Raw genomic sequence first — 43436 nt, forward strand, 5'->3', positions numbered from 1 at the left:
TGCCTGGCGGCCATAGCGTTGTGGAACCACCTGACTCCATGCCGAACTCAGCAGTGAAACGCAACCGCGCCGATGATAGTGTGGCAGCTGCCATGTGAAAGTAGGTCACTGCCAGGCACCCAATAAGAAAAAGCCCTTCACTGATGTGAAGGGATTTTTTCGTTTCTGCTTATTTTCCACCAAGTTTGACTCAGTTCACATTTTTTACTCTAATACCGGCTCGTTTTTCGAACATATAAAGGAAAAATCATGCCGATTCTTAATATTGCCCTGATCGAAGGTCGCAGCAATGAGCAGAAGGAAGCCCTGATCAAGGAAGTGACTGATGCCTGTGTACGCGCTCTGGATGTAAAGCCGGAAACCGTACGTATTCTGCTGCAGGATATCGCCACTCAGGACTTTGGTGTGGCTGGTGAGTCCGTTCGGGCCAAGCGGGAACGTCAAGCCTGAGCCATTCGGCCATAGGTTTTTGATTTCGGCCGGCGTAAACTGATGTGATGTTACTTTACGCCGGTTGATCATGAAAACCCTGTTATTTGTGGCTTTTGGCGGTGCTGTGGGTGCCGCACTGCGCTTTGTTATTACCGAGCTGATGAGTCGCTGGCTTGGTCGTTCTTTTCCGTTTGGAACTCTCACCGTTAATCTGACAGGCTCTTTGCTGATAGGCATCTTTTTTATACTGGTGCAGCAGCAGGCGCTTAATGTTCACACCTGGCGTCCCTTTATGATGGTAGGCATGCTGGGTGCGCTGACCACCTTTTCTTCTTTTTCTCTTGATACGCTTCTGCTATTTGAGCACGGACAATGGTTTAAGGCCGGTCTGAATGTGTGCCTCAATGTGGTTTGCTGTATGATATTTACCTTTGTAGGAATGCAGATCACTCAAAGCCTGCTGGCTTCCCGTTAGTCCGGCCGGTGCATTTGCAGTACACTGGCTTACTTCGATTTTTACAGGTGTCTTGAGAATGTCAGAACAGCACAAGTCGACGACCCATTTCGGTTACCAGACCGTAAATGCCGATGAAAAAGAGCAGATGGTGGCCAGCGTATTCCACTCGGTGGCAGCCAAATATGATGTGATGAACGATTTGATGTCTTTTGGCATTCACCGCCTGTGGAAGCGCTTTACTATTGATTGCTCCGGCGTACGCCCGGGCCACAAGGTGCTGGATCTGGCTGGTGGCACTGGTGATCTGACCGCCAAGTTCTCCCGCATGGTAGGTGATCAGGGTCAGGTGGTACTGGCCGATATTAATGACTCCATGCTTAAGGTGGGCCGCGACAAGCTGCGCAACAAAGGCCTGGGCAGCAATATTGCCTATGTGCAGGCCAACGCCGAGGCGTTGCCTTTTCCGGATAATCACTTTGACCTGATCACTATCGCTTTTGGCCTGCGCAATGTCACCAACAAGGATAAAGCGCTGGCGTCCATGCAGCGAGTGCTCAAGCCCGGCGGCCGGCTGCTGGTACTGGAGTTCTCCAAGCCTCAGCATGAGATCATGAGCAAGTTGTACGACTTCTACTCCTTTAATGTGTTGCCAAAAATGGGTGCACTGGTGGCTCAGGACAGCGAAAGCTATCAATACCTGGCCGAGTCGATTCGTATGCATCCGGATCAGGAAACCCTCAAGCACATGATGGAAGAGGCCGGCCTGGAGCAGGTGGAGTATTTTAATCTCACCGACGGCGTAGTGGCGCTGCATCGCGGGTTCAAGTTCTGATGAAGGCTTTGCTGTTACCGCTATTGAACGGCACTCTGGAAACGGCTATTAACCGGATGCTGCAAAGCTCCGGCAGTGCACAAAAGCTGAAATCTTTGCATGGTAAAGCATTGCAGCTTACGGTGACCGAGCTGACCAGCTTTTACCTGTTGTTTACCGGAGATCGCCTGGAGTTGCTGGGCAAGTATGAAGGCCCGGTCGACAGCCACCTCAGTCTCTCTCTCAGCGCGCTTGGTCTGCTAAAAGACAGAGGGCTGTTGATGCAGTACATACGCGATGGTCATATCGATCTGCAGGGGGATCCGCAACCCTGGCAGGATTTGAGTAGTGTACTGCGGGATAACCCTGTTGATATCGAAGAAATGCTGGTGCCCTATACCGGTGATGTACTGGCGCACCTGATTTGTCGCCATGGCCGTGAGACCAGACTGGCTTTACAAAAGCGCGTTATCGAAGCCCGGCTGCATCTTGGTGACTTTGTACGGGAAGAAGCCCGGCTGGCGGTGGGGCCGCTGGAGCTGGCCGACTTTGGTGATGAAGTGGACGAGTTAAGCAAACGATTGAACCGCCTGCAGGGACGCCTGGCGACACTGACCGACAAGGTGACCCATTCATGAGAAAACTGCGGGAGCTGCGCCGTCTCTACCAGATTGGCCGTACTCTGTTTGACTACGGCCTGGATGAGCTGATTCCGGTCCGGCTGCAGATCTGGCCGGCTCGTATGGCTCGCAAAAGCCTGTTCTGGCTCAAGAACAAGCATCCGGACTTATCCCGGGGTAAACGTATTCGTCTCGCGCTGGAAAGTCTGGGGCCGGTGTTTATCAAGTTTGGCCAGATGCTTTCCACGCGGCGTGATCTGCTGCCGCCGGACATTGCTGAAGAGCTGGCCATGCTGCAAGACAGGGTCCCGCCCTTTGATGGCAAACTGGCCCGCCAGCAGATTGAACACAGCCTGCGTCAGCCCATTGAAACTTTGTTTGATGACTTTGATGAAAAGCCCCTGGCATCGGCTTCCATTGCCCAGGTGCATACCGCCCGGCTGAAAAGCGGTCAGGATATCGTGATCAAGGTGATTCGTCCGGGCATTGAGCGCACGATAGAGGCTGATGTCAGCCTGATGCATTCCATGGCCAGCTTAATCGCGCGGCTGGTGCCCGAGCGCAGCAGCCGGCTGCGGCCGGTAGAAGTAGTAGAGGAATACCGCAAAACCCTGCTTGATGAGCTTAACCTGCTGCGTGAAGGGGCCAACGCCATTCAGTTGCGCCGTAACTTTGAAGGCTCCCGTACTCTCTATGTGCCCGAGATCTACTCCAGTTACTGTCATGAAAATGTACTGGTGATGGAACGTATCTATGGTATACCGGTATCCGATATTGCAGCCCTGGAAGCTAACGGCACCAATATGCAGCTGCTGGCGGAGCGAGGCGTTGAGGTGTTCTTCACCCAGGTATTCCGGGACAGCTTTTTTCATGCCGATATGCACCCTGGCAATATTTTCGTGTCTTATGAGCACCCGCAAGACCCGCAGTGGATTGGTATTGACTGCGGCATTGTCGGCACCCTGAACCGGGACGACAAACGCTATCTGGCAGAGAACTTTCTGGCCTTTTTCAACCGTGACTACCGTAAGGTAGCCGAGCTGCATGTGGAGTCGGGCTGGGTGCCTGCCGACACCAAGGTGGAAGAATTCGAGTCGGCCATTCGTACTGTGCTCGAGCCCATTTTTGAAAAGCCCCTGTCAGAGATCTCTTTTGGCCATGTGCTGCTGAATCTGTTTAACACCGCCCGCCGCTTTAATATGGCGGTGCAGCCCCAGCTGGTGCTGCTGCAGAAAACCCTGCTCTATGTAGAAGGAGTCGGGCGGCAGCTTTATCCGCAGCTGGATCTGTGGAAAACCGCCAAACCGTTTCTGGAAGACTGGATGCAGAAGCAGGTGGGTTACAAAGCGGTGATCAATGGGGTTAAGGAAAATGCACCTTACTGGGCGGAAAAACTGCCGGAAATTCCGGAACTGGTTTATGACGCTTTGCGGCAGGCCAAGTTTCAGCAGCGGCAGATGAACGGCCTGTATGAGCGCTACGCTACTCATGATAAACGTCAGGGGCAGGGCCGTTTTTTGCTGGCCATGGGTGCCTCCACCCTGCTGGCCAGTACCCTGTTGCTGGGCATGGATGAAAGCCGGCTGGCTCTGTCTGGCATGGTGCTGACTTTGGTTGTATGGTGGCTGGGATGGCGGCGAATAGCACGATAGTTTGATCCGGTATCAAATATTCGTCATATACCTGCAATATAATGGCCTTTTATCATTATCTGTTTGCAAAGGAAACGTGAGTTATGGGTGGAATCAGTATCTGGCAACTGCTTATCGTGGTACTTATTGTGGTACTGCTGTTTGGAACCAAAAAGTTGCGTGGCATGGGAAGTGACCTGGGCTCGGCAGTAAAGGGCTTTAAGAAAGCCATGAGCGACGAAGATCAGGATAAGAAAGACGCCGACTTCGAGCAGCAGAAGCTGGCCGACAAGAAAGAGCAGGCGGAGCCACAGAACGAGCAGGACAAAGCCAAAGATAAAGATCGGGTATAAGTCATGTTCGATATCGGTTTTTGGGAACTGGTGGTGATTTCCGTGATCGGGTTGTTGGTGCTGGGACCCGAGCGCCTGCCTGTTGCTATTCGCACCGTGTCCCGCATGTTTAAAACAGTACGGGATACCGCCAATGCGGTGAAAACCGAGCTGTCCCAGGAGCTGAAAATGGAAGAGCTGCACCGGGATCTGAAAAAAGCCGAGCAGCTCGGCATGAAGGATCTCAGCCCCGAGCTGCAGCAGTCCATCGACCAACTTAAGGACGCCGCCGCTTCCGTTAACCGGCCTTATGAAAAACGGCCCGAGCAAAGCGCGGATGAGTCCGTTAACACAGAGCCCCGGAAACCATCTGAATGACTGAATCACAGCAGCCTCTGATCAGCCACCTGGTGGAGCTGAGGACACGCCTGTTGCGTGCCCTTGCCTCCGTGCTGGTGGTGTTTCTGGGGCTGGTTTATTTTGCCAACGATATCTACAGCCTGCTGGCTACGCCATTACTCAAGCAACTGCCGGAAGGGGCGGGCATGATAGCCACCGGAGTGGCCACGCCGTTTTTAACCCCTCTTAAACTGACGTTGATAGTGTCATTTTTTGCGGCCATTCCCATTGTGCTTTATCAGGTCTGGGCTTTTATTGCGCCGGGCCTGTACAAGCATGAAAAACGGCTGATAGCCCCTTTGGTGTTTTCCAGTGCTCTGCTGTTTTATGCCGGTGCGGCCTTTGCCTACTTTGTGGTGTTTCCGCTGGCCTTTGGTTTTTTCACCAGTATGGCACCGGAAGGGGTTACCATTGCCACCGATATTGCCAGTTATCTGGATTTCGTGCTGGGGCTGTTTATTGCTTTTGGCATCGCCTTTGAAATTCCTATTGCCACCATACTGCTGTGCTGGACCGGCGTCACCACGCCTAAGGATCTGGCCGCCAAGCGACCCTATGTGGTGGTGATCGTCTTTATCGTCGGCATGCTGCTTACGCCGCCCGATGTGATCTCCCAGACCCTGCTGGCCATTCCCATGTGGCTGCTGTTTGAGATTGGTGTTTTCTTCGGGCGCTTCTATGTGCGTAAGCAAGAAGACGATGAGCAGGAAACTACGCCGTGATTGATATTGGCGTTAATCTCACCAGCTCTCAGTTCGATAAAGACAGAGAGGCGGTGTTGGCGCGGGCTCATGCTGCCGGCGTTACCGGCCTTATTCTGACCGGTACCAGCCTGACAGAAAGCCGGGCGGTGGCAGAGCTTGCTGCAGAGCGGCCCGGCTTTTGCTATGCCACCGCCGGGGTGCACCCCCATGATGCCAAAACCTTTGACGATACCACTCTGAATGAGTTGCGTGAGCTGGCGACACAACCCCAGGTGGTAGCCGTGGGGGAGTGTGGTCTCGATTTTAACCGGGATTTTTCACCCCGGCCCCGGCAGGAGGCGGCCTTTGAGGCTCAGCTGGCCCTGGCCGCCGAGCTGCAATTGCCGGTGTTTATGCACTGCCGGGATGCCCATGAGCGGTTTATGGCCATTCTCTCACCATGGCGGGATCGCCTGCCGGCGGCAGTATTGCACTGCTTTACCGGCACTGAGGATGAGCTGAACGACTGCCTGGCACTGGACCTGCATATCGGCATTACCGGCTGGATCTGTGATGAGCGCCGGGGCAGAGAGCTGCAGCGGCTGGTATCACTGATCCCGCCTGAGCGGCTGATGATGGAAACTGACAGCCCTTATCTTATTCCCCGGGACTTGTCCCCCAGGCCGGCCTCCCGTCGCAACGAACCCGCTTATCTGCCCCATATTGCCGGGCGTATTGCCGCCTGCCGGGGTGAACATACCGCTGAGCTGATTGCGGCAACCACCGCGACCAGCAGGCGCTTTTTTCAACTTCAGGAGTGAACATGACCAAACAAGTGATGGGTGGCTTTCCGGGCCGCCGCCTGCGCCGCCTGCGCAAGCATGATTTCAGCCGTCGCCTGGTGCGCGAGCACACCCTGACCGTGGATGATTTAATCTATCCGGTATTTGTGCTGCCCGGCATTCAGCGCCGTGAGGCGGTAGAGTCCATGCCCGGAGTGGAGCGTATGTCCATTGACCTGCTGCTGAAGGAAGCCGAAGAGCTGGTGGCACTTGGTATTCCGCTGCTGGCCCTGTTCCCGGTGGTGAATGCTGCCGAGAAAACCCTGCTGGCAGAAGAAGCATACAACCCCAACGGTCTGGTGCAGGAAGCGGTGCGGGAGCTGAAAGCCGCCTTTCCTGAACTGGGCATCATGACCGACGTGGCCCTGGACCCTTACACTGTGCACGGTCAGGACGGCATTCTCGATGAAGACGGCTATGTGCTGAACGACGTGACCACCGAAGTGCTGGTGAAGCAGGCGCTCAGTCATGCTGCCGCGGGTGCCGATATGGTAGCCCCGTCCGACATGATGGACGGCCGCATTGGTGCCATTCGTGAAGCGCTGGAAGCAAACGGGTTTATCAATACCCAAATCATGGCCTACTCGGCCAAGTACGCGTCCAACTATTATGGCCCTTTCCGCGATGCCGTCGGCTCTGCCGGTAACCTCAAGGGCGGCAACAAGGCCACTTACCAGATGGATCCGGCCAATACCGATGAAGCCCTGCAGGAAGTGGCCTACGACATTGAAGAAGGGGCCGACATGGTGATGGTCAAGCCGGGTATGCCCTATCTGGACGTGGTACGCCGGGTCAAGGAGCAGTTTGGTGTGCCTACCTTTGCCTATCAGGTCAGTGGCGAATACGCCATGCACATGGCGGCCATTCAGAATGGCTGGCTCAAGGAGCAGGAAACCATTATGGAATCACTGCTGTGCTTCAAGCGTGCCGGTGCCGATGGCATTCTTACCTATTTTGCCAAGCGCGTGGCCCAGTGGCTGAAAGAAGATAAATAAAAAAGCGCCGAAAGGCGCTTTTTTATGCTTCCACTATATGCAGCGGCCAGCCCATGGCCGCTTGTCGCTCAGCTTCTGTGTTCAGCTCACTGGCCCGCAGATGGTGACCTTTACACCAGCCGGCAGGTAAGGTGAGTGTCAGTTGGTTACCTTGTTGCCTTAACTGAAAGGCCGGCACCGTGCCCTGAGTACGGCGCAAACACAGAATAATGGCCAGGCGCAGCAAACGAGCCAGCAGTATGGCTCTGTCAGCCTTGATGGCGCACTGAGACGTCAGTGCCTCAGGGTAGAACTCATCTCTGTGATTCAGCAGCAGCGCCGCCAGCAGGCTTTTCTGGGGAGCAGTAAAGCCCGGCAGATCAATATGACGAATAATATAGGCAGCATGCTCCGGGGCACGCTTGTACTCAATACACAGGCCCAGCTCATACAGCATGGCGGCCCGTGCCAGCATGCAATGTTCGTCACTGCTGGCGGCGGGTTGCAATTGTTTCAGTGTCATAAGGGCGGTGTTGCGTACTCGTTCGCCCTGCTCCCGGTCCAGCTGATAGCGAGCAATCAGACTGTCCAGGGTTCTGTCCTGGGCGTCACAGTCCTGCCGGGTGCCCAGCATACTGTAGATAAGCCCTTCCCGCAGGGCACCGCCCGCCAGCACCATGTGTTCAATGCCAAGCGTGTCGAACAGAGCAATTAAAATGGCCAGACCCGAGGCAAATACTGGTGCGCGCTCGGGTTTGAGCCCGTGCAGTTGCAGCTGTTCTACCTTGCCGCAGGCGATGGCCTGCTCTTTCAGCCGGTACAGCTTGGTCAGGGTAATGTGTTCGTTTTCCCCCTGAGCCATCATGATTTCCTGAATGGCCTGTACCGTGCCGGAGGCACCAAAGGCATGCTGCCAGCCCAGCTTGAGATAGCTGGCCGCCACCGACGACAGCTCACGCTGGGCTGCCTGAATAGCCTGTTGAAAGTTGTCGTGAGTCAGCTCATTGTCCGGAAAGTAACGCGTCAGCCAGGTTACACAACCCATATTCAGGCTGTTCAGCAACCCCGCAGAGGTCCCCTCACCAATAATCAGCTCAGTACTGGCTCCGCCAATATCGATAACCAGACGGCGGCCGGTGCCGGAAGACGTCCAGGCCACGCCCTGATAAATGGTAGCGGCTTCTTCCTCGCCGGAAATAATCTGTACTGGGTGGCCGAGAATAGCCTCAGCCTGCTCAAGAAAAACCCCAATATTGGTGGCCAGCCGTAATGTGGCGGTGCCCACAATGCGCACCTGACCGACGGGCACATCCTGCAGTTGTTCGGCAAACAGTTTCAGACAGTCCCAGCCTCGCTCCATGGCAGCGTTATCCAGGCTGCCATCCGCCTGTAATCCCGCAGCCAGCCGTACTTTGCGTTTGACCTTGGCCAGCGTACGGCTGGCTCCTGCCACCTGTTGCACCACCAGCATGTGAAAACTGTTGGAGCCCAGGTCAATGGCGGCATACAGAGACGGGTTCTTCACGCTGGCTCAGCCCCGGTTACCCTGCGGCCGGCGACGGCGGTTGCCGCCGGGGCGGCGCTGATTACCACCCTGGCGATCCCGTACATTACGGTTCATGCCAGCTCTGTGATGGTGAATACGTTTGGGTGGTGTTACATCGTCCAGCAGGGCAGCACTGTCATATTTACTGACCGGAATTTCATGCTCAATGTAAGCCTCTACCGCTGGCAGGTTGAACACATATTCTTCACAGGCAAAGCTGATGGAGCAGCCGCTGGCCCCGGCCCGGCCGGTACGGCCAATGCGATGCACATAGTCTTCGGCGTCGTCGGGCAGATCGTAGTTGAACACATGGCTCACATCGGGAATGTGCAGACCGCGGGCGGCCACGTCGGTGGCCACCAGAATATCGAGGGCACCACCGGTAAAGTCTTCCAGAATTTTCAGGCGCTTTTTCTGGGGTACGTCACCGGTGAGCAGTCCTACACGGTGGCCATCAGCGTCGAGCCAGGCGAATACTTCCTCACAGCTGTGCTTGGTGTTGGCAAAAACAATGGCTTTATCGGGCCATTCTTCTTCCATCAGCGTCAGCAACAGCCGCATTTTTTCTTCCTGTGCCGGATAGAACAGTTCTTCCTTGATGCGTACGCCGGTTTTTTGCTCCGGCTCCACCTGTACATGTTCAGGATCGTTCATGTGCTCATAGGCCAGCTCCTGTACTCTGTGCGACAGAGTGGCGGAAAACAGCATATTCTGGCGCTGAGTAGCCGGCGGCATGCGGCGGAATAAAAAGCGAATGTCCTTGATAAAGCCCAGATCGAACATGCGATCCGCTTCATCCAGCACCACCACCTGAATGGCGTCCAGGCTAATCACTTTCTGCTTGAAGAAGTCGATAATGCGGCCTGTGGTACCGATCAGAATGTCCACCCCTTCATTCAGCACCTGAGTCTGCTTTTCATAGCCATCGCCGCCATAGGCCAGCCCCAGTCTCAGACCGGTGTGCTCACTCAGGGTGTCGGCATCGTTATGGATCTGCACCGCCAGCTCCCGGGTCGGAGCCATGATGATGGCGCGGGGCTGATTGGTTTGACGGTTGGCCGGAGCGGGAGTGGTCAGCAGATGATTAAAAGTGGCGGCAAGAAAGGCAATGGTTTTGCCGGTGCCGGTCTGGGCCTGACCGGCGATGTCTTTGCCGGTAAGCAGGGGCGGTAACGACAGCGCCTGAATGGGCGTGCAGTTATGAAAACCTTTGGTTTCCAGTCCGGCCAGCACTTGTGGCTGCAGGCCCAGCTGGGTGAATTTGGTTTCAGTAAGGTGTGTCTTGCTCATAGCATTCAGATTATCAGGTTAGGCTTGCAATAATAAACAGGATCATTTGAAATAGGCCAACTAAATTGCCCTTTTGTTGTGTGTTTTTGAAGGGTAAAACTGACTGGAGTTGGATATGAGTGACAAAATTGTTCAGCTGACCGATGCCAGCTTCGATGCAGACGTCATCAAGGCTGAAGGCCCGGTGCTGGTAGATTTCTGGGCTGAGTGGTGTGGTCCGTGCAAAATGATCGCCCCCATTCTGGAAGAGGTGGCCGGTGAGTATGAAGGCAAGGTAACCGTTGCCAAGCTGAATATTGATCAGAATGCAGAAACCGCTCCCAAATACGGTATTCGTGGCATTCCCACCCTGCTGTTGTTCAAGAACGGCGAAGTGGCAGCCACCAAAGTCGGTGCCCTGTCCAAGACTCAGCTGAAAGAGTTTCTGGACGCCAACCTGTAATCTCAGCAAGGGGTGCGCAAGGCACCCCTTGTGGTTTTTGCTAGACGCATTTCCTTTTTGGTGCTAGTTTATTGTTCGTTTGCTAGCCTATTTTGTGCCTTTAAGGCTCTTCTTAATTAATTCATCAATCCGGCAGATTATTTCTGACCATTTGACATTCCTGGTTGATAGACACTCACCACTATGAATCTGACTGAACTCAAGAATACCCCTGTATCTGAGCTGATAAAGCTTGGGGAAACCATGGGCCTGGAAAACCTCGCCCGCTTGCGCAAGCAAGACATCATCTTTGCTATCCTCAAAGCCCATGCCAAAAGTGGTGAAGATATCTTCGGTAATGGCGTGCTCGAAATTCTGCAGGACGGCTTTGGCTTTCTGCGCAGCGCCGACTCTTCCTATCTGGCCGGCCCAGATGACATTTATGTGTCTCCCAGCCAGATCCGCCGGTTTAACCTGCGTACCGGTGACACCATAGATGGCAAGATCCGGCCTCCAAAAGATGGCGAACGTTACTTCGCTCTGCTCAAGATAAGCCAGGTCAATTTCGACAAGCCCGAAAACTCCCGCAACAAGATCCTGTTTGAAAACCTCACTCCCCTGCATGCCAATGAGCGCATGAAAATGGAGCGGGGCAATGGCTCTACCGAAGACATTACCGCCCGGGTGCTGGATCTGGCTTCTCCTATCGGCAAGGGCCAGCGTGGTCTGATTGTGGCACCGCCCAAAGCCGGTAAGACCATGCTGCTGCAGAACATTGCCCAGAGCATCACCTATAACCACCCCGAGTGTGTGCTGATCGTGCTGCTTATCGACGAGCGTCCTGAAGAAGTGACCGAGATGCAGCGCATGGTCAAGGGTGAAGTGATTGCTTCTACCTTTGACGAACCGGCGGCCCGTCACGTACAGGTGGCCGACATGGTCATCGAGAAGGCCAAGCGCCTGGTTGAGCACAAGAAAGACGTGGTCATTCTGCTCGACTCCATTACCCGTTTGGCCCGTGCCTACAACACTGTGGTGCCCAGCTCTGGCAAGGTGCTGACCGGTGGCGTAGACGCCAATGCCCTGCACCGTCCCAAGCGTTTCTTTGGTGCGGCCCGGAATGTAGAAGAGGGTGGCAGCCTGACCATCATCGCCACGGCTCTGGTAGATACCGGCTCCAAAATGGATGACGTTATCTATGAGGAGTTCAAAGGCACCGGTAACATGGAACTGCACCTGTCCCGCAAGATCGCCGAGAAGCGCGTCTATCCGGCCATCGACATCACTCGCTCCGGCACCCGTCGCGAAGAGCTGCTCACTACCAGTGACGAGCTACAGAAGATGTGGATCCTGCGCAAAATCGTGCACCCCATGGGTGAGATTGACGGCATTGAGTTCCTCATCGACAAGCTGGCCATGACCAAGACCAACGACGAATTCTTTGACGCCATGAAACGTCAGCAGAAGTAATCGTTGCTCAGCATAAAAAAACCGCGGCTTGCCGCGGTTTTTTGTTGTAATACAAGCAGCTGCAAAGCGAAGCAGGTATAATCCGGTCACCTGAACGCTGTGTAATATTGTCAGCTGAATTCGTGCCACTGGAATCAGCAGCAGGGTTGCGCTGCGCCGACACGCTGCTAGCCCATCCCTGGGGCGCTCGGCACATGCCATCCCTGGCATGTGACGGTCGGCTCCGGCAATCCCTGCTACTGCTTCCTGTTACCATCGGAGCTGCTTGTAGCTGGCAGCACCGGGATGAGACAGGAGGTCAGGGGGCGTCTGTGTCGACGCACCCTCTGCGCCATGGAAGGCGCAGCGGAGCCCCCATGGATGGGTTCACGGCGTGTCGGCAACACAGTGGCCACTGGCCGACGAAGCTGCACGGCATCACCGACGGTTGCAGCCTTTGAGCAGGCATCAGCCTTAAAGCCACTCGATACACTCGGAACAACCTATGAAATACAAGGATTTACGAGATTTTATCGCGCAACTCGAAGCCCGGGGGGAGCTGAAGCGCATTCATCAGGAAATTGACCCCTACCTGGAAATGACCGAAATTTGCGATCGCACCCTGAAGGCGGGCGGTCCGGCGCTGCTGTTTGAAAATCCCAAAGGCTTTGATATGCCGGTGCTGGGTAACCTGTTCGGCACGCCCAAGCGGGTGGCCATGGGCATGGGCCAGCCCGATGTGGGCGCGCTGCGGGAAGTGGGTCGCTGGCTCTCCTATCTGAAAGAGCCTGAGCCGCCCAAGGGCCTGAAAGAGCTGATGGAAAAGCTGCCCATCTTCAAACAGGTGCTGAACATGCCGGTCAAGCGGCTGAAAAAGGCCCCTTGTCAGGAAGTCATTCAGGAAGGGGAACAGGTCGATCTCACTCGCATTCCGGTACAGCACTGCTGGCCTGGTGACGCAGCGCCCTTGATCACCTGGGGCCTGACCATTACTCGCGGACCTTATAAAAAGCGCCAGAATTTGGGCATCTACCGTCAGCAGGTGCTGGGCAAAAACAAGGTGATTATGCGCTGGCTCAGCCATCGTGGCGGCGCCCTCGACTTTCGTGAATGGCAGGAAGCCAACCCCGGCAAACCCTATCCGGTGGCAGTGGCCCTGGGTGCCGATCCGGCTACTATTCTCGGTGCCGTAACCCCGGTGCCCGACACCCTGTCGGAATATGCCTTTGCCGGCCTGCTCAGAGGCAGTCGTACTGAAGTGGTCAAATGCATCGGCTCGGATCTGGAAGTGCCGGCCAGTGCTGAAATTGTGCTGGAAGGCTATATCTATCCTGATGACATGGCCCCGGAAGGCCCTTATGGTGACCACACCGGTTACTATAACGAGGTGGATGAATTTCCGGTGTTTACCGTGGAGCGGATTACGCGCCGCCGCGATGCCATTTATCACTCCACCTATACCGGCCGGCCGCCCGATGAACCCGCGGTGCTGGGGGTGGCACTGAACGAAGTGTTTGTGCCCATATTACAAAAGCAGTTTCCGGAGATTGAAGATTTCTATCTGCCACCGGAAGGCTGCTCCTACCGCATGGCGGTGGTGACCATGAAAAAGCGCTACCCCGGCCATGCCAAACGTGTCATGCTGGGCGTTTGGTCGTTTTTACGGCAATTCATGTATACCAAATTCGTTATTGTGTGCGACGACGATATCAATGCCAGAGACTGGAACGATGTGATCTGGGCCATTACGACCCGAATGGACCCGGCGCGGGATACCACATTGATTGAGCACACGCCCATCGACTATCTGGACTTCGCCTCACCGGTTTCCGGCCTGGGCTCCAAAATGGGTCTGGATGCCACCAACAAGTGGCCCGGAGAAACCAACCGCGAATGGGGCGAAACCATAGTGATGACGGATGAGGTTAAACAACGGGTCGATGCGCTGTGGGATCAACTTGGTATCCTGAGCACGAGTGCAGAACAGAATGAGAACAAAGGATAGTCATGCAAAAAATTAGCTGTAAAGTCGAAGCCATTCACGAAATGGCCGACACCCTCTGGTATGTGCGGCTGAAGCCGGAGCAGGTAGTGGATTTCAATGCCGGCCAGTATTTGCTGGTAGTGATGGCAGACGACGACAAACGCCCCTTTTCCATTGCCAACAAGCCACAGGAAAACGGTGAGGTCGAACTGCACATTGGTGCCTCACCCGACAACACCTATGCCCTGCAGGTGCTCAGACGCATGCAGGAGCAGGGCCATATTGAGGTACAGCTGGCAGCGGGCAAGGCCTATTTGCGTGAATCCCGTCATCCGGTGATCCTGATGGCCGGTGGCACCGGCTTTGCCTATACCCGCTCCATTTTGCAGCAAATGCTGGCCGACGGTCTGCATAAGCCGGTATTTATCTACTGGGGCGTGCGCCATCAAGAGCATTTATACGCCCATGAAGAACTGACAGCCTGGGCTGCCGAGCATAAAGAGCTGACCTATGTGCCTGTGGTGCAGAATGGCGGCGAGCAGTGGCAGGGACGCAGCGGTCTGGTGCATGAAGTCATTATGGATGATTTCCCCAGCCTGACCGGTTACGACATTTATGTGGCCGGCCGCTTTGAAATGGCAGGCGTGGCGCGGGAAGCCTTCAAGGAAAAAGGCGTGGATGCTGAACGCCTGTTTGGCGATGCTTACGAGTTTATTTAAACAGCTCGTCGAGTAAAGGAGCAGCGTCCTTTAGCTAAAAATAATGCCGGGCTTGCCCGGCATTATGCTTTTCAGCGGCAACTATTCCTGCTCATTGCGGCCATCGGCCAGCTGCTGTTCCAGCAGGGCCAGGCGGGCTTCCAGTTCGTTCAGTTTTTCCCGGGTGCGCAGCAGTACCTTGGTCTGCACATCAAACTCTTCCCGTGTTACCACATCCAGTTTGCCCAGCTGAGACTGCAGCACGGTGCGAATGCGTTTTTCTGCTTCCTCACCCATGTTCTTCAGGCCGGCGGGCATATTGCTTTGGATCTGTTTGGCGATCTCTTCCAGTTTTTTCGGGTCCAGCATGGTCGCTCTCCTTAAAATATTGCTGCTATTGTAACCCAATACTGCTACTCATGGGGATTCGGGATTGGCCTGCTGCAGCGCAATTTGACGAAAGGCACGAATAAGCGGATCTTCCAGCCGTTTCTTAAGCAGACAGACGCCCACCTCAAAGGGTTTCAGATCCGGTGTCACCGCCAGCCGCTGAATTTTATCGGCCATGGGGCTGTGGCGAATGACCGCTGTGGGCACCAGCGCCACGCCACAGCCCAGCGCCACCATGCCGACGATGGCCTCGTTGCCGGCCACTTCGGCATACACATTCGGGCTGATGCCCTTATTACGAAACCATTGATTGGTGCGCTTTCGGGCCACACCCTGCTCCGGAAGAATCACCGGAATCTTGCCCCAGTCGGCGGGACTTTGCTGCAGCAGCTCGTTGGCCAGGCAGGGAATGCGCGGCGCAATAAACACCAGCGGCACCGTTTGCAGCCGAATAAACTCCAGCTTGGCGGGCAGCGCATCGGGGCGGGCGGCAATGGCCAGATCCGTTTCCTCATTCAGTACCTTGTCGATGGCCAGCGCCGGGTCACCGGTTTCCAGCCGCAGCTCCAGTTGCGGATAGCGGGTACGAAAGCGGGCCAGAATGTCGGGTAACAAAAAGTAACTGGCGGTTACTGAGCAAAACAGCCGCAGCCGGCCCTGCAGAGGGCTGTCGTTATGCTTGAGCCGGTCGCGCATCTGATCCCAGTCGCCCAGCCAGCTTTCGGCAAACTGCTGCAGCTGCAGCCCGGCCGGCGTCAGTGCCACGCTGCGGTTGTCCCGCAGCAGCAGCTCGCAGCCCACTTCCTGCTCCAGCCGCTGAATGGCCCGGCTCAGGGTAGACGGGCTCACTGCCATGGCATCGGCAGTGCGGCCAAAATGCAGGCTCTGGCTGAGGTGAACAAATAATTCAAGATTGCGTAAGTCCATTTTGTTGCACCAAATGAAATACTCTGTTTCGAATATATCATTTCCGGCAACGAATGGCCTGGGGTATAGTGCTGGGGTCGTCACCGAAAACGGTGCAAGCATTCAAAAATAACGGATTAATTGGAGCAAAAGGTCATGGCTACTAACTATTTCAACACCCTGAACCTGCGTCAGCAGCTCGAGCAGCTGGGCAAGTGTCGCTTTATGAACCGCGAAGAATTTGCCGACGGTTGTAACTACCTGAAAGGCAAAAAGGTGGTTATCGTTGGTTGTGGTGCTCAGGGTCTGAACCAGGGTCTGAACATGCGCGATTCCGGTCTGGACGTGGCCTACGCCCTGCGTGCTGAAGCCATTGCCGAGAAGCGCAAGTCTTTCGTGCAGGCCACCGAGAACGGCTTCAGGGTAGGCACCTATGAAGAATTGATCCCGACCGCTGATCTGGTGATGAACCTGACTCCGGACAAGCAGCATACCTCTGCCGTTAACGCCGTTATGCCGCTGATGAAAGACGGTGCGGCCCTGGGTTACTCCCACGGTTTCAACATTGTTGAAGAAGGCATGCAGATCCGTAAAGACATCACAGTGGTGATGGTGGCGCCCAAGTGCCCCGGCACTGAAGTGCGTGAAGAATACAAGCGTGGCTTTGGTGTGCCGACCCTGATCGCCGTTCACCCGGAAAACGACCCCAAGGGTGAAGGGCTGGCCATCGCCAAGGCCTGGGCCTCTGCCACCGGCGGCGACCGTGCCGGCGTGCTGGAATCTTCCTTCGTAGCCGAAGTGAAATCCGACCTCATGGGTGAGCAGACCATACTGTGCGGTATGCTGCAGGCCGGTGCCATCGTGTGCCACGAGAAGATGGTGGCCGACGGTATCGACGCTGGCTACGCCGGCAAGCTGATCCAGTTTGGCTGGGAAACCATCACCGAAGCCCTGAAGCAGGGCGGCATCACCAACATGATGGATCGCCTGTCCAACCCGGCCAAGATCAAGGCTTTCGACCTGGCCGAAGAGCTGAAACAGCTGATGCGTCCGCTGTTCAACAAGCACATGGATGACATCATTGAAGGCAACTTCTCTGCCGGCATGATGGCTGACTGGGCCAAGGACGACCACGATCTGCTGACCTGGCGTGAAGAAACTGCTGAAACCAGCTTTGAGCAGTACCCGGCGACCGACGTGGTGATTGGAGAGCAGGAATACTTCGATAACGGTATTCTGCTGGTAGCCATGGTGAAAGCTGGCGTTGAGCTGGCATTTGAAGCCATGACCGCGTCCGGCATCATCGACGAGTCTGCTTACTATGAGTCGCTGCACGAACTGCCGCTGATCGCCAACACCGTTGCCCGTAAGCGTCTGTACGAGATGAACGTGGTTATCTCCGACACCGCCGAATACGGTAACTACCTGTTCGCCAACGCTGCCGTACCGCTGCTGCGCGAGAAGTTCATGCCCAAGGTAGGCACCGATGTGATTGGCAAGACCATCACCGTTGAGTCCAACTCCGTTGACAACCGTCGCCTGATTGATGTGAACGAAGCGATTCGCAACCACCCGGTAGAAATTATCGGCAAGACCCTGCGTTCTTATATGACCGATATGAAAAACATCGCCGTTGGCGGTTAAACAAACAAAACAATAAACAGAGCTGTAAACAGGGAGACTTCGGTCTCCCTTTTTTGTTTGGTGAGCAGGGATTTGGGAATGGGGACTGGGGAGCAGATGGTTGGTAGCTGCCGCTTTAGCCGGCAGGGCCTGCCTGTGCAACAGGCCTGAATACACTGTTGTCAGCCATCCCTGCCACAGTCGAACAAATTGACTACTTCCCGACACGCTTCAAGCTCATCCATGAGACGCTCGGCAAATGCCATCCATGGCATTTGATCGGTCGTGAAGCAGTTCACTTTGTCCTCCTTTTCGACCTTCGAGCTGCCTTTGATATAATATCCAGCTGAATTCTGCGGGAGTGAATAATGAGTTTTGACGAGCGTTTCGGGGGCATTGCCCGCCTGTATGGTACTCGGGCCCTGGCCCGGTTTGCCGAGGCCCATGTATGTGTAATTGGCATTGGCGGTGTGGGCAGCTGGGCGGCGGAAGCCCTGGCGCGTTCCGGCATTGGCTCTATTACCCTGATCGACATGGACGATATCTGCATTACCAACACCAACCGGCAGATCCACGCCCTCAGCAATCAGATTGGCGCAGAAAAGACTCAGGCCATGGCTGAACGCATTGCCCTGATCAACCCGGACTGCAAAGTAACTGTGGTGGATGATTTTATCAGTGCCGACAACCTCAGTGAGCATCTGCTGGCGGGGTTTGATTATGTGGTGGATGCCATCGACTCGGTGCGTGCCAAGGCGGCACTCATCGCTTTTTGCAAGCGCAACAAGATCCCGGTGATCACCGCCGGCGGTGCCGGTGGCCAGATAGATCCTTCCCAGATCCAGTTAAAGGATCTCAGCAAGACCATTCAGGATCCACTGGCGGCCAAGGTGCGTGGCGAGCTGCGCCGCTTCTACAACTTCAGCAAGAACCCCAAGCGCAAGTTTGGTGTGGATTGTGTGTTTTCCACCGAGCAGCCCCGTTACCCGGACGGCGAGGGCGGCATCTGCAGCGCCAAGCAGGAATCGGACGGCACCATGAAAATGGACTGCGCCTCCGGTTTTGGCGCCGTCACCCACATCACTGCCACCTTCGGCTTCTTTATGGTCAGCCGGGTGCTTTCGCGGCTTGCTACGCAAGCAGCTGTAAGCGATCAGCTATAAGCTGTAAGTCGCTCATCAGCTGGCTATGGCTTCTGAGCCGTGCTTGTTTACCCTATGCAGTATATCACTCCGGCGAAGGCCGGAGTCTATTGCTCAGGCTGGAGTCTGCAGAAACGTGCACTACCGTCGGTCAAAGCGTACTGCTTCTCCGGCACGCTGTGAATACCTCCCTGTACGCTCCGTCGCGCCATCCCTGGCGCGAAGGGCACGGCGAAGCAGACACCCTTTGCCCTTCTCGGAACGCTCTGAGCCGACTGGCAGCATGCAGGCAACGTCGATGTTTCACGAAGCAGCAGTGGGGATTGCCGTAGACGACCGTCACCTGCCATGGAAGGCAGGTGCCGAGCGCCCCATGGATGGGCTCGAAGCGTGTCGGCGGAGTGCAACCGCACTGATGCTTCGCATGACGATCGGCTCAGCTTTCGGCTTTGGCTTTAATCGCCGAAACCACCGCTCGCAGGCCGTTGCCCCGGGACGGGCTCAGGTGGTTGAGCAGCTGCAGCTCCTCAAAGTAGGCATCCATATCAAAGGCGGCGATCTCGGCGCTGGTCTTGTTGCTGAGGGCCGCCAGTACTACCGCCATCAGGCCTTTGACAATGCGGGCGTCGGAGTCGCAGTGAAACTGCCAGCGGCCCTGTGCATCCTGCTCAGCCAGCAGCCAGGCCTGGCTTTCGCAGCCGTGAATGGCGTTGGCATCCACTCTGTGTTCGTCTGCCAATGGCGGCAGTTGTTTTGCCAGCTTGATCAGCTGCTTGTAGCGGGCTTCCCAACCTTGGGCGGCAGCGAACAGGGCGCGCACCTCGGTGTCGGTGATCTCGGTACCAAAAGGGTGGGTCATTACAGCAACTCCCGGGCCTTGTTGATGCCGGCCAGCAGTGCGGCCACGTCATCAGCAGTGTTATAAAAGGCAAGCGAGGCACGAACCGTGCCGTTTTTCAGCCCCAGGGCCTGCATCAGCGGCATGGCACAGTGGTGACCGGTGCGTACCGCAATGCCCTGCATGTCGAGCAGGGTGGCCAGATCCTGCGGGTGGACTTCGTCCATGGTAAACGACACTGCCCCGGCCTGAGGGCGGCCAATCACGCGAATATCATTCATGGCAGCCAGCCCATTCAGCAGTTGCGTCAGCAGCTCATGCTCGTGGCGCTGCAGTGCGGCTCTGTCCAAGTCCAGCAGGTAGTCTACTGCCGCGCCAAGCGCAATGGCACCGGCAATATTGGGGGTGCCTGCCTCGAACTTGAACGGCGCTTCGGCAAACTGAGTGTGCTCAAAGCTGACGGTTTTGATCATCTCGCCACCGGTCTGCCAGGGGGGCATCTTTTTCAGCCACTCGGTTTTGCCATAGAGCACGCCAATGCCGGTGGGCGCAAACATCTTGTGGCCGGAAAAAGCGTAAAAGTCACAGCCTAATGCCTGCACATTCACCGGAAAATGCCCCACCGCCTGAGCGCCGTCAATCAGGGTCACGGCACCCACAGCTTTCGCCATGGCAATCAGCTTGGCCACCGGATTGACCTGGCCCAGGGCATTGGACACATGGCCCACGGCCAGCAGCCGGGTGCGTTCGTTAATCAGTTGCTCAGCAGCGGCCATGTCCAGCTCGGCGCTGTCGGTAAAGGGAATCACCCTGAGCACGGCACCGGTGGCGGCGGCCACCTGCTGCCAGGGCACGATATTGGCGTGGTGCTCCGAGGCGGACACCAGTATTTCGTCACCGGCGTTCAGAAAATGCCGGCCAAAACAGAACGCCACCAGGTTAATGGCTTCTGTAGTGCCGCGCGTCCAGATAATCTCTCTGGGCGAGGGGGCATGAATAAAGCGCGCCACTTTTTCCCGGGCCTGCTCAAAGGCGCGGGTGGCCTGGCCGCTCAGGGCATGAGAGGCTCTGTGCACATTGGCGTTGGTATCCCGGTAGTAATGATTGAGCGCATCCAGCACGGCCTGTGGCTTTTGGGTGGTGGCGGCATTATCGAGATACACCAGCGAATGGCCGTTAACGATTTGCGCCAGGGTAGGGAAGTCGCGTCTGAGTACTCGAATATCCACGATTATGCATAACCATTAGAAAAAACTGTCAGGATCATGAGCCAAACCCAAGCCGATGACAAGGCGGCCTTCACCCCGAGCGCCCATGGCGGTAAAATCACCGACCTTTAAGTTATTACCAAGCCAGCTGCTGGATATGAGCGGAAGGGCGAAGGAGGCGGTTTCACGACCGATCAAATGCCAGGGACGGCATTTGCCGAGCGTTACACGGAGGTACTTGAAGCGTGTCGTGAAACTGTTCCTTTGCCCTGAGTGCCAGCAGTCACCGTCAGCGCAGACAGGAGCCGCCATGAAGTTAAACCCCGCCCAGGATGAAGCCGTTCGCTACATTGCCGGACCCTGCCTGGTGCTGGCCGGTGCCGGCTCCGGCAAGACCCGGGTGATCACCAACAAAATCGCCTATCTGGTGCGCCAGTGCGACTATTCCGCCCGGCATATTGCCGCCGTCACCTTTACCAACAAGGCGGCGCGGGAAATGAAGGAGCGGGTGGCGCAAACCCTGGGCAAGAGCGAAGCCCGCGGCCTGATGGTGTCCACCTTTCATACTCTTGGGCTGGACATTATTCGCCGTGAGCACAAGACCCTGGGGTTAAAAGCAGGCTTTTCCCTATTTGACGATCAGGATCAGCTGGCGCTGATCCGAGAGCTGACCGAAAAGGAGCTGGAAGGGGACAAGGAAAGGCTCTCCCAGCTGCTGAGTGCCATTTCCAACTGGAAAAACGATCTGGTGCTGCCGTCCCGTGCCGCCCGGCTGGCCACCGATGCCGAAACCGTGCTGTTCGCCCAGTGCTACGAGCGCTATCAGCGGCACATGAAGGCCTATAACGCCCTGGACTTTGACGATCTCATTCTGATGCCCACCCTGCTGCTCAAGACCAACGCCGAGGTGCGAAGCTACTGGCAGAACAAAATCCGTTACCTGCTGGTGGACGAATATCAGGACACCAACACCAGCCAGTATGAGCTGGTCAAGCTGATTGCCGGCGAGCGCGCCCGCTTTACCGTAGTGGGGGACGACGATCAGTCCATCTATTCCTGGCGCGGTGCCCGGCCCCAGAACCTGGTGCTGCTGAAGGAAGATTACCCCAGCCTGAAAGTGATCAAGCTGCAGCAGAACTACCGCTCCCGGGGGCGCATTCTGCAGTGCGCCAACATTCTGATTGCCAACAACCCCCATGTGTTCGAGAAAGAGCTGTTCTCGGAAATGGAATACGAGGCCTCGGTGCGAGTACTGTTTGCCAAAAGCGAAGAGCACGAAGCGGAGCGGGTGGTGGCCGAGATCATGGGCCACAAGTTCATGAATGCCAGCAAGTTTGGGGAATACGCCATTCTGTACCGGGGCAATCATCAGTCCCGGTTGCTGGAAAAAGCGCTGATGACCAACCGCATTCCCTACAAAATCAGCGGCGGTACCTCGTTTTTCTCCCGCACCGAGATCAAGGACATCATGGCCTATCTGCGGCTGCTGGTGAATCCGGACGACGACAACGCCTTTCTGCGGGTGGTGAACACCCCCCGGCGGGAAATTGGTCCCACTACCCTGGAAAAGCTGGGCACCTATGCCAACGGCCGGGGCAAAAGCCTGTTTGCTGCCAGCTTTGAGCTGGGGCTGGAGCAGACTCTGACGGGCAGAGGCCTGGTGGCGGTGCGTGCCTTCAGCGACTGGCTGGTGCGACTGGGGGATGAGGCCGCCCGGGGCAACGCGGTGGAAGCGGTGCGCGACATGATCAAGGACATTCACTATGAGGAATGGCTGTATGAAAGCTCGCCCAGCCCCCGGGCCGCTGAAATGCGCATGCAGAACGTGTCCACCCTGTTCAAGTGGGTCAGCCAGATGCTGGAAGGATCGGATCTGGAAGAGGCCATGACCCTGCCGCAAGTGGTTACCCGACTGACCCTGCGCGACATGATGGAGCGGGGCGAAGACGAGGACGACGGCGAGCAGGTGCAGCTGATGACACTGCACGCGTCCAAGGGCCTGGAGTTTCCCTTTGTGTTTATGGTGGGCATGGAAGAAGGCCTGCTGCCGCACCAGAGCAGCATTGACGAAGACAACATAGAGGAAGAGCGGCGGCTGGCCTATGTGGGCATTACCCGGGCCCAGCAGGCGCTGACCTTTACCCTGTGCCGGGAGCGGCGGCAATACGGTGAAACCATTCGCCCCGAGCCCAGCCGGTTTTTGCTGGAACTGCCCCAGCAGGATCTGGACTGGGAGCACAACCGCAAACCCCAGAGCGAAGGCGAACGCATGCAAAAGGGCCAGGCCGGCGTGGCCAGCCTGCGGGCCATGTTCAAGAAATAGCCATCAACCGAAAAGACAGCCATCAGCGGTAAGCTGTCAGTAAAACCATTGGTGCTGGCGAGGGACGTACAAGGCAGGGAAACTTCGCTCGTGCTTGCACACAATGCAAATCTTGCCCGAAGCAGTAGCGGGGATTGCCGGAGCCGACCGTCATCATGCCATGGGTGGCATGTGCCGAGCGCCCCGGGGAAGGGCTTGAAGCGTGTCGGCGGAGTGCAGCCGCGCTGCTGCTTCTTACGGCAGGCATAAAAAAGCCGCATTGCTGCGGCTTTTCACGTTACTGATGGTCGCGCTCAGATTGCGTCCAGCATATAGTCAATGGCGTTACCAATCTCCTCATCGGAGCAGTTGCCACAGGCACCACGGGCGGGCATGGCGTTAAAGCCATTAATCGCGTGGCTCAGCAGGGTATCGCGACCCTTGTCAACGCGGGGGCCCCAGGCAGCAGCATCACCTTTTACCGGCGCACCGGCGGCACCGGTGCCATGGCAGGCGGCGCAAGCGGCGTTATACACGGCTTCACCACTGCGGGGAGCAGCAGGTTCGCCGCTGTCACCACCGGCGGCGGCAGTGTCGATAATGCCTTCCAGATCGGCGGCAGAATACACACTGCCCACCGGCTTGGTGCGCTCGGCAACAGCTTCAGGCGACATATCATTGGCGGCGTAGGCCATACCACTCAGTGAAGCAGCGGCAACACCGGCAAGCAACAGGTTTCTAAACAGGCTCACCTTTTCATTCTCCCAGTTGGCTTTCATTATTTTTCCATTCAACCCGGCGAGTATACCCCAAGAATCATGGCCATTAAATGCTCCAACCATACCAACATCAGGGAATATCCCGAGATGAGAGCGGGGTTTACGTTACCGGCTTTGTGATACTATACAGATGTCTTGATATCAAAATGGCTTCCTGGAAGAACCAATCACAATGAACCATAACCACACGCACTCATCAGACAACATCATGGATCAAATTGACCGTATCGTCACGCTTTGGCACCGGGCCCGCCCGGATCTCAGTTTTAACAGCACTGAGGTCATTGGCCGTGTAGTAAGGCTGGAATACTTTATTACCCGCCGGGTACTGCAGGATCTGGCCCATTACGATCTGAACGTAGGTGAATTCGACGTGCTGGCGGCGCTGCGCCGGCATCCGCCCAGTTTTCAGCTGTCTCCTAATCAGTTGCAGTCCATGGTACTGATTTCATCCGGTGCCCTTACCAACCGCATTAACCGGCTGGAAAGCCGGGGGCTGGTTACCCGGGCGCAGGCAGATCATGATCGCCGGGGCGTAATCGTCACTCTCACCGATGAAGGCTACAAGGTAGTGGAAGAGGCGGTAAAACATCACCTGGCGGCAGAAGCCGAGCTGGCGGCAGCCCTTACTGAAGAAGAGCAGCAACAGTTTGCCGCTCTGCTGAAGAAAATGCTGCTGTCGGTTGAAGACTGATCCCTGTTTTTATCACATACTCAATTGGTGACATATTTTTGTAAAATTTGTCGCCAATTTGTCATTCTCCGCCAATACTCAAACTAGATCTGTGTCAGGTTGCTGCAACCGGCACAACTCCAGTTGTGTTCAGGAGGTTTATTTAAATGAAATTATACTTCAAGCTCGGTGCCTGCTCTCTGGCTCCGCACATAGTGCTGTGCTGGATGGAGCAGCCCTTTGAGCTGGAGCCGGCCAACACTCAGGATCCGGAGTTTGTAAAAATCAATTACATGTCGGCGGTGCCGGTACTGATGACAGACGACATGGGAGCCTTGTATCAGACCAGTGCCATTCTGCGTTATCTGGCCCGCTTACCTGCCGGTGAGCACCTGGGGCCCATTAACGATCCCGTGCTGCAGTATCAGTGTGATTACTGGCTAAGCTTTTTTAACACCGACGTTTACCGCGTTATGGTGCCCTGGTTTGCCCCACACAAACTGACCACAGACACTACGGATGCCGCTCATGATGCCATCAAGGCAGCGGTGCCCGAGCGTATCGCCCCCTGGCTGCAGCGCATGGACAATCATCTGGCCAGCCGCACCTGGTATATGGACGAGCACAAAAGTATAGTGGATGCCTGTGCCTTTGTGTTTGAGCTCTGGGCCACACAAATTCTGCCTGATGGCTTAAGCAACTACCCGCATGTTGCCCGGCACTTTCAGGATCTGAACGAAGACGCCGGTGTGCGTCGCGCCCTCAGTGCAGAAGGCCTTAACCTTTAACGAGTCACTATCAGGGCCGTGCCAATCACTGTGACCAGGGCGCCCACCCAGGCGCCACTGGCAGGGCGGCGCTTCATGATCAGCCACAACAGCGGCAGCACCAGCACCGGGCTTACCGAACTCAGCATGGCCACCATGCCCACCTCACCATGGCGCAGTGCCAGCAAAATCAGGGTCATGCCCACGCCCATGGCCAGAAAAGCATTCAGCGCCACCATGCCAAACACCGGCCAGTTAATGCGCTGCAGGGGTTTGGCCACCGCCAGCCCGCACCACAGCAGTGCCATATGAGCGGCAAAGGCGGTGGTCATGCGTACTGCCGAGGCCGCTACCGGATCCACATTGCCTTCCATTACCGGCTTGACCATTAACGTGGCCACCGACTGACACAGCGCCGACAGCAGGCCAAGGGCAATGCCTGGCCAGAGGCTGCCGTTGTCCTGCTCCCAGGCATGGGTTTCATTGCCGCGCTTGCCAAAGAAAATGGCGGTCATGACACCGCCCACCAGCAGTACGCCGCCGGCCAGTGCCTGAGCGCCAATGCGTTCATCAAACAAGGCAAACCCCAGCACCACGGAAAAGAGCGCATGAGTGGCAAACAGCACACTGGCCCGGCGTGGCCCCAGCCGGTTCATGGCGGCATAAAGTGCGGTATCACCGATAAAAATGCCAATCAGGCCAGAAGCCGCCATGACGCCCAGTGCCGGCGTACTCAGGCTGGCCCAGCCGCCGGTGACCATGGCGGCGGCCCATAGCATCAGGCTGACGCAGAACATGCGCCAGCGGGAATAGGCAAACGCCCCCAGATGGCGGGCGGCACTGGCAGACAGCAAACTGGACACTGCCCAGCAGGCAGCGGCTGCCAGGGCAAGAAAATCGTAGGAAAATGGCATAATAAGCGGCGCTGGAAATGAAAGCATCAGTCTAGCAAGTTTTGGGCCGGCACCAAGCGAGTTTGCCTTTGGCCGGTATAGCGGTGCTAATATTTGTCATTTATTGAAATTTCAAGGGCTTCCATGCGCATTCTGCACACCTCCGACTGGCACCTGGGCCAGCATTTTATGGGCAAAACCCGGCTGAATGAACACGCCGCCTTTCTCAACTGGCTGGTGGCTCAGGTAGAGCAGTACCAGATTGATGCCGTGCTGGTAGCGGGTGATATCTTTGATACCGGCACGCCTCCCAGTTATGCCCGTGAGCTTTATCATAATTTTGTGGTGCAAATCAGCCGCAGCGGTGCCAGCCTGGTGCTGCTGGGAGGTAACCACGACTCTGTGGCCATGCTCAATGAATCCCGTGAGTTGCTGGGTGCGCTGAATGTTCGGGTGATCCCCGGGGCCATGGCCGAGCCTGAACAACAGATTATTACGCTGGCCAACCGCGCCGGCGAGCCCGGTGCCGTGCTCTGTGCCATTCCTTTTTTGCGCCCGCGGGATCTGCTGGAAAGCCGGGCCGGCGACAGTGCCGATGACAAGGGCCGTGCTCTGCAACAGGCCATTGCCGCGCACTATCAGCAGTTGTATGAGCAGGCCCGGGCACAAAATGCCGGTCTGCCCATTGTGGCCACCGGCCACCTCACCACGGTGGGGGCCAGCCGCACTGATTCGGTGCGTGACATTTATATCGGTACCCTGGAGGCTTTTCCTGCCAGCGCCTTTCCTGCCGCTGACTATATTGCACTCGGGCATATACACAGGCCGCAAAAGGTGGGGGGCTGTGAGCATATTCGCTACAGCGGCTCGCCCCTGACCCTGAGCTTTGATGAGACCGGCCAGCAAAAAGAGGTGTTGCTGGTAGAGCTGTCGAATCGCGGCCTGGAAAGCGTCACCCCGGTGCCGGTGCCGGTGTTTCAGCCCATGGCAAGAGTGGCAGGTTCACTGAACGAGTTGGCTGAGCGTTTGCCCGAGGCCGCCCGGGCAGGCACTGACACGCAGCCGGTATGGCTGGAAGTGACTGTGTCTGAAGACGATTACCTGAGTGATCTGCAGCCCAGGGTGCAGGCCCTGAGCGAGGGGCTGAATGCCGAGGTGCTGCTGGTGCGCCGGGAGCGCCAGGGGCGCAATGCTGCCTTGCTGGCGGAGCAGAAAGAAACCCTGAGCGAACTGACCCCAACTCAGGTATTTGAACGGCGGCTGGCGCAGGAAACCCTGAATGAGCACGACCTGCGTGAACTGAACCAGCTCTATGCTCAGGTGCTGGCCAGTCTGGAGGAGCAAGCATGAAAATTCTGAGCCTCAGGCTGAAAAATCTGAACTCCCTGCAGGGCGAGTGGAAAATTGACTTTACTCAGTCGCCCTTTGCCGACAGCGGACTGTTTGCCATTACCGGCCCCACCGGGGCGGGCAAAACCACGCTGCTCGATGCCATTTGTCTGGCGCTCTATCACCAGACGCCACGAATGAAAACCGTCTCTGCGGGCAGCAACGAGCTGATGACCCGGCACACCGCCGATTGTCTGGCAGAAGTGGAGTTTGAGGTAAAGGGCGAGGGCTACCGGGCCTTCTGGAGTCAGCGCCGGGCCAGAGGCCAGGTTGGTGGCAAACTGCAGGCGCCCCGTGTTGAGCTGGCAAAGCGCAGCGGTGAAATTCTGACCGATAAAATCAATGACAAGCTCAGGCTGACCGAAATGCTCACCGGTCTCGACTTTGGCCGCTTTACCAAATCGATGATGCTGGCCCAGGGCGGTTTTGCCGCCTTTCTGCATGCGGATGCCAACGAGCGTGCCGAGCTGCTGGAAGAGCTGACCGGCACCGACATTTACGCCCGTATTTCCCAGCGGGTGTTTGAACAGACCCGGGAGCACAAACAGGCGCTGGCCGAGCAGGAAGCGCAAGTTAAAGGCGTGGCTCTGCTGGGTGAGGAGGAGCGTGGCGAAATTGAACGCCAGCGCACCGGGACGGCTCAGCAGCTGAGTGCAGTGCAGCAGGCATTGCAGCGCACCCGGACCGAGTTGGTACAGCGCCAGCAGTGGGATCGGAATGAGCAGCAACTGGTGCAGGCCAGCCAGGCACACCAACAGGCGCAGGCCGCGTTGAACGAGGCGGCCCCTGAACAGCTGGCGCTGGAGCAAAGCGAGCCGGCTGCCCGCTTGTATGTGCAGTGGCAGCAACGCCAGCAGCATCAGCAGCAACAACAAGTCCTCGGCCATCGAATAAGCGAGCGTCAGGCTGAGCTGGGCCGGCTGACACAAGAGCAGCAGGTGTGCCACTGGCGCGGCCTTTCATTCAGCCGGCAGCATCATCAGGCACTGCAGCAGCAGGATCAGGCTCTGGAGCAACAACAGCAGCAGCTTGCCGACGCCATGGCGGCCAATCCTGCCGGTGAGCAGCTGGGAGAGCAGCTGGCCGGCTGGCGGGGTGATATTAAACAGCTGGATAAACTGCACCAGCAAATACAACAGCTTACGGCACAGCACCAGCAACACGGCCAGCAGCAACACCAGCTGGCGCAACAACAACAGGTACTGCAGCAGCAACAGCAGCAGGCCAGCCAGGCTGAGCAAACCGCGCAGGCGCGCTGCCGGCAGCAGCAGGATGCACTGGCCGGCGTGCTTGGCCATGCCACTGAAGCGGAGTTAAAAGCACAATGGCAGGCGCTGCGCAGCCAGCAGCCGCACTGGCTGGCCCTGGAGCAAACCGCCGGGCAACTGCAGGAGCTGAAACAGGAGCAACAACAGCAGCAGCACACCCTGAACCGGCTGACACCACAATGGCAGCAGGGCGAGCAGCAACTTGAGCAAACCCGGGAGCAATATCGTCAGCTGCAGGAGCAAATAAAAGACAAGACCCGGCTGCTGGAACAGGAGCAGCTGATCCGCTCCCTTGAGCAGCACAGGGCTCAGCTGCAGCCCGGCGATGCCTGTCCGCTCTGTGGCAGTGAGTCTCACCCGGCCATTGTCGCTTACCAAAACCTGAATAACAGCACTGCCGCCGAGCTGCAGCAAAAGCGCCATGAGCTGGAGCAGATCGAGCAGGCCGGTGCCTCGTTGCGCCACCAGCAGGCGGAGCACAAGGCGAAGCTGGATTATACCGGCCAGCGCCTGCAACAGCTGAGCAGCCGCCTTCACGAGCTGCAGGAAAAACAAACGGCGCTGTTACAGCAGCTGTCTCTTGATGCCAGCGACTGGCAATCTCAGCTGCAGGCGCGTCGCCAGCAGCTGGCTCAGCTTGAGCAACAGGCAGAGCAGCTTGAGGCGGCCAAAGCCGCGCTCCATCAGGCTGAGCAGGCCCGACAGGCGGCAGTGGCACAAACCGGCGAGCTGGCGCATCAGCAACAGCTGCTGACACAAAAAATGGACACTCTGCAGCAGGCACAGCAGCAGCTGCACAGCGACATTCAGGCCTGTGAGCAGCAGCGCTGCGAGCTGGAGCAGCAGCTGCTTGCCGGCATTGGTCATCAGCCCGGTAACTGGCAGGCCTGGCTCAGCCACACCGAGCAGCAATGGCAACAATGGCGGCAGCAGCAAAACAGCGTCAGTCAGCTGAAAGAGCAGCGCCAGCAGCTGGCCATGGCCCTTGGTGAAGCCGAACGCCGGCTGGCACACTGGCAGCAGGGCTGGGATCAGCTGGCCCTGCCTGATGATGCGCCGGTAACAGCCGCCGATCCGGACGCGGCAGCCAGTGAGGCTGAAATCCGGCTGGCCGAACTGAAAGATGCCCTGCAGCGTCAGCATCTGCTGCTGGAGCAGGATCAACAGCAGGCCACAGAACTGCAGAAAACGCTGAACGAAGCCAACACCGGCTGGCAGCAGGCGCTGACCGACAGCCCCTTTGCCGATGAGGCAGCATTTCTGGCGGCACATCTGCCGGAGCCAGAGCGCCAGCGGCTGCAGGCACGGCTGCAGGCGTTGCAACAGGCGCTGGCACTGGCTGCCGACCGGCTGGCTCAGGCGCAGCAGGCAAAACAGCAGCTGGGAGACACAGCGCCGCCGGCGCTGGCCGAGCTGGAGCAGCAACAGCAAAACCAGCAACAGGCGCAAAATACCGCCCAGCAGCAACTGGGCCGGCTGGAAGAGCGCCTGGCGCACGATGCCGCTCAGCGTGAGCGCCAGCAAAGTTTGCTGCAGCGTATTGAGCAGGGCCGTCAGCAACTGCAGCGCTGGGAGCAGCTCAATAGTCTGATTGGCGCTGCCGACGGTGCCCGTTATCGCCGTTTTGCTCAGGGGCTGACCCTCGAGCATCTGGTATATCTGGCCAACCGCCGGCTGGAGCGGCTGCACGGCCGTTACCGGCTGGCGCGCAATCATGCCGCCGAGCTGGAGCTGTCGGTCATTGACACCTGGCAGGCGGATGTAAGCCGGGATACCCAGACCCTGTCCGGTGGCGAAAGCTTTCTGGTGAGTCTGGCGCTGGCGCTGGCGTTATCGGATCTGGTGAGCAGCAAAACCCGTATCGACTCGCTGTTTCTGGATGAAGGCTTTGGCACCCTGGATGCCGACACTCTGGAAGTGGCACTGGATGCGCTGGATGCGCTGAATGCCAGCGGCAAGATGATAGGCGTGATCAGCCATATAGATGCACTGAAAGAGCGGGTGCCGGTGCAGATCAGGCTCAGCAAGGGCCAGGGGCTGGGATTGAGCCGGCTGGCGCCGGAGTTCGCTTTTAACGGTGAGGGGTAAAGGAAGAGAGGAGTGAGGGGACAGGGGTGAGAAGAAAATACCGGGGAGTTGCTGTGGGTCTCCTCACTCCTCACCCCTCACTGCGCAGGTAATAAAAAAGCCGGAGCAATGCTCCGGCTTTTACATTATCGGGAAACGTTACTCTGCGGTGATCAGCGCCGGAATACCCGGCAGCATGCCCACCGCCGCCATAATGGCCAGCAGAATGACAAAGGTAATGCCCGGAATCACCCAGCGGTCCATCAGGCGCAGTTTCTTGCCGCGTTCCTTGTCGCCAATCAGGCCCAGGTTGTCGAGCAGCATGGTCATGGACCAGCCAAATACCGGGTTAACAAACGCGGAGGCGAACACCACAATGCCGGCAGACTGGCTGCTGGTAGTGTTACGGGTCATCTGCATGCCCGCTTCCAGCAGTGGCATAAATACCCCCACAATCAGCGCTACCCGCAACACCGGTGCCCACACCGCCAGATCCATGGGGTAACCCCAGAGTGCGGCAATCACACACAGAATGCCGGTCAGTACGGCACCCGCCGGAATGGGGCGCTTGGCAATGGCCGCCGGAATAATATAAGTCCCCCAGGAAGAGGCCAGATTACCGCCACCCAGCACACTGCCTACTGCCTGGCGTACTGAGGCCACACCCATGGTGTCGTCCACGTTCATCAGTACCTTGGTGGCTTTTTTGGGATAGTTCAGCTCCTGGAAAACCCGCTGGCCCATAAAGTCAGGAGACCACATGGCCACTGCCAGCACCGCAAAGGGTGCCACACTGACAAAGTGATGCAGCTCGGGCCAGCCCATCTGCCAGCCGGTATTCTCACCCCACCAGTAAGACGGGCTCAGGTTGGGAATGCCGGGCTCGGTCACAAACTCAAAGGGCGCGCCCAGGGCAATGGCAATAATAAAGGCAATGCCGGAGCCCAGCGGAATGGACAGCCAGCGCATTTCCAGCCGGGCCAGCAGGGCATACATGATAATGGTGCTCAAAATGACCACAAAGGCGACGTAGCCCATATCAATGCCGTTGGCCCAGGCGGTCAGTGCCTTGATCTGGCTGAGCAGGCCCATGGCCCCCAGATAAATCAGCAGGCCGCCGCGTACACCATCACTGGTGAGCGCCATCAGTTTACTGCCGCCTTTAGTTAAACTGAGAATTAAGCCAAACAGCCCCACCAGCAAGCCCAGCGCCAGCGGGTGCCCCCCCGAGGCTACAATCAGCGGGATCAGCGGAATCATGGGGCCGTGGGTGCCGGCCAGGTTGGCGTTGGGGTTAATAAAGCCTGAAAACAGAATCACGAACAGCAAGGCCGCTATCAGCATTTCAAAGCGAACGTTTTCTACTACAAAAGCGTCACTCAGCCCCAGCGGACCGGCAAAGGCCGCAACCACGGCGGCAACCATAACAATTTTGCCGATAGTCGCCGCCAGTGCCGGCACAAAATCTTCGAACTCAAAGCTGTAGTCACGAAATGGCAGGTTGATCCCCCAGCGGCGGGGCGACAATATAGACAGCTCATGCTCCAGATAGGCGGCCCGGCTGTCGAAATCTTTGCGGGGCTTGCGCTGGGAGCGGTAGGTCTGGGAGGGTGCGTCAGACATGATCATCTCCTCGATGAATAATACTTTCCCTGTTTAATCACAAGGCATGCTAGCGTCTGTTAACGAATGTAACTATTCGACATAAGTCTTAAAACATAACTGTTACATTCTTGATGCAAGACAAATCATTCAACGTGAAACGGAGATATTCATGATTACTCTGCATTATCTGGAAGACTCCCGCGCTCAGCGCATTCTGTGGTTGCTGGAAGAGCTGGGCCTTGAATATGAGCTGGCCCGTTACTCCCGCAACGCCGGTTCAGGCCTTGCTCCCGATAGCCTGAAGCGTGTGCATGCCCTGGGCAAGTCACCGGTGATCACGGACGGCAACCTCACTCTGGCAGAATCGGGTGCCATTGTGGATTATCTGGCCCAGCGTTACGGTGCAAAGCAGCTGTTGCCCGAGCACGGCACCGACATCTGGTGGGATTATGTGTACTGGCTGCACTATGCTGAAGGCTCGCTGATGCCGCCGCTGCTGATGCGCTTTGTGTTCGAGCGGGTAAAACAGGCTCCCATGCCGTTTTTTGTGAAGCCGCTGGTGAAAAAAATAGTGGCAGGTGTTAACAGTGCCTTTCTTGACAAGCAGATACATACTCACCTTAATTTTGTGGCGGATCACCTTGCCTGTCATGAATGGATGCTGGGTGAGCAGTTCAGTGCTGCCGATATTCAGATGAGTTTTCCGCTGGAAACCGTGATCAGCAACCCCGAGCTGGCCGACAGCTACCCCAGGCTGCAAGCTTATGTAGCGGCGCTGCAGGCCAGGCCAGCTTACCGTAAAGCCCTGAAAGCAGGCGGAGCCTATCGTTATGGCCCGGCTAATTGATGAGTACTATGTCAGCCGGTAGCATGATGGCTGACTATTTAACCTGTGAGTGAGAGCAATGGATGAGGTAAAAGATCTGGAAGGCTGGTTGTTGCCCTGGCTGAATCAATACGTTCCCCAGTTTGCCAAGCTGGCCTATACCGGTATTGCGCTGGCACTGATTGTTATCATTTCGCTGGGCATTCACTTTGTGCTGCACCGGGTGGTATTACGCTGGGTGGAAGGGCGCACCCGGGGCACTCAGCGCATCTGGCGGCGGGCCTTTTTTGAGCGCAAATTATTTGGCCGGCTGGCACTGACCCTGCAGGGCATCATTATTTACATACAAGCCGGGCTCTGGCTGAAAGGCGATACCATATTATTACCTGCCATTCAGACCGCGGTAAATATGTGGATCCTGCTCTACGCCCTGCTGTCGCTCTATTCCCTGCTGGATGCGTTGCTGGATATTTTTCGTCAGCGTCCGGCAATGCGGACTTTTCCGTTGCGGGGCATTTTTCAGAGCATAAAACTGATTGCCAGTATCTTTATTGGCCTGCTGATTATCTCTGCCCTGATCGGCAAGTCACCGGTGATCCTGCTGAGTGGTCTGGGTGCCATGACGGCCGTGCTGATGCTGGTATTTAAAGACCCCATCATGGGGCTGGTGGCAGGTATTCAGCTTTCAGCCAACGACATGCTGGCGGTGGGGGACTGGCTGGAAATGGGGCGTTACGGTGCCGACGGCGAAGTGATTGATATTGGCCTGACCACCGTAAAAGTACAGAACTGGGACCACACCATTACCACCATTCCCACTTATGCCCTTATTTCCGACTCCTTTAAAAACTGGCGGGGCATGAGCGAATCTGGCGGCCGGCGCATCAAGCGCAGCGTGCTGCTCGACGCCAGCAGCGTGCGCTTTCTTAACGAAGACGATATTCAGCGGCTGCAGAAGTCTCGCTTGCTCGGTGATTATCTGAATGAAAAAGTACAGGAAATCACACGTTATAACAGTGAAAAGCAGACAGACATGAGCCTGCTGGTGAATGGCCGGCGGCTGACCAACCTCGGCACCTTCAGAGCGTATCTTGGAGTGATGCTGCGCGAGCACCCGCATATCCATCAGCAAATGACCCTGATGGTGCGTCAGCTGGAAGCCAGCAGTAATGGTATTCCTGTTGAAATTTATGCCTTTACCAATACCACCAGCTGGGTAGTTTATGAGGGCATACAGTCTGATATTTTCGATCATATCTTTGCGGTGCTACCCGAGTTTGATCTGCGAGTACATCAAATTCCCACCGGTTATGATATGCGCATGCTGGCTCACCATGAGCAGTCAAAGCTGAAAAAGGTGATGTAAATAAAAAGGCCGGAATATTCCGGCCTTTTTTGTGCAGTGTGATTACGGCTTGTTCGGATGGTTGGGATAGCTGGCAGTGCCCAGCACGCTGCCATTGAACTCTTTGCCATACTGGCTGTATCCACCGTGAAATTTTTCCACGGTTTCTTCCAGTGAGCCCTTGTTACGCGGATCTTGCGGGCGCTCCTGAGTGTCGAGATACATGGCCACGTCCCAGGCCTGCTGCTCGGTGAGTTTCTCGGGCTGCCCCAGGGGCATGTTTTTGTGAATAAAGTAAGCGGCCGTATTCACCCGCTGCATGCCGGCACCCCAGTTATAGGTGTCCGGCCCCCACAGCGGCGGGAATACATAGCGGTCATTCACTTTCTGACCTTCACCATTGGCACCATGACATACAGCACATTCCTGTGCATATACGGCTTTGCCACGGGTAATATCAGGCTCCTGCCCGGGGTCAGACAACTTGGGGTAGCCCCGGCCCGGCGTTTTCACTTCAGCGGTGCCGCCATTATCCAGATAAGCCTGCATAAAGGGGAAGTCATCACGCTTGCCGCCCTTGAGCAGGTCTTCATCGCTGGGAATGGCCATCTTGGCCGGATCAAACTGTTCACCTGTCATGGTGCCCTGAGCCAGCCAGTAAGCGTAGGCAGACAAGTCAACCAGCACCGGGTTCATATGCTCCGGCGGCGTGCCGTTCATGGAATAGAGGAAGCAGCCCTGAATACGCTCTTCATAGCTGTTGATGCGGTCATTCTTTTTGCGATAGGCCGGATAGCTCATATAGGCAGCCCACAGCGGCGCGGCATTTTCTTTTTTGCCGGCATCCATATGGCAGTTCACACAGTTGAGGCCGTCACCCACAAACTCCGGTGACAGTGACTGAGTATTTACAAAATAGTTGTAGCCACGAATGATCTTCTCACCAAACTCGCCCTCGGGCAGTTTGTCCCAGCCGGGAGGCGTCGGGTATTCACCGGCGGCCTTGCCCACGGGTAATTCTTCCTGAATGGCCAGCTTATCGGTGTTCACCGCATGTGCAGCGGTCATACCTGCCAGAGACAGGCCCAGCATAATGGCAGAAATCTTGTTCATGTTACTGACCTCCCAGGCTTGCGAAGTAGCTGGCAACGGCGGTAATTTCTTCTGCTGTCAGCTTTTTGGCCACCGGGGCCATCAGGCCGTGAGTGTCGGTAACGCGGCTGCCGCTTTGCCAGGCTTTCAGCTGGCTTTCTATGTAATCGGCATGCTGCCCGGCCAGGTGCGGAAACACCTCACCCACACCGACGCCTTCCGGGCCATGGCAGGCCACACAGCTTGGCAGATCACGTTGCCAGTCGCCCTGATAGGCCAGCTTTTCGCCCAGCTCCATATTTTGTGGAGCGGGCTTTTCACCGCGAAAGGCGGGATCTTCCGGCAGTGATACCGGCAGGCTGGCAAACCATTGGCTCACCGCTTCAACACCGGCGTCGTCCAGCATCATGGCCATGGGCTTCATAATGGCATTATTGCGAGCTCCGCTCTGAAAGTGGCGCAGCTGCTCTGCCAGATAAGGAGCCGGCATACCGGCAATGGAAGGGGCCACATTGGCCATGCCAAGGCCGTTGGCCATATGACAACTGACACAGACACCCGCCTGTGGCGGCATTTCTGCCATCACAGGAAGTGCGCCGGCTCCCAGCAAAGCTCCCAGTAGTATGGTCTTGGTCATTGTTATTATCCTCGATTGGAGGTGGGTGTTACTCAGCGCTAATTCTAGAACCCGAACCCGAGGGCGAGTATACGTATATTCCACATAAAGAGCGGGTTCTTAATTGTTTTTAAAAGAAAAATACGTCTTGCCTGAAAAAAGCGCCGTTAACCGGTCTCAGGCTTGCCTGACATGATCCCGCCACAGCAGCCAGAGCCGGGTATCCAGTTCCAGCTGATGATAGTCAGGCTCCATATGACAACATAGTTGATAGAAGGCCTTGCCGTGTTCTTTTTCCCGAAAGTGGGCCAGCTCATGAACGACTATCATGCGCAAAAACTCCGGCGGCGCTTCACGAAACAGGGCGGCCACGGTAATGCTGTTGCGGGTTTTGAGTTTGTTGCCCTGCACATGGGCACGGTAGGTATGCAGACCCAGCGCCTGTTTCACCACGTTCAGTTTGCTGTCATAGCGAGCCTGACTAAGCGGCGCTGCTTTTTTCATATAGCGGCTTTTCAGCGCGCTTACATAATCGTAAAGCGCCTTGTCGCTCTGCACGTGATGAGACTCTGGATATTTTCGCGTCAGGTAGGTGCCAAGACGGCCATCAGTCAGCAGCCTGGCGGCCTGTTGCTGCAGAGATGCCGGATAGCCGGCGAGGTAGTCTGGAGTGCTCAAAATATTATGCCAGGCCGATCAGTGCCTGAGCCTGCTGTTTGGCCGAGCGGCCATAAACACCGGCAATCACTTCATTGCGCTGCTGCATGGGACTGTTGGGATCGCGCTCAGCGGAGGAAACCGGTTTGCTGCTGGCGTCTTCCTGTTTGCCGTCCCGCAGCTCTGCGCGGGCCTGGGCGATGAGTTGTTCGGCCTGGGCGGCGGCATTCTTGTCGGCCTGGGACGGCTCTGCCGGTGCCATGGCAGCCGCCTTTATCTGCTGCATTTTATCGATGGTGGCCTGTGGATCGCCGGGCACCGGTGACATGTCAACCTGCACATGGCCTTCTACCGCATATTGTTTGCCATCGGGGCCGGTTTCATATTCGTAGTTGGGTGAGCCTGCATGCTGACCACCCACGGCAGCGTGCTGCTGTTCATGGGTGCGCACTTCCTGATCCCGTAACTTGAGATCGTTCAGCTCCAGCACTTCTTCTTCGGTCATGGGTTCGCCCGAGGGTTTGCTGGGGCGAGCGCCAGCTTCGGTGCTGGCCTGCTCATTCCCGGCTTTTTCTTTGCTGTCTGCAGGGGGATCGGCAGAGTCGGTTTCAGTGCCGGTTTTCTGGCCACGGGCATCATACAGGGCGATTTCTTCGCCGCCACGCTCACGGCGCTCGTCCTGACCGGCAAAGGCATCGGCCGGCTCGGCGGGAGCCACCCGCTCCAGCTTGTCGTTGTCCTGACGCGACTGAGTGCCGGCGGTTGGTGCCGGAACAAACAGCGGATCATTAAGCCGGTTGTCGATATTCATGGAAATCTCACCGAATAAAAGTCAGGAAACGATGGCTTATTAAACATAAGAATCATGGTTAAAGAAAGCAAATAAAAAAGCCCTCTTGCAAGAGGGCTAAACAGCAGGCGTAAATCAGGTGATCAGAAACGAATATTAGTAGACAACCAGAGACGACGGCCTTCTTCCAGCACACCGTCCGTGGAGCGACCGCTCTGGGTGTAATCAGAAGCCCAGTCATTACCATTGTTATAGAAAGTGCCTGTGGTGAAGTCTTTGTCGAGCAGGTTATAAATGGTGGCGTTCAGGGTTACCTTGTCGGATACCTGATAGGAGCCTCCCAGGTGAAACAGCTCATAGCCCTGAATGTCGCCTGCCGCGTCGAGCAGGGCCTGCTGATCGGTGTCCAGGTTTTCACGCTTGCTGAGGAAGCGGGCGCGATCGCTGCGGTATTCACCCTGCAGCCACAGGGTCAGCTGTTCTGTGGTGTTCCAGCTCAGTTTGGCATTAACCATGTGTCTTGGCGTGTTGGTCAGAGGTTCACCCTGGTTATCACCGCTTTTCTGCTCGCTGTCGGTCAGGGTGTAATTACCGGAGAGTTTCCAGTCCGGAGCAAACTGCCAGCCGGCAGCCAGCTCTATCCCCTGAGTCACGGCTTTATCCACGTTGACTTTCTGCGAGCAGGTACCACCCGCATTGCCGGCACAAAGCGGGTCACTGACGGGATCACCGTCTGCGATTTTATCGCTGAACTGAGTATGGAACAGGGTCACATTGGCATTGAGGCCGGTAAGGCTGTCGTAATAGGCACCTACTTCGGTATTAATGGTGGTTTCCGGCTGCAGATCCGGGTTGCCGATATTAATGACAGTGCCCTGTCCGCCAATACCGTTAATGCCATCATGCAGGTCATTCAGACTGGGGGTTTTATAGCCCTTGCTGACACCGCCCTTGAGGGTCCAGTTGTCTGTGGTGTTCCATACCAGATAACCGCGGGGGCTGATATGACCGCCAAAGGCATCATGATGGTCATAGCGGGCCCCCAGCGTCAGGGCCAGATCGTCGCGCAGCATCCACTCGTCTTCACCAAACAAGGCCCAGGATTTTTGCTCAAAGGTTTCGGTGGAAATACCGTCTTTCAGCTCGGAATCCTGCCACTGGCCGCCGATGGTGGCAATATGGGTATCACCGACAGGGGCTACCAGCTTGCTGTCGATAACCAGTTCGGTGGCTTTCAGCTCCCGGTCATTGCCGACGATAATGGAGGGAAAACCATCATAGCTGCTGCCAATAGGTTTGAAGTTGGACTGACCGGCTCGTCCGCCCGGAATGGTGCGGCCCAGGGTTTCGGTGGTGTTGTGGGTAATGCTGCTGTCAAGGTTGCCGAATCCCAGCCGGGCACTGTGCGTAAGCGCCAGCTGATCCCGCTCAAAGCGCAGCTCATCCTTATAGCCGTTGGCCTGGGTGGGCTCTTCCTGAGAGCAGCCGTTTACCGCGCTGCCGCCGGTTTTACCATCCAGAGTGCCCAGCTGACAGTCGTCATTGTTATAGACCTGACGGCCCCGCTCCATATCCAGAGAAATATCGTGATCTTCGTTGGGTGTAAAGGTCAGGCGGCCACCGATGGTATAATTTCGCCCCTCTACCGGCGACACACCGCGCTTGTTGACGGTTGAGCCATTATCAAAGGTCAGATCAGACGCTCCCCGGTCGTATACACTGCCGCGCACCGCCAGGCCCAGCTTGTCTTCCATCAGCGGGCCGGAAGTATAAAAGCTGACATTACTTGAATCGCCGTAGTCGCGATCTTCCTGGAAGGTGTGATCCAGGGTGACCGAGCCGCTCCACTCATTTGCCACTTTTTTGGTGATGATATTGATCACCCCACCCATGGCATCGGAGCCATACAGGGTGGACATGGGACCGCGGATCACTTCAATACGCTCAATGGCGGACAGAGGCGGCATAAAGCTGGTAGCGGTGTCGTTAAAGCCGTTGGGAGTGGCGTTGCCGGAGGTATTCTGGCGGCGGCCGTCGATCATGATCAGCGTATATTCGCTGGGCAGACCACGCATGCTGATATTAAGGCCGCCGGTTTTTCCGGTGCCCTGGCGAATATCAATGCCTTCTACTCCATCCAGTGCCTGCGCCAGGTTGCCATAACGTTTTTGCTGCAGTTCCTGCTGGCCGATAACGGTAATGCTGGCCGGCGCGTCAGTAACGTCCTGTTCAAAGCCGGACGCACTGACCACCACGGTATCAAATACCTGAGCGGTCTGGGCTTGCGCGGTGGCGAGGGTGGCGGTGTTTAACAGCACCAAAGAAATAGCGCTGGCCAGACGACTGGGCATGAGCTTGGGCATGACTACTCTCCTGTGTACAAATATGCCGACTTCGATAAAAATGAGCTTGTTAATGATAATTGTTATTGAAAGCGATTGGCATTGTAGAGAAAGCCTTTCCAAAAAGTGACATCAATTAATGGAACATTTCATTCCGTTAATGGAACAGCGCCTTGGGCTTTTGGGTGATAGTGATGGAGCCGGTGTCTGGTGTTTTTTCCATTCGCTAATGGCTGCCCGTCGTTGTCCGCAGCCGGGCTTGCCAGGTCATGTTGATAATTTTATGGGAGCGCTATGCAAGATTTGTTTGAGCTGGAAGGCGTTGTCACTGTGGTGGCCTGTGGCAGCCTCACGGAGGCTGCACGGCGTCTTGGTGTGCCCAAGTCGACCTTAAGCCGGCGGCTCAGTCAGCTGGAGTCCCGGCTTGGTCAGCCATTGCTGCATCGCCGTGGTAACCGCCTGCAGGCCACTGAAGCGGGTGTATTGTTTGAACGGTATAGCCGGCAAATACTGCACCTTGCAGAGCAGGGGCGTCAGGCCATGGATGACCTGAAAGAAGAGATAAGCGGCGAACTGGTCATAAAAGTGCACAGCAGCTGTATCAGAGGGTGGTTTCCTGGTGTGCTGCAGCAGTTTATGGCGGACTATCCCGGTGTGAGCATCTCGCTCTATAGCGAGACCCGGGCACCGCCTGCGAAAGCCGGGCAGAATGAAATATGGCTATGGGTGGGCGATGATCCTCAGTGTGGCCTGCGCCATGAGGTGCTTGGCCACTGGCCGCGCAGACTTTATATGAGCCCGGATTATGCACAGCGCCATGGTGTGCTGCGGCACCCTCAGGAGTTGCCGGAGCATGTCTGGATAGACAGGCTCAGCGAGCGTCATCATGCGCTTTTGCTGCGCCATGAGCATGAAGGTGAATATATTTTTCAGCCGTTACCTTCCCGGCTGAAGGCAGATGATTACATACTGCAGCTGGATGCCATTGCCAACGGGCAGGGCATTGGCGTACTGCCCGAGTACTACGCTGAAGCATACCTTAAGGCGCACCCGGGGCGCTTGCAGCTTTGTCTGCCCGAGTGGCGGCTGCCGCCGTTGCCGGTGGGGTTACTCTACTCCTTTGGCCGTCAGCCCAAAAAGCAGGCAGCGCTGCTGTCGTATCTGCGTCAGTCGGTACCGGCAGAGTGGACCATGTTGCCAGTCCGGGAAGGTTAACAGCACTGTTGCTGACGCTCGGGACGGTTACCCATTGTCGCCAGGCGGCTCAGGGCCGGTGCAATATAATGTTGAAAATGCTGATGGGTCTGGTGCAGCAGTGTTTTGCTGCCGTTATCCAGGTCGTCGGCAAGACGATAATACACCCACTGGCCGGCGCGGCGGTCGGCCAGCAGGCCGGCCTGGCGCAGCAGGGCCAGATGGCGGGAAATTTTGGGCTGGGTTTCATTAAGCGCGTGAGTCATTTCACACACGCAGATTTCACCTTCAGCCACGATCAGCAGCACCAGCTGCAGACGCGTATCATCGGCCAGCGCCTTGAACAAAGACAGGGGAGACGTTACCACAGGGTTTTCTCCTGCCGGTCCTGTACCAGCACCAGTAACTTTATACGTTCGTAAATTTCCTGGGTGAGCTTGCTGGCATCAGTTTCGCTGCAGCAGGGAGTGTCGGTAAAGTGCCAGGCCATAAAGCGTTCTGCCGGCACAGCACCGGCAGCCGCTTCTGCCTGCTCACACAGGCTGACAACAATATCAAAATATTCGTCGGCAACCGCATCCAGGCCCTTGCTCTCAAGGCCGCTGGTGTCAACGTTCAGTTTATTCAGCGCGGCCAGCGCATTGGCATCGATGGCCACCGGCTGCACACCGGCACTCATTACCCGGTAGCGATCTGCCGCCAGATGATTAAGCAATGCCTCGGCAATGGGGGAGCACACGCTGTTGCTGTGGCAGACAAAAAGCACAGAAGTCATGGCAAGGCCCGTATTCTTGATAATGCGCTCATCTTATATACGGACCTTCGCATGTCAACGCCGTTGTCATTCGCCTGTCATATTTTGCGCGGCAGGTCAGAAGCCCTGCTGTTTAAAACGGGCGGCCAGCTGGTGAGCGCTGGTAAAGGCGGCTTCTACCCGGCCCCCCAGGCACCAGTCACCACAGGCAGCTAGCTTGCGCTCGCTGTCCAGCACATACCCCGAAGGATCATGCCCCAGCGCATTCTTGGTTACTTCTGTGGCCAGAGCATAGCGCCAGCGGTGCAGCTGTGCTTCCTGTACGGCTTGCGGGCTGACGCCGGTCAGTGCGCAGAATTCGGCGGTTAGCTGGTTCCGTACCGTATCCTGACAGTCTTCCAGATGGTTGGCAGCCCAGTCGGCGGTGCTGTGAGCCACCACAGCACCCAGCTCCCTGTTGCGGCCGGGCAGGCGATGGTTAAAGGCAATCCAGCGCAAGGAAGAATCATTCACTTTGGCTGCATCCCACACCGGCAGATCACTGTCGTTGACTTTCAGCATCAGGGCGTAGCAGGGCAGCATGCCAAAATCGGCCCAGGTGTCGGGCGCAAAGGGCAAGAGCACTTGAGTTTGCGGCAGCGGTGCCGAGCTGATTACCCAGTCAAACTCGCCCAGCTCCGCCCCTTTGTCATCCAGCAGCCGCCACTTGCCATTGTGCTGCTGCAGGGTTTCAACCCGGGTTTGCAGAGCAATGTTCAGCCCCGGACTCATGGCCTTGAGCAGGCTGTTCATGCCCGGTGCGGCCACATAATGAGGCTCAAACCAGGGGCGCTTGTAAGCGGGCTGACAAGGGGAAAGGGTGGTGATATTGGGTTGCCACTCCACCACGTCACCGCTGGCAATAAAGGGCTTGAGCAGTGCCTTGAAAGCACGGGAGCGGGCGGTAAAAAACTGGGCACCATGATCCCAGCGATGCTCATCGCGGCGGCGGGTAGACATGCGTCCGCCCAGCCCCCGGGCCTTTTCAAACAGGCTGATGTTGGCGTGTTCGCTCAGTTCCCGGGCCAGGGTTAAACCGGCCAGACCGGCACCGATAATGGCAATGTCAGCTTTCATCAATTTTGCGCGGGAAACCCCGTCCTTTCAAGGCGGGGAGGGATAGCACGGCGGCGTCAGCCGCCCCTGTTCCCGCTCCTCCTTTTAAACTGGCTATCTATACAGTAGTTTACTAAACTAAGCACATGACGAAACGCGCTTATAAATATCGGTTTTACCCGACCCTCGAACAAATTGAGCTGTTGGCTCAGACCTTCGGTTGTGTGCGTTTTGTCTATAACGCGATACTGCGCTGGCGTACCGATGCTTTTTATCAGCGTCAGGAAAAAATCGGCTACGTTGGTG

General features: G+C 56.6%; 42 protein-coding genes and 1 rRNA gene. 26 read left to right on the plus strand and 17 right to left on the minus strand.

The annotated features are described in order from the left end of the window. Positions 1-2: 2 nt before the first annotated feature. The 11 genes from rrf to hemB all read left to right on the plus strand — a co-directional run bounded on the left by rrf (position 3) and on the right by hemB (position 7202). A 5S ribosomal RNA gene (gene rrf, locus R0I78_RS05750) occupies positions 3-117 on the plus strand. Positions 118-249: 132 nt separating this feature from the next. After that, positions 250-450 carry a tautomerase family protein gene (locus R0I78_RS05755; protein ID WP_019935205.1) on the plus strand — a complete coding sequence of 67 codons (201 nt, stop codon included), beginning with the start codon at positions 250-252 and terminating at the stop codon, positions 448-450. Between the two features lie 70 nt (positions 451-520). Further along, positions 521-907: a fluoride efflux transporter CrcB gene (crcB, locus tag R0I78_RS05760; RefSeq protein WP_019935204.1), complete on the plus strand. Its 387-nt coding sequence runs from the start codon at positions 521-523 to the stop codon at positions 905-907. A gap of 58 nt (positions 908-965) precedes the next feature. Beyond that, a complete protein-coding gene (gene ubiE, locus R0I78_RS05765) occupies positions 966-1721 on the plus strand; it encodes a bifunctional demethylmenaquinone methyltransferase/2-methoxy-6-polyprenyl-1,4-benzoquinol methylase UbiE (RefSeq protein ID WP_019935203.1) in 756 nt (251 codons plus the stop codon). After that, on the plus strand, positions 1721-2338 hold the full coding sequence (locus tag R0I78_RS05770) for an SCP2 domain-containing protein (RefSeq protein ID WP_317074637.1): 618 nt from the start codon (positions 1721-1723) through the stop codon (positions 2336-2338). The genes ubiE and R0I78_RS05770 overlap by 1 nt, the downstream gene beginning before the upstream one ends. Continuing rightward, entirely contained in the window at positions 2335-3972 is a 1638-nt protein-coding gene (gene ubiB / locus R0I78_RS05775; protein ID WP_317074638.1) for a ubiquinone biosynthesis regulatory protein kinase UbiB, read from the plus strand. The genes R0I78_RS05770 and ubiB overlap by 4 nt, the downstream gene beginning before the upstream one ends. An 83-nt stretch (positions 3973-4055) precedes the next feature. Further along, complete coding sequence (tatA, locus tag R0I78_RS05780; protein ID WP_019935200.1) at positions 4056-4304, plus strand: Sec-independent protein translocase subunit TatA; 249 nt, start codon at positions 4056-4058, stop codon at positions 4302-4304. A 3-nt stretch (positions 4305-4307) separates the two neighbouring features. Further along, the gene (gene tatB, locus R0I78_RS05785; RefSeq protein WP_317074639.1) at positions 4308-4661 is read left to right on the plus strand and encodes a Sec-independent protein translocase protein TatB; all 354 of its coding nucleotides are present in this window, start codon (positions 4308-4310) and stop codon (positions 4659-4661) included. Beyond that, a complete protein-coding gene (gene tatC / locus R0I78_RS05790; RefSeq protein WP_019935198.1) occupies positions 4658-5404 on the plus strand; it encodes a twin-arginine translocase subunit TatC in 747 nt (248 codons plus the stop codon). The genes tatB and tatC overlap by 4 nt, the downstream gene beginning before the upstream one ends. Next, on the plus strand, positions 5401-6186 hold the full coding sequence (tatD, locus tag R0I78_RS05795; RefSeq protein WP_317074640.1) for a 3'-5' ssDNA/RNA exonuclease TatD: 786 nt from the start codon (positions 5401-5403) through the stop codon (positions 6184-6186). Before tatC ends, tatD begins: the two co-directional genes overlap by 4 nt. A gap of 2 nt (positions 6187-6188) precedes the next feature. Continuing rightward, positions 6189-7202, plus strand: coding sequence for a porphobilinogen synthase (gene hemB, locus R0I78_RS05800; protein ID WP_019935196.1), 1014 nt, complete (start codon positions 6189-6191; stop codon positions 7200-7202). Positions 7203-7224: 22 nt separating this feature from the next. Here hemB and gppA read toward each other — a convergent pair whose 3' ends face one another. Both gppA and rhlB read right to left on the minus strand, forming a co-directional pair. Next, a complete protein-coding gene (gene gppA / locus R0I78_RS05805) occupies positions 7225-8706 on the minus strand; it encodes a guanosine-5'-triphosphate,3'-diphosphate diphosphatase (RefSeq protein WP_317074641.1) in 1482 nt (493 codons plus the stop codon). A gap of 6 nt (positions 8707-8712) precedes the next feature. Then, positions 8713-10017: an ATP-dependent RNA helicase RhlB gene (gene rhlB / locus R0I78_RS05810; RefSeq protein WP_019935194.1), complete on the minus strand. Its 1305-nt coding sequence runs from the start codon at positions 10015-10017 to the stop codon at positions 8713-8715. Between the two features lie 115 nt (positions 10018-10132). On the opposite strand from rhlB, the gene trxA reads away from it, so the two are divergent. The 4 genes from trxA (at position 10133) to fre (ending at position 14590) form a co-directional block, all read left to right on the plus strand. Then, entirely contained in the window at positions 10133-10459 is a 327-nt protein-coding gene (trxA, locus tag R0I78_RS05815; RefSeq protein WP_317074642.1) for a thioredoxin TrxA, read from the plus strand. A gap of 183 nt (positions 10460-10642) precedes the next feature. After that, positions 10643-11908: a transcription termination factor Rho gene (rho, locus tag R0I78_RS05820; protein ID WP_019935193.1), complete on the plus strand. Its 1266-nt coding sequence runs from the start codon at positions 10643-10645 to the stop codon at positions 11906-11908. Positions 11909-12392: 484 nt separating this feature from the next. Beyond that, entirely contained in the window at positions 12393-13892 is a 1500-nt protein-coding gene (gene ubiD / locus R0I78_RS05825) for a 4-hydroxy-3-polyprenylbenzoate decarboxylase (RefSeq protein WP_019935192.1), read from the plus strand. Positions 13893-13894: 2 nt separating this feature from the next. Further along, positions 13895-14590, plus strand: coding sequence for an NAD(P)H-flavin reductase (gene fre, locus R0I78_RS05830; RefSeq protein WP_019935191.1), 696 nt, complete (start codon positions 13895-13897; stop codon positions 14588-14590). A gap of 81 nt (positions 14591-14671) precedes the next feature. Here fre and ubiK read toward each other — a convergent pair whose 3' ends face one another. Beyond that, complete coding sequence (ubiK, locus tag R0I78_RS05835) at positions 14672-14938, minus strand: ubiquinone biosynthesis accessory factor UbiK (RefSeq protein WP_317074643.1); 267 nt, start codon at positions 14936-14938, stop codon at positions 14672-14674. Between the two features lie 48 nt (positions 14939-14986). Then, positions 14987-15886, minus strand: a complete 900-nt coding sequence (gene ilvY / locus R0I78_RS05840) for an HTH-type transcriptional activator IlvY (protein WP_317074644.1) — start codon at positions 15884-15886, stop codon at positions 14987-14989. Positions 15887-16021: 135 nt separating this feature from the next. On the opposite strand from ilvY, the gene ilvC reads away from it, so the two are divergent. Continuing rightward, positions 16022-17509, plus strand: coding sequence for a ketol-acid reductoisomerase (gene ilvC / locus R0I78_RS05845; protein WP_317074645.1), 1488 nt, complete (start codon positions 16022-16024; stop codon positions 17507-17509). 347 nt (positions 17510-17856) lie between these two features. Then, positions 17857-18651 carry a tRNA cyclic N6-threonylcarbamoyladenosine(37) synthase TcdA gene (tcdA, locus tag R0I78_RS05850; protein WP_317074646.1) on the plus strand — a complete coding sequence of 265 codons (795 nt, stop codon included), beginning with the start codon at positions 17857-17859 and terminating at the stop codon, positions 18649-18651. A gap of 415 nt (positions 18652-19066) precedes the next feature. Here the strand turns inward: tcdA and csdE are convergent, their stop codons facing one another. Together csdE and R0I78_RS05860 are read right to left on the minus strand one after the other, a co-directional pair. Then, complete coding sequence (gene csdE / locus R0I78_RS05855) at positions 19067-19489, minus strand: cysteine desulfurase sulfur acceptor subunit CsdE (protein ID WP_317074647.1); 423 nt, start codon at positions 19487-19489, stop codon at positions 19067-19069. Continuing rightward, entirely contained in the window at positions 19489-20703 is a 1215-nt protein-coding gene (locus tag R0I78_RS05860; protein ID WP_317074662.1) for a SufS family cysteine desulfurase, read from the minus strand. The genes csdE and R0I78_RS05860 overlap by 1 nt, the downstream gene beginning before the upstream one ends. A 283-nt stretch (positions 20704-20986) precedes the next feature. On the opposite strand from R0I78_RS05860, the gene rep reads away from it, so the two are divergent. Beyond that, positions 20987-22999 (plus strand): DNA helicase Rep, encoded by a 2013-nt coding sequence (rep, locus tag R0I78_RS05865; RefSeq protein WP_317074648.1) that lies wholly within the window; start codon positions 20987-20989, stop codon positions 22997-22999. Positions 23000-23292: 293 nt separating this feature from the next. Here the strand turns inward: rep and R0I78_RS05870 are convergent, their stop codons facing one another. Beyond that, positions 23293-23757 carry a c-type cytochrome gene (locus R0I78_RS05870; protein ID WP_019935183.1) on the minus strand — a complete coding sequence of 155 codons (465 nt, stop codon included), beginning with the start codon at positions 23755-23757 and terminating at the stop codon, positions 23293-23295. A gap of 208 nt (positions 23758-23965) precedes the next feature. Here R0I78_RS05870 and R0I78_RS05875 point away from each other — a divergent pair, with 208 nt between their 5' ends. Continuing rightward, on the plus strand, positions 23966-24451 hold the full coding sequence (locus tag R0I78_RS05875) for a MarR family winged helix-turn-helix transcriptional regulator (RefSeq protein WP_019935182.1): 486 nt from the start codon (positions 23966-23968) through the stop codon (positions 24449-24451). Between the two features lie 146 nt (positions 24452-24597). Beyond that, entirely contained in the window at positions 24598-25218 is a 621-nt protein-coding gene (locus R0I78_RS05880; protein WP_317074649.1) for a glutathione S-transferase family protein, read from the plus strand. Here the strand turns inward: R0I78_RS05880 and R0I78_RS05885 are convergent. Then, positions 25215-26111 carry a DMT family transporter gene (locus R0I78_RS05885; protein ID WP_317074650.1) on the minus strand — a complete coding sequence of 299 codons (897 nt, stop codon included), beginning with the start codon at positions 26109-26111 and terminating at the stop codon, positions 25215-25217. The two genes, R0I78_RS05880 and R0I78_RS05885, sit on opposite strands and share 4 nt — an antisense overlap. A 123-nt stretch (positions 26112-26234) precedes the next feature. On the opposite strand from R0I78_RS05885, the gene sbcD reads away from it, so the two are divergent. Together sbcD and R0I78_RS05895 are read left to right on the plus strand one after the other, a co-directional pair. Further along, positions 26235-27440 (plus strand): exonuclease subunit SbcD, encoded by a 1206-nt coding sequence (gene sbcD / locus R0I78_RS05890; protein ID WP_317074651.1) that lies wholly within the window; start codon positions 26235-26237, stop codon positions 27438-27440. Continuing rightward, the gene (locus R0I78_RS05895; protein ID WP_317074652.1) at positions 27437-30835 is read left to right on the plus strand and encodes an AAA family ATPase; all 3399 of its coding nucleotides are present in this window, start codon (positions 27437-27439) and stop codon (positions 30833-30835) included. Before sbcD ends, R0I78_RS05895 begins: the two co-directional genes overlap by 4 nt. Positions 30836-30973: 138 nt before the next feature. On the opposite strand, the gene R0I78_RS05900 is transcribed toward R0I78_RS05895, so the two are convergent. Continuing rightward, positions 30974-32437, minus strand: a complete 1464-nt coding sequence (locus R0I78_RS05900; protein ID WP_317074653.1) for a DUF3360 family protein — start codon at positions 32435-32437, stop codon at positions 30974-30976. A 151-nt stretch (positions 32438-32588) separates the two neighbouring features. Here R0I78_RS05900 and R0I78_RS05905 point away from each other — a divergent pair, with 151 nt between their 5' ends. Beyond that, positions 32589-33266 carry a glutathione S-transferase gene (locus tag R0I78_RS05905; protein ID WP_019935176.1) on the plus strand — a complete coding sequence of 226 codons (678 nt, stop codon included), beginning with the start codon at positions 32589-32591 and terminating at the stop codon, positions 33264-33266. 58 nt (positions 33267-33324) lie between these two features. Beyond that, positions 33325-34611 carry a mechanosensitive ion channel family protein gene (locus R0I78_RS05910; RefSeq protein ID WP_317074654.1) on the plus strand — a complete coding sequence of 429 codons (1287 nt, stop codon included), beginning with the start codon at positions 33325-33327 and terminating at the stop codon, positions 34609-34611. A 42-nt stretch (positions 34612-34653) separates the two neighbouring features. Here the strand turns inward: R0I78_RS05910 and R0I78_RS05915 are convergent, their stop codons facing one another. The 5 genes from R0I78_RS05915 to R0I78_RS05935 all read right to left on the minus strand — a co-directional run bounded on the left by R0I78_RS05915 (position 34654) and on the right by R0I78_RS05935 (position 40108). After that, positions 34654-35703, minus strand: coding sequence for a c-type cytochrome (locus R0I78_RS05915; protein WP_317074655.1), 1050 nt, complete (start codon positions 35701-35703; stop codon positions 34654-34656). A 1-nt stretch (position 35704) separates the two neighbouring features. Further along, positions 35705-36319 carry a c-type cytochrome gene (locus R0I78_RS05920; protein ID WP_317074656.1) on the minus strand — a complete coding sequence of 205 codons (615 nt, stop codon included), beginning with the start codon at positions 36317-36319 and terminating at the stop codon, positions 35705-35707. Positions 36320-36475: 156 nt separating this feature from the next. Then, the gene (locus R0I78_RS05925; RefSeq protein ID WP_317074657.1) at positions 36476-36976 is read right to left on the minus strand and encodes a M48 family metallopeptidase; all 501 of its coding nucleotides are present in this window, start codon (positions 36974-36976) and stop codon (positions 36476-36478) included. Between the two features lie 4 nt (positions 36977-36980). After that, positions 36981-37766, minus strand: a complete 786-nt coding sequence (locus tag R0I78_RS05930; protein WP_317074658.1) for a putative metalloprotease CJM1_0395 family protein — start codon at positions 37764-37766, stop codon at positions 36981-36983. A 122-nt stretch (positions 37767-37888) separates the two neighbouring features. Then, positions 37889-40108 carry a TonB-dependent receptor domain-containing protein gene (locus tag R0I78_RS05935; RefSeq protein ID WP_317074659.1) on the minus strand — a complete coding sequence of 740 codons (2220 nt, stop codon included), beginning with the start codon at positions 40106-40108 and terminating at the stop codon, positions 37889-37891. 273 nt (positions 40109-40381) lie between these two features. Here R0I78_RS05935 and R0I78_RS05940 point away from each other — a divergent pair, with 273 nt between their 5' ends. Next, the gene (locus R0I78_RS05940; protein ID WP_317074660.1) at positions 40382-41302 is read left to right on the plus strand and encodes a LysR family transcriptional regulator; all 921 of its coding nucleotides are present in this window, start codon (positions 40382-40384) and stop codon (positions 41300-41302) included. On the opposite strand, the gene R0I78_RS05945 is transcribed toward R0I78_RS05940, so the two are convergent. The 3 genes from R0I78_RS05945 to R0I78_RS05955 all read right to left on the minus strand — a co-directional run bounded on the left by R0I78_RS05945 (position 41299) and on the right by R0I78_RS05955 (position 43151). After that, entirely contained in the window at positions 41299-41649 is a 351-nt protein-coding gene (locus tag R0I78_RS05945; protein WP_019935168.1) for a metalloregulator ArsR/SmtB family transcription factor, read from the minus strand. The genes R0I78_RS05940 and R0I78_RS05945 overlap by 4 nt on opposite strands. Beyond that, on the minus strand, positions 41643-42056 hold the full coding sequence (locus R0I78_RS05950; RefSeq protein WP_019935167.1) for a low molecular weight phosphatase family protein: 414 nt from the start codon (positions 42054-42056) through the stop codon (positions 41643-41645). The genes R0I78_RS05945 and R0I78_RS05950 overlap by 7 nt, the downstream gene beginning before the upstream one ends. A gap of 96 nt (positions 42057-42152) precedes the next feature. After that, positions 42153-43151 carry an NAD(P)/FAD-dependent oxidoreductase gene (locus R0I78_RS05955; protein WP_317074661.1) on the minus strand — a complete coding sequence of 333 codons (999 nt, stop codon included), beginning with the start codon at positions 43149-43151 and terminating at the stop codon, positions 42153-42155. 125 nt (positions 43152-43276) lie between these two features. On the opposite strand from R0I78_RS05955, the gene R0I78_RS05960 reads away from it, so the two are divergent. Further along, a partial coding sequence (locus tag R0I78_RS05960) for a helix-turn-helix domain-containing protein (protein ID WP_317074663.1) occupies positions 43277-43436 on the plus strand: 160 nt, incomplete at its 3' end.

The organism is Oceanimonas sp. CAM02, from assembly GCF_032842915.1.
Classification (GTDB): Bacteria; Pseudomonadota; Gammaproteobacteria; order Enterobacterales; family Aeromonadaceae; genus Oceanimonas; species Oceanimonas smirnovii.

What these genes read in the sequence shown, in the direction of transcription:
- R0I78_RS05900 (WP_317074653.1), bottom strand. Translation starts at nt 32,437, where the DNA reads ATGTCTGACGCACCCTCCCAGACCTACCGCTCCCAGCGCAAGCCCCGC.
- R0I78_RS05885 (WP_317074650.1), bottom strand. Translation starts at nt 26,111, where the DNA reads ATGCCATTTTCCTACGATTTTCTTGCCCTGGCAGCCGCTGCCTGCTGG.
- tcdA (WP_317074646.1), top strand. Translation starts at nt 17,857, where the DNA reads ATGAGTTTTGACGAGCGTTTCGGGGGCATTGCCCGCCTGTATGGTACT.
- R0I78_RS05915 (WP_317074655.1), bottom strand. Translation starts at nt 35,703, where the DNA reads ATGAACAAGATTTCTGCCATTATGCTGGGCCTGTCTCTGGCAGGTATG.
- ilvC (WP_317074645.1), top strand. Translation starts at nt 16,022, where the DNA reads ATGGCTACTAACTATTTCAACACCCTGAACCTGCGTCAGCAGCTCGAG.
- ilvY (WP_317074644.1), bottom strand. Translation starts at nt 15,886, where the DNA reads ATGGACTTACGCAATCTTGAATTATTTGTTCACCTCAGCCAGAGCCTG.
- R0I78_RS05955 (WP_317074661.1), bottom strand. Translation starts at nt 43,151, where the DNA reads ATGAAAGCTGACATTGCCATTATCGGTGCCGGTCTGGCCGGTTTAACC.
- ubiK (WP_317074643.1), bottom strand. Translation starts at nt 14,938, where the DNA reads ATGCTGGACCCGAAAAAACTGGAAGAGATCGCCAAACAGATCCAAAGC.
- sbcD (WP_317074651.1), top strand. Translation starts at nt 26,235, where the DNA reads ATGCGCATTCTGCACACCTCCGACTGGCACCTGGGCCAGCATTTTATG.
- rep (WP_317074648.1), top strand. Translation starts at nt 20,987, where the DNA reads ATGAAGTTAAACCCCGCCCAGGATGAAGCCGTTCGCTACATTGCCGGA.
- R0I78_RS05870 (WP_019935183.1), bottom strand. Translation starts at nt 23,757, where the DNA reads ATGAAAGCCAACTGGGAGAATGAAAAGGTGAGCCTGTTTAGAAACCTG.
- tatC (WP_019935198.1), top strand. Translation starts at nt 4,658, where the DNA reads ATGACTGAATCACAGCAGCCTCTGATCAGCCACCTGGTGGAGCTGAGG.
- crcB (WP_019935204.1), top strand. Translation starts at nt 521, where the DNA reads ATGAAAACCCTGTTATTTGTGGCTTTTGGCGGTGCTGTGGGTGCCGCA.
- R0I78_RS05910 (WP_317074654.1), top strand. Translation starts at nt 33,325, where the DNA reads ATGGATGAGGTAAAAGATCTGGAAGGCTGGTTGTTGCCCTGGCTGAAT.
- tatA (WP_019935200.1), top strand. Translation starts at nt 4,056, where the DNA reads ATGGGTGGAATCAGTATCTGGCAACTGCTTATCGTGGTACTTATTGTG.
- ubiE (WP_019935203.1), top strand. Translation starts at nt 966, where the DNA reads ATGTCAGAACAGCACAAGTCGACGACCCATTTCGGTTACCAGACCGTA.
- hemB (WP_019935196.1), top strand. Translation starts at nt 6,189, where the DNA reads ATGACCAAACAAGTGATGGGTGGCTTTCCGGGCCGCCGCCTGCGCCGC.
- R0I78_RS05875 (WP_019935182.1), top strand. Translation starts at nt 23,966, where the DNA reads ATGGATCAAATTGACCGTATCGTCACGCTTTGGCACCGGGCCCGCCCG.
- ubiB (WP_317074638.1), top strand. Translation starts at nt 2,335, where the DNA reads ATGAGAAAACTGCGGGAGCTGCGCCGTCTCTACCAGATTGGCCGTACT.
- tatB (WP_317074639.1), top strand. Translation starts at nt 4,308, where the DNA reads ATGTTCGATATCGGTTTTTGGGAACTGGTGGTGATTTCCGTGATCGGG.
- rho (WP_019935193.1), top strand. Translation starts at nt 10,643, where the DNA reads ATGAATCTGACTGAACTCAAGAATACCCCTGTATCTGAGCTGATAAAG.
- R0I78_RS05895 (WP_317074652.1), top strand. Translation starts at nt 27,437, where the DNA reads ATGAAAATTCTGAGCCTCAGGCTGAAAAATCTGAACTCCCTGCAGGGC.
- trxA (WP_317074642.1), top strand. Translation starts at nt 10,133, where the DNA reads ATGAGTGACAAAATTGTTCAGCTGACCGATGCCAGCTTCGATGCAGAC.
- R0I78_RS05770 (WP_317074637.1), top strand. Translation starts at nt 1,721, where the DNA reads ATGAAGGCTTTGCTGTTACCGCTATTGAACGGCACTCTGGAAACGGCT.
- R0I78_RS05920 (WP_317074656.1), bottom strand. Translation starts at nt 36,319, where the DNA reads ATGACCAAGACCATACTACTGGGAGCTTTGCTGGGAGCCGGCGCACTT.
- ubiD (WP_019935192.1), top strand. Translation starts at nt 12,393, where the DNA reads ATGAAATACAAGGATTTACGAGATTTTATCGCGCAACTCGAAGCCCGG.
- rhlB (WP_019935194.1), bottom strand. Translation starts at nt 10,017, where the DNA reads ATGAGCAAGACACACCTTACTGAAACCAAATTCACCCAGCTGGGCCTG.
- R0I78_RS05930 (WP_317074658.1), bottom strand. Translation starts at nt 37,766, where the DNA reads ATGAATATCGACAACCGGCTTAATGATCCGCTGTTTGTTCCGGCACCA.
- R0I78_RS05950 (WP_019935167.1), bottom strand. Translation starts at nt 42,056, where the DNA reads ATGACTTCTGTGCTTTTTGTCTGCCACAGCAACAGCGTGTGCTCCCCC.
- R0I78_RS05935 (WP_317074659.1), bottom strand. Translation starts at nt 40,108, where the DNA reads ATGCCCAAGCTCATGCCCAGTCGTCTGGCCAGCGCTATTTCTTTGGTG.
- csdE (WP_317074647.1), bottom strand. Translation starts at nt 19,489, where the DNA reads ATGACCCACCCTTTTGGTACCGAGATCACCGACACCGAGGTGCGCGCC.
- R0I78_RS05905 (WP_019935176.1), top strand. Translation starts at nt 32,589, where the DNA reads ATGATTACTCTGCATTATCTGGAAGACTCCCGCGCTCAGCGCATTCTG.
- R0I78_RS05880 (WP_317074649.1), top strand. Translation starts at nt 24,598, where the DNA reads ATGAAATTATACTTCAAGCTCGGTGCCTGCTCTCTGGCTCCGCACATA.
- R0I78_RS05940 (WP_317074660.1), top strand. Translation starts at nt 40,382, where the DNA reads ATGCAAGATTTGTTTGAGCTGGAAGGCGTTGTCACTGTGGTGGCCTGT.
- R0I78_RS05755 (WP_019935205.1), top strand. Translation starts at nt 250, where the DNA reads ATGCCGATTCTTAATATTGCCCTGATCGAAGGTCGCAGCAATGAGCAG.
- fre (WP_019935191.1), top strand. Translation starts at nt 13,895, where the DNA reads ATGCAAAAAATTAGCTGTAAAGTCGAAGCCATTCACGAAATGGCCGAC.